Below are 57671 nucleotides of genomic sequence, written 5' to 3' on the forward strand. Positions count from 1 at the left end.
AGATAGTGGCCGGGCTTCGAGCCGTACATGGTTCCGATTTGCGCGGAACTGTCGGTTCGCAAGTCAGCGATCTGGTAGACCCAGAATCGATCGCCGAAGTCAGGAACCTTCACAACGACGGGCGCCTGATCGAGCGCAGCTATGCCAGCGCCGTAAGTAACATCCTGGTTTGGGCAGGCCGCCCACCGTTGTTGGTGCGGGCGTAGCTTCCGATCACGCGTTCTGATCCAATACCGAAGATCGGCACTGACACCTCCCTCGAGACAAGAAGCGGACTGCCGCTGCAGATCAAGTTGTCGAAGCCATTTGCTTCCACAAGGGTCAGCTGTTCCTTCATCGGCTGGTAGACAGCGTCGATATAGGCAACATTGAACTGTGGATGCTGACCTTTTTCGATCAGGGATGCACGTTTTAACGATCTCTTCGGTCGATTTTCCATCTGTCGCAGCAGCGACAAGATCGAGAATGCCAGCCTCGCCCGCAGCGTGAAGCGCCTCTTCGTCGCCTTTGAGGATAGCCACTACAGCTGGGCGTTCCCCCAAGCAGTGGTTTGCGAGCCACCGCCTGCTTGATGTCGTCCAGCATCGGAAGCAGGGCGAGCGGCATTGGGCATGTTGCACTTCCGCATCTGAAACTCCCCCAGCTGATGCGCCGGCTTGCAAGAGGCAAGACAGTTATAGAGATCACCTGCGTGGCTTAGAAGAGACGAATCGGAGAGATCGCCGCAGCTCCTGAGGTATCTTGTGAATCGATGGCAACAGATGCGAGGCTTGAGGGCGAGCAAGCCTCGACACGTCGCTACCGAGGCACAGCGCGCATGTGAGAAACTCGCCGCCAATTGCTGCATTGACCATCCCGTCCGTTCCCCATGAGTGGAACATTGTTCAGTTCGATGGTATGGTGGATCATCCCATACCCCCGCCCAACTACTGAATCTCGCATCGGTCACCGTTGCATTCCTTTTGGGAAAGAATTTTCATAACTATTAATCGCTTTTCTTGAACTTGCTTACCCCTTAGCTTTTTGAGACATCGACAGCCAAGGCGAACGGAATGTCTCTTCAAATATCAAATCGGGCGATTGCGCTAAAACCTTCGGCCAGTATCGCGGCCAAGAAAATGGTCTCGGATCTGCAGGTGCAAGGACACAAGATCGTAGACCTCACGATTGGCGAACCGGATATTCCAACCCCTAATCATATTGTCGAGGCTGCATTTGCTGCGATGAAAGCAGGGGACACCCACTATACTCCGTCTGCGGGAACGCCAGCGCTCCGCGCCGCCATTGCCGCCCATATCAATCGGGAAAAAGGGTTGGCAGCCGAGCCCGAGAATATTGCTGTCGGCTGCGGTGCCAAACAATTGATCTTCGAGGTCTTTTCAGCGACGCTGAACGAAGGCGACGAAGTGATTGTGCCCGCACCCTACTGGGTGTCCTACCCCGATTTGGCGACCCTGCATGGCGGTAAGCCCGTGGTCGTGATTTGTGGCGAAGAGGTAGATTTCAAGCTAACACCAACTGCGCTTGAAGCGGCAATTACCGAAAAAACCCGTTGGCTCGTTCTCAACACACCGAACAATCCGTCCGGCGCCATCTATTCCCGTGATGAGCTTTCGGCTCTGGGCGAGGTGCTGGGGCGCCATCCCGACGTCTGGGTGATGACGGATGAGATCTACGAGTATCTTTCCTATAATGATGAACGCGCGCCGAGCCTCATAGAAATCGTACCGTCACTCTTTGACCGAGCAATCATCATCAACGGCATGTCCAAAGCCTACGCCATGACAGGATGGCGTGTCGGCTACGCGGCTGGCCCAAAGGCGCTGATCGAGGTGGTCGTAAAGATGTTGAGCCAGAGTACGACGTGCGCAAGCTCGATCAGTCAAGCCGCCGCTGTCGCGGCGCTGAAGGGCGATCAGGCTTGCGTGCGTGAGGCAGCTGAAATGTATCGTCGCCGTCGCGACCGAATGGTCGAGATCCTGTCGGATGCTCCAGGCCTGTCGCCCCGCGCGCCTTCGGGAGCCTTCTATCTTTTCATCTCCGTCACCAACTTGATTGGTAAGAACACGCCTGACGGTAAGGAATTGCACACCGATCTTGACGTCTCCCTCTATCTTCTGGAGCAGGCCAAGGTCGCCGTCCTAGACGGGTCAGCCTACGGTGTTTCCCCCTATCTTCGGCTTTCCTTCGCAGCCTCCATGCAGGCCGTCGAGTCCGGAAGTCACGCAATTGTGGAAGCGGTCAAGGCTCTTCGCTGAGTAGCATCGTGTCGCACTCAATCCAGAAAGAATTTCGATGATCGGAAACCGTATACTCCCAAGCGCTCCGCAGGCAGACGCCGAACTCATCTCGGCCTATGCCAAGTCCTCGACTGCAATTATAAGCGACAACCTGGCTCGACTTCCGGGCGCCATCGGTGTTCGGCCTTTCCATAAGGTCAATGGCACGATGGCCGGAACTGCTTTGACGGTTCGTGTCGCGGCAGGCGACAACCTTCTGATTCACAAGGCGCTTGATCTTGCTCGTCCTGGCGATGTCGTCGTCGTAGATGGTGACGGCGAAACCAACCGTGCTCTGATCGGCGAGATCATGGCAACGATTGCGCAAACACGAGGCGCGGCCGGCATGGTGATCGACGGCGCGATCCGCGATGCTGGAGCATTGGCGAAATCGGAATTTCCGGTGTTTGCCCGCGCCGCCATCCATCGAGGGCCTTACAAAAACGGCCCAGGCGAGATTAACGTACCGGTCGCGATCGGCGGCTTTGTGATCGAACCGGGAGATATTGTCGTGGGTGACGAGGACGGCATTGTTGCCTTTCCGCAGGCCGTTGCTATCGAACTACTGAAGGCGGTCCATGCGCAGGAGCAAAAAGAAGAAGACATCCTGCGCAGCATTCGCCAAGGAACTTATACCGGCGCTTACGGAGCGCCAGGATCACCGTGATTTTGCCAGTTGCGGGAGTTTGCTAATGCGTGAAGGTGTGTAGAATCTCTTGCAAAAGAAACTTGGGGCGCAGCTCGCTTGATTACCTTCAAACAGCTTGAGGCAATTTACTGGATAGCCGATCTCGGGAGCTTCGCAGCCGCCGCCGCGAAACTCAATACGACGCAATCCGCCGTCTCGAAGAGGGTTCAGGAACTCGAGCAACAGTTCAACGTCGAGATTTTCGACCGTACCAAGCGTACCGCCAGGTTGACGGAAAAGGGCGGCGAAGTACTCGATTACGCCAAGCGTCTCCTGGAAGAGCGCGATCAATTCGTCGAACGAGTGAGTTCCAGTCAGGTCCTCCTGAGGCGTTTCCGCATTGGCGTGACCGAGCTCACGGCGATGACATGGCTTCCCGGCCTTGTTGGTATGATCAAGACCGAATACCCGCGCGTCAGCATCGAGCCCGAAGTCGAGCTCAGTGCCACGCTGTTCGATCGGTTGATGGACGACACGATCGATATGATTGTCATTCCAGACGTTTTCAACGACTCTCGCTGCGTCGCCGTGCCTCTCAAGGCGGTCGAAAACGCATGGATGGCCGCTCCGAGCCTCTATAAAGGGGAAGAAGAGCTTTCCATGACTGAGCTGGTCAATTTTACCATGCTTGTCCAGGGCAGTAGATCAGGTACCGGACTTGTGTACGGCCGTTGGCTGTCGAGTCATGAGGTCGCGCCCTCGAAGACCATTCACTGTGAAAGTCTCGTGGCACAGATTGGCTTTACCGTGTCCGGCCTTGGGGTGAGTTACCTGCCGGTACCAGTCACGGCAAAGCTTGTCAAAGACGGCCTCTTGCGACGCCTGCCGATGAAGACCAGGCTGCCGCACGTGCGGTATGCCGTCCTATATCGAATAGACCGTAGCTCGGACTTCAAGAAATCAGTTGCCGGTTTTGCCGAGCGGTGCTGCAATTTCGGAACCTTCTTCCTGCCAGCATAGTCAAAGCCGGGACAGGGAGACGATCTCGGCACCCGCTTCAAGAACGGCTGAACGTATGGTCTCACCAAGCTGTACGGCGCCCGGCGTATCGCTGTGGACGAGGATTGACTGGACAGACATCTTGATCTCCTGCCCATCCACGGTCACCACCGTCCCATCCTGTAACAGGCGGATGATCCGCTCGCGGATCTTCACCGGGTCTTTTACGATTGAACCCTGCTTTCCACGAGAGACCAGCAGGCCACGTTCGTCATAGGCCCGATCGGCCAAGAAAGAACTTACAACGTTCAATCCGTGGTTTCGCGCTGCCCTTTCCGCTTCCGTATTCGGCAGGGCCACGAAAATGAGGTCGCGATTGAAGGCCCGGACGGCTTTGAGCAACGCATCGGCGACATCGGCATCCACGAAGGAAAGATTGCCGAGCGCGCCGTGGAAGTTCGCGTGGGTCAGCCGATGCCCGGCGGCATCCGCGACGGCTGTCAACGCGCCGAGCTGATAAAGCGTCATCAATTCAAGCTCGCGCGGCGAGAACGCCATATGTCGGCGGCCAAATCCCTGTCGATCAGGATAGCCAACGTGTGCGCCGACATCGACATTGTTCTTTAGCGCCAACTGCACGGTGCGGTCCATGACCACCGGATCGCCAGCGTGATAGCCACAAGCCACATTGGCGGAGGACACCAGAGACAGAATGCTCTCGTCGTCGGCAGCACTGTAGATGCCGAAACCTTCGCCGAGGTCGGAATTGATATCGATCTTCATCGCGCACTACCTTGTTGTGGAGTGATCTGAAAAACCACGTCGCCGTAACCGACCAGTGCCTTCTCGCGGTATCCGCAGCTTTTTAAAGTTCCGCGCCGTGGGGCGCGAACGGCCTTCATAACTGGTCCGAGCCGCACAAAGGCCAGAATCTGCCCCGCATTCACCACCGTTCCATCGTCTATCAACAGGTTTTCCGGCTGGTGAAATTCGCCGAAACTCGGAGCTCGGACTGCTTCCGGGCGGGGCTGCTCGGGTTGAGCCTCGATAGTGGAAGCGGCTCTAAACTTGCTGCGGCCAGGCTTGAGCTTCAGCAATATCCTCGCCTCACCATCGCACCACTCCAACTCTGAGACGCCGTGTTCTGACGCATAGCGAGCAAGTGAAACAAGCTCGGCATTATGAAGCGACTTAAATTCCTTGCCTTTAGCCATCACAATGCCTTCCTGCTCTTGCCGACTTGTGAAAACACCTCAGCCATGCACGCGTTCTGGTCGCCCAGTGCCGCGATTGCCTCCTGGCGGGAGACCTCGACAAAGCGTAGCTTGCCGCCCAGCCTTGCCTGACCCAAGCGCCATAGATCAGCCGTGATGGCAACGCCGATCTTCGGGTATCCGCCGCAGGTATTGGCATCACTTAACTGGATGACGGGTTGGCCCGACGGTGGCACCTGGATCGTACCAGGCATTATGCCGTGTGAGCGCAGTTCCAGCTTGGCTTTCAGGTCCAAGACCGGTCCAGCCAGACGATAACCGATACGGTTGCTATCCGGTTGGATAGTCCAGGCCTCGTCTCGAAACAAATCGAGCGCCGTGTCCTCGAAGGACGAGTATTCGGCTGCAGCAAGAAAGCGCACGGAAACGTCGTCAGGATAGCCAGCTTCGTAGAAGGAGGAGAGCGCGCGCGGATCGAGACCGAAATCCGAAGCGATCGGCGAGGTATCCGGCGTCGCGAGCGGGAGCCGGTCTCCAGCTCGAAGGGCACGTCCGCAAAAACCACCGAAGCCCCCCTTCATATCAGTGCTGCGGGAGCCGAGAACCTGCTCAACGGCAAGTCCGCCGGCGATCGCGAGATAGGTTCGCATGCCGTGCCGTGGAGCGGTTGCCTTAAGGACCTGTCCCGCCTTGGCGTGAGCAGACCAGAAGGGTGGAATTTCGACACTGTCCAGCTTTACCGCACAATCGGCGCCGGCCAAAGCGAAGATGGTATCCTGCTCGAAGCGAATTTCGAACGAGCCGATCGTGAATTCGATCGAAGCCGCTCCGTCGTCATTGTCGACAAGCCTATTGGCGATGATGAGCGCGAGCGGATCCATGGCGCCACAAAAGCCGACGCCGATATCATAATAGCCATGGCGACCAAGGTCTTGGACCGTCGCGAGCGGCCCGGGTGCGACGATCTCAATCATGGTTCCAAACTCTCAATGCAAAAACGGATGACGTCACCCGGTGCCAGCAGCGCCGGGGACGAAGCGACAGGATCGAAAAATCTAAGATCCGTCTTGCCGATGATGTGCCAACCGGAAGGCGACGTCTTGGAAATGACCCCCGCCTGCGCGCCGCCGATCACGACTGACCCTGCTTCCACCCGCGTCCGCGGCACGTTGCGGCGCGGCACGGCGAGCGACGGATCGAGGCCCGCCAAATAGCCGAAACCCGGTTGGCTGCCGAGATTGAACACTGTATAGCGGCCTTCGCTGTGCCGGCGGACATAATCTTCCGGGGAAAGTCCGGCTACCTCGGCGACATGGACAAGGTCGATCCCATGTTGCCCGCCGTAATGTACTGGCACCTCGATCTCCCGACCAGCGACGCTATACACACGAAGCCCGTTCCAGCAGGTCTCGATCTCATTCAACGCCTCAGCCCCACCAATAGCGGCTGGATCGATCATGACGAGTAGGTTGTTCATGCCGGGCACGACTTCCCGCACGAAAGCGCGGGTTTTCAGTTGCTCGGCAAGCGCCCAAAACCTTTCCTGCAATTTGAGATCAATAGCTGCGTGTCCAGTGTCGCAGAGAATGGCCTGCTCGCCCATCCAGCTCAGCTTAAGGGGCTCAATCGTCATGGTGGCGCGTCTCCAGCCAATGTTCGAGGTGGTGGATACCGACATTGCCGGCGACGAAATCCGGGTTCGTCATTATCTCGCGATGCAGCGGGATGTTGCACGTGATCCCGTCAAGGACGGCCTCCCCGAGTGCTGCCTTCATGCGCGCAATTGCCTCGCCACGAGTTTCACCATGGGCAATGACCTTGCCGATCATGCTATCGTAATGCGGCGGCACGACGTAACCGCTTTCCACATGGGTGTCGACACGGATGCCTGGACCGCCCGGCGCATTCCACCGCTGGATACGGCCGGGACTGGGGTGGAAAGTGTAGGGATCTTCCGCATTGATCCTGCATTCGATCGCATGCCCCTGCCGAACGATGTCCTTTTGCTCGAAGCCGAGGCGCTCGCCACCGGCGATACGAAGTTGCCAGCCGACTATATCGATACCCGTGACGGCTTCCGTTACAGGATGCTCGACCTGAACGCGGGTGTTCATCTCGATAAAGTAGAAAGCTTTGTTTTCGTAAAGGAACTCAAAGGTTCCCGCCCCGGAATAGCCTATGCTGCGGCAGGCGGCTGCGCATTGCTCGCCCACTTCGCCAATCAAATTGCGTGAAATCCCGGGCGCGGGAGCTTCTTCGACGACTTTCTGGTGACGGCGCTGCAATGAACAGTCGCGCTCACCAAGCCAGACAGCATTGCCGTGATTATCCGCCAGCACCTGAATTTCCACATGGCGCGGGGCCTGGAGAAATTTCTCCATATAGACGGCGGGATTGCCGAATGCGCGTCCCGCTTCTTCTCGCGTGGTGACGATGGCTTCAGCGAGCTCGTCAGCGGATCGGACGATCCGCATGCCGCGTCCACCGCCGCCACCAGCTGCCTTGATTATGACCGGATAACCGATCTCATCTGCCATGTGAGCACAATGGATAATATCATCCGGCAGTGCTTGGTCGCCGCCGGGGACGCAAGGGACACCTGCGGCCTTCATCGCTTGCTTGGCCGCGATCTTATCGCCCATGGTTTCGATCGAAGTAGCTTTGGGGCCGATGAAGGCCAGACCAGCCTCCTCCACGGCTTTCGAAAAGGCCGCGTTCTCCGAAAGGAACCCGTAGCCGGGATGGATAGCATCTGCCCCCATGAGTTCGGCGGCCTGTAGAATTTTCCCTATGTTGAGATAGCTATCCTTTGCCGGCGCCGGCCCGATGCAGAGGCTTGAAGTTGCTTTTTGCACATAGGGCGCATCGCGATCCGCATCGGAGAAAATTTGTACGGACTCGATCCCCAGAACCCGGCACGCGCGTTGAATACGAACGGCTATTTCACCCCGGTTCGCGATAAGAACTCTCTTCAGCATCAGCCACGTTCCCTAAACCGCAAAGCGGTCACGATGCGATTTCGAACGATGCGGCACCAGCTTCAACTGATACACCGTCTTCCACAAGAACAGCAGTAACTACGCCGTCTTCAGCAGCCTTTACGGGCGTCAACATCTTCATTGCCTCGATTAGCGCCAATGTCTGACCCTGTGTAACCTTATCCCCTACTTTCACGAAAGGCGGTTCCCCGGGACTTGCAGAGCGATAGAATATCCCGGGCAGCGGCGCTTCCACCAGATTATTTTTGCCGCGACCAAGGGTGTTCGGCGGAGCAGATTCTTCCTCTTGAGCGACCGCAGTCGCGTAACTCTTTTCCGACGCGTCTCCGCTTGAATAGGAACTTGATTCCTTCACAATTTTTAGGTGAACGCTTCCCTCGGTATATTCCAATTCCGAAACGGAGGCTTCGTCCACCGCCTTGATTAGGCCTCTGATCTGTTCGACGTTCATTTCAATCCCTGTCAAACAGGCGCTGTGAGTGTCACAGCGCCTTTATTTGAATCCTTCTTAGATAGCTTTCCGTTGGGCAGCAGTCTCCGCGGACGAACCATCCAGCGTATCGGCATCGATCTCCTCGAGGCTCTTACGGTTGGTTTCCACAGCAAGCGTTGCGATCATCAAGGCCTGCACGACAAGAAGCGCCGCTACCGTGCCTACGACCGCCACGAGGCCACCAGCCTGGACCAGATAGACCGACACAAACGGAATGCCGATCGACGTTAGGCGGCCCGCTGTAACTGCCCAGCTCGTGAGACGCATGCGAACCTCTGTTGGAAACAGCTCCGGCAGATAGCCGGCCTGAACGACAGAGACCAGGAAGTAGACCAAACCGAACATCAAAAAACCGAGCGCGGTGGCGATTTCCTGCGATTGGACCAGGGCGAAGCAAGGACCGATGATGGCACCAAGGATCGAAGCTCCGATGATCGCGGGCTTGCGACCAATGCGGTCCGTCAAGAAGTAGGCGGCGAGCGCACCTGCAGGGCCGCCAAAGGTCATGAGAACGGACTGACCGAGCGACTTGTTAATCGGAATGCCTTGTTTCGCGAGAAAGGTTGGCAGGAGGGCGATGAAGCCGTAGATAGCTGCGCTTTGAACGATCTGAGTCACGGCGCCGATCGCAAGCGGCTTGTGGAAACGGGCAGCGAGAGGGTTGATCCTGCCCATCAACGCTGGTTGCTGAGAAAGAGCGATAGGAGCAAGTGTTCCGACATTTGTTTCGGATTCGATCTTGGTGACGATCGCATCGGCTTCCGCCTGCTTTCCGTTCCGTTCCAACCAACGTGGAGACTCGGGAATATTCTTGCGTGCGATGAAGACGATGAGACCACCAATGCCCGCAATAATGAACATTGCACGCCAACCCAGTGATGGAATGACGATCCAGCTAGTCAACGTCGCAGCAAACAGGCCGAACTGCGCGATACAGGATAGCAACGCAGCCCAGCGACCGCGATGGCTCGGCGGTACGAATTCGCTCAACAGCCCGTAACCGATCACAAGCTCCGCCCCTAAGCCGATACCGGTTACAAAGCGGGCGACGATAAGCCATTCCATCGTCGGCATGAACGCGCAGGCAATCGACGAAAGGCCAAAGACCAGAAGATTGAACTGGTAGGTAAACTTCCGACCGTAACGGTCGCCGAGGATGCCGGCCATGACAGAGCCTAAGAGCATGCCGAATGCGGTGGCCGAAAGAAACGCGGCGTTCTTGTCGACCGTCGACCATCCATCCTGAAGTAGGGCACCTAGTACAGAGTTCGCGAGATAGATGTCGAAGGCGTCAAAGAAGAGGCCCGCCCCGACGAGCATAAGAATTCTCTTATGGAAGGGTAGAATTGGCAGCCTGTCCAAGCGTTGCGAGACTGTCGCGGTTTTCATTGCCTTGTTCCCCAATTGATCTTTATGGGCAAAGAATGACAAAACCCAATCGCAAGAAAAAGCGATATTAACGCATCTCGAAATATCGCTTTTCGGAATGTTCCTGCGCTTCTTTTGTTGGCGGCAGAAGTCTACTGTTCGAGTGTTCGAATACGTCGCACTCGTTCTCTTAATGGTAAGATCAATGTATCGATAGGCATAATCGTCAGGACATGGTTTAGCACTTGCAGCGATCGCCGTTCGCGCAAAAAGTCGATCACAGTCTTCTTTTATACCGCACCGCTATTACAAGGTGCTGACGCATTTCGTGACCGAAAACGTATGTGCAGGGCGCAGATTGTGCTTAATGGCCGACACCCACTCGGCACAAGCCGAGAACTCCCGGTCATCCCGTCAAGCGATGCGCTGAGCGTCTGTTCAGTTTCAGCAAGAGTACGGCAGCGATCGTGGCATCCGGCTCGCGGTTGGCTGCGTCCGGCAATCGAACATTTTTTGCAACCTCGCGCACTGCGTTCTGTCCCTCCTCTGCCGGACTGACCTGTCCAGAGAGCGGAGACGACGCCGGTTCGATCCAACGCGATGACGATAGCAGTTGCCCCAAGGTTACGGGCAGCGAGGTTCGCAAGTGTGCCATCCTGAGGTTGCCGACGGGCGTTATCCAACGCGCGAAGGCTAGATGCGTGGCGCTGCCCTGTCCCTTCGTAAATGGATATCGAACTCTGCCTCGGTCTTGCTTCTGATTTCCGCGAGGGTGACCCCGTCGGCAATCTCCACGAGCGTCATCTTAGGCCGCCCCTTCCTCGCGACTTCGAAAACGGCGAGGTCAGTGATGACGAGATCGATAACCCGGCGGCCCGTCAGCGGCAGGGTGCATTCCTTGAGAAGCTTAGACTTTCCCTTTGCTTCATGTTCCATGACGACGACAACACGCTTGACCCCAGCAACTAGGTCCATTGCTCCACCCATGCCTTTCACCATTTTGCCGGGAATCATCCAGTTGGCGAGATCGCCACTTTGAGACACTTGCATCGCACCCAGGATCGAAAGGTCAATATGTCCCCCTCTGATCATGGCGAAGCTATCGGCTGAGGAAAAAAAGCTTGTCTTTGGCAGAGCCGTAATGGTTTGCTTGCCGGCATTGATGAGGTCTGCATCTTCCTCTCCCTCAATAGGAAAAGGCCCCATGCCCAGCATGCCGTTTTCGCTCTGAAGGGTGACCTCCAGTCCGTCGGGAATGAAATTGGCCACCAATGTGGGAATGCCGATGCCGAGGTTAGCATAGAAGCCATCTTGCAGTTCTTTCGCGGCCCGCGCTGCCATCTGATCACGTGTCCAGGACATGTCAACGAATCTCCATCTCGCGGGAACGCACTGTGCGCTGCTCGATCTGCTTCTCTAAATCCAACACATGAACGATCTTGTTCACGAAAATACCCGAGGTATGGACAGCGTCTGGGTCCAAGCTGCCGTCGGGCACCAAATGCTCCACCTCTGCAACTGTCATGCGGGCCGCAGTCGCCATCACCGGATTGAAGTTGCGGGCTGTTTTGCGGTAAATCAAATTGCCCTCGTGATCCGACTTCCATGCGTGGATCAGGGCGACGTCAGCCACAAGCCCGGTCTCCAAAATGTAATCGTCGTCGCCAAAACGTCGGCACTCCTTCCCCTCCGCGACCAGAGTGCCTACACCTGTTTTCGTATAAAAAGCTGGGATTCCCGCACCGCCAGCGCGAATTCTTTCGGCAAGGGTTCCTTGTGGGTTGAACTCGATCTCGAGTTCCCCAGCTAGATACTGCTGGGCAAAGAGCTTGTTCTCGCCAACGTAGGAGGAGATCATCTTCCGTACCTGCCGCGTTTCAAGGAGGATCCCCAAACCGTAGCCGTCGACCCCGGCATTATTCGAAATAATCGTGAGGTCCCTGGCACCCGAGAGGCGGACAGCCTCAATTAGTGTGACCGGTATGCCGCATAGCCCAAAGCCCCCGGACATTATTGTCACTCCGTCGTGTAGTTCGCCGGCCAGAGCTTCTGTTGCATTGGTGCATATCTTCTTCATGTTCTCCTCCATAAAGGTCGCGCCCAGGGGACGCGCCCAGAAGACAGGATCTGGCTACAACGCTTCAGGCTGATCATCAGCGTTCGCTTTCGGTCAACATTGCCACCGCCCGGCACCATCCGGCCGAGCCGCCACGAATCTTGACCGGCAGGCACGAGATTGTGAAGCCACGCGCCGGCAGTTGATCGAGACAAGTTAGCTTTTCCATGTGCAGAAACACGCCCTCTCGCCCTGCTTTATGGCCTTCCCAGATCAGACGGGCGTTTCCGGTGGCAGCGAAGCGCTTGGCGGTGATCGGAAACGGTGCATCCCAAGACCAGGCGTCGGTACCGGTGATATGTACGCCTTGCGACAAGAGCCAGAGGGTCGCTTCACGGCCGATGCCGCAACCCCGTCCGATATAGTCCGGCCGCCCGTAGGCTTCGCCGGCGGAGGTGTTGACGATAACGATGTCAAAGGCTTTCAGGGGAGCGCCCGTTGCTTGGACGGCGGCGCGGATTTCGTCGACGGTGACGACATGACCATCCGGCAGATGACGAAGATCGAGCTTGACGCCGGGCCGGATGCACCAATCAAGTGGAACTTCGTCGATAGTCCAGGCGCGCTCACCACCATTCATGGTAGAGGCGAAGTGCCAGGGCGCGTCGAGATGCGTACCCGCGTGCGCCGTCAGCGTCAATTGTTCCACCGCCCAACCTTCCGCTCCCGGCAGGTCCTCCCGGTCGAGCCCCGGGAAGAAGCGCATCACCTCTCCCGCTCCGGCTTCATGATCGGAATAGACGATTTTCGGCCCGAGCCCAGGCGGGTCCGCGGGGGTATCGTTATCGATGGCCACGGACAGATCAACGATTTTCATGGTTAGTCTCCAGATAGGGCCGCGCGGGCCAGCGATGGAAGATCGGCGTCTCCAGCAATGCCGAGGCCCCGCGCCAGAGAAGCGTCAATGTCAGGCATCGCCCCGAACAGATGGGTCAGCCGAGTGTCTTTGCCCCATTGGATCGACGCGGGACGCCCCACGACAGCAGCGATGGCCTGAACCATTTCCGCCATCGAGGCTCGGAGCGCGGGAGCCAACAGCATGGTCGGCGCACCAGATTGAAGGTCGGAGGCTTGCAGAAGCGTTTCCACCGCCGCAGCACGGGACATCCACCAGCACCGCGCCGACGGCGGAACCGGGCTTGAGAAGTCCTCGCCCGCACAAATTTTGTGAAAAATCTGGCTCATGAATGCGGAGCCATGTCCGCTTTCGGCCGGTGGGCGCGCCACGAGCCCTGGAAAGCGCAGGCTGACTGCCGATAACTCTCCTCGCCGGGTGAGATCGGACAGAAGGATCTCCGTCATCAGCTTATGGGAGCCATAGGATAGTCCCGGCGAGGTCGGCGTCGCCTCCGATATAATCTCAGCAGCGACAGCGCCGTACACGCCGATTGAGGACGCGAAGACAAAGCGCGCTCCAGGCTGACGCGCCGCCGTTTGCCAAGCAAGATCCATAGGCAAGGTCAGGTTGATCTTTCGGCCATACTCAGGCTCGGCCTCCGCCTGGGCGCCCGGAAGGCTTGCGAGATGGAAAACGACATCGAAACCTGGCTCCAGGAGCGTATAGAGGAAACCCGCGTCAGTCAGGTCGCCTGGCTTCAGATCCGCACCAGCGAGGTCATGATCAGCAGCGTTGAAATGCCGGTCGGTCAGAGTTAGCCGACTCAATCGCGGTACCGTTGCGGCCAAGCGGCGGGCGAGGCCACTCCCGAGGAAACCGCCGGCGCCTGTTACCAGAACCCGCATCAGGCCCTCACCACCCGTTGATCAATTGCGCCGAACGGAGAGGAGCCATCGGGAAGTCTTGCCTCCATCCGGACACGGTCTCCCCAGGTAAGGAATGGCGTAATGGACGCCCCCTGATCGAGAAGTTCGATCACGCGGATTTCTGAAATGCAGGACGAGCCGGCGGCTCGATCGGCGTTCGATACCGTACCAGATCCAATGATCGAGCCCGCTGTCAGCTTTCGGGTACGGGCGCAATGTGCGATGATGTCCCCGAAAGAAAAATGCATCTCCGCTCCATTCGCACGTCCGACCTCGCGGCCGTTAATCGCCACATGCAGCGGCATTTTCACCCGCGCATCTTCCCAAAAGGGGGCAATTTCGTCGGGTGTGACCGCAAGTGGAGCGAAGGCCGTGGAGGGCTTAGCTTGCAGCCAGCCGAAACCTGCGCGCATCTCACGCGGACCAAGCTTGCGGAGCGACCAGTCATTGATCTGCACCAGAAGGCGGATATGCGAGACGGCTTGTTCCGCACTTGAGCCCATCGACACCTCCGACACGATCACACCGAATTCGCCCTCCATGTCGATCGACAGGCTGTCGTCAGCGAACTCGACGTCATCGAGAGGACCGCGCATGTCGTCGCTTGCTCCCTGATAGACCAGGGGAATGGCCTCGAAATCTGGATTGGCGGGACTGTTGAACGCCTTGTCCATCAACCGGCCGTGGTTGAGAAAGGCGGACGCGTCGAGCCATTGTGGCGCGCGCGGTAGAGGCGCCATGCAACGTTCCGGCTCAAAACGCGTGGCGAAGGCTTCCTCGCCGGCATTCAGGCGCTCGGCAAGCGCCTCGAGGCGCGGTGCAACGGCGTCCCAGTTCTCGACCGCTTCCAGCATTGTCGAAGAAATTCCGACCGCCGGCGCGGCGACCGACAGATCTTTCGAGACCACCCATAGCTGGCCTTCACGGCTACCATCTTTGTAAGTCACAAGCTTCATTTCAACCTCCAAAGGATGTTGGCTCCGATCAGTGACCGGAACCGGAAAGCGTGTCGGCGATCTGAGGCGCGTAGAGACCATCGATCAAAACGAACAACATGCGGCACATCCGACCGGAGCGATTGGCCCAAGCATGATTCGTGCCGCGCTGGATGACAACCGAACCTGGCTTCAGAAGCGCCTCGCCCTTGTCGAGCACCAGCGTCATTTCACCTTCGATCACCACGCCGTAGTCGATGGATTGGGTCCGGTGCATCAGCGGATGCGGCGACAGTTCCGTAACCGTCGATGCGGCTTCATCGCCTATTTCCGAGAACGCCGCGCCCATTTTCGACGCGCCGTGGGCCAGAAATTCTTCAGTGTCGGGGGGAATATCGACGAAGCGAAAACGGGTGCCGCGCGTTGGGGGCGGCAGCACAAGCGGGCCGATGGTGGGATCCGCGCCATTTTCAACGAGAACCGGCGCACCTGACGTAGCCCACACCTCGTGAAACAACGTGCCGGGAATGGCGTCCAGCTCCACAACGGTCGGCAGGGGACCGACATGGGCCACGAATGAACGGCCCGCGTTGTCATGGCCGGTCACCACCCGGGTGATCGCGGGAAACTTCGTCATGCGAGCCTCGCTTTGGTGAAGAAGCCGATCGACAGGATGGCGACGGCCACCCCCGCTGCCCCGAGGGCGCCAAAGCCGAAGTTCTGGCCGAGGGCGCCGCCCACGATCGGGCCGAGCGCCGCGCCGATCATCAGCATCGCCGGTGTGGCAGCCACGGCCCTGCCCGTCCGATCGAGACGGGCGAGCAGACCGAAGGCGAAGGTGTGGGTGAAGATCTGGATCGCGACGAAGAAGGCGGCGACCGGCGCCCACAGCGAAAAGGCCGTGGCGCTCGTCACGATGACTGCGAAGACAGCCTGCACCGCGGGCCCGATCTGGACCACGGTCTCGGCGGCCAACCGTTTCTGCAGGATTGCTGCCAGCGGCGAGGGAAAGACGAAATTGACAATGCCGAGGGCAATCAGCACGCCCAGCACGCCCTCGGTGGAAAAGCCCCTGAGCTTGCCGATCACTTCCACGAAGGAGAAGACCATAGCCTGGTTGAAGGTCATTACGCTGATGCCGAAAATGGTGAACCAGATCGCGCGACCGAAGGGCGCTGAGCCGTGGGCCTCACCACGCTCGGGGTTGACGAACAGCAAAGCGCAGAACAGACAGGCGACAGCCATGAAGAAGCCAAAGACCTGAAAGAGAATATGGCGGCCAAAGTCGATCAATAGCTGCGGCAGGACGCCCAGCAGGACTATCCCGAGAAGGCCGATGGCGATGCCCGCCACCGCGAAGAGGCGATGGGGATTTGCCGATTTGCCTATTGCGCCGTGGACCATTGACAGCCCCGTGCCGACCGAAAGGCCCGCGACCAGATGGAGCGCAGCCAACGTCGTGAGGCCGCTCTGCGTCGATGCGGCGAAAAAGGCGAGCGCGGCGATACCGTAACCGGCGGTCGAGGCGAGCTTTTGATTGATCCGGTTGAGACGCGGTGCAACGAACAGACTCGCTGCCACCGCCCCAAGGAGGAACAAGGTCACGATACCACCGGCCTGTTGCGGGCTGAATTCGAACCGTTCGACTAGCGCCCCGACCCAAACCGGCAAAGCCGTGAGATCGAGCATGCCCGCGCAATGCGCGACAACCAGGGCTGCCGTTCCGCCCATGCCATTTTTTTGTTCCGTCATTTATAATCCTCCCAAGCAGAGGGACAATGTTCGCTCGGCCCCTCGCCACCCATTGCCGTTCCGCCCGCTCAGATGACTTCGGCGAGCGTTTTCATGGACTGGCCCATGATTGCGGCGTGTTCGTCCCGGCTGCCGCCATGGATCTCGATGTCGGCTAGGCGTGCGGAATTCTCGACCACCATCCGACACCGCTCCCAGCGCCGGGTCTCGAAGGCCGCCAGCGCTGCTTCAACGGTTGCGGCACGTCCTATTTCCTGCGCCAGCACCATGGCATCTTCGATACCGATACAAGCTCCTGCCGCCAGATGCGGCGTGGTCGCGTGAACAGCATCGCCAATAAGTGCGACGCGTCCTTTCCGCCATGGACGCGGCATCAGCATTTGTTCGAGTGGCCGATAAATAACCTGATTTTCCTCGGACAGTTGATCGGCGACGCTTTGGATGATCGGCGAGGGAAACTGCCGCAGAAGCGCGCGAAGCGTTTCCACAAACGTGTCCGGCGCCACAAAGTCGTTGACTTCCTTGTCCTCGGTCAGGAAGAGGTAGGCCTTGTCGGTTGACACACCGTTGATACCGACCTTGAGCTTCGGGCCAAGCCACATGGTGACCGTGGTGATCTCCGCCGACCGCGGCAGCACCGCGCGCCAGACAGACTGGCCAATGAAGCGCGGCTTAGGGGCTTCCGGAAACAGCGTGGCGCGAATGCGGGAATAAAGACCATCGGCGCCGATGGCGAGGTCATAGCGCTTGGGAGAGCCATCCCCGATATCGACCCAGACGCCGTCTTCCCGATCCTCGATCGTCGAAAATGTCGCACCGAGCCGGACGTTGACACCTGCGGCGACAACCTCCTCCTGCAGGATTTTGGCGAGGGCCGGACGCATGATGCCACCTCCGCCAGGAACGTCGGGACCGGCAACGCGCGGTGTCGGTAAAGTTACCAGGATGCGATCGTCGGGACCACGAATCTGGACGCCGTCAGACGCAAATCCTTCCTCCATGAAGCGATGAAGAAGGCCGAGTTCGTTTAACACGCGCAATGTCGAGCCATGCAGGCTGATCCCCGCTCCATAGGATCGCCAGCCGGGATCGATCTCGAGAAGATCGACCTCGACGCCCTGGCGCGCCAGTCGCGCTGCTGCCGTCATTCCGGCGAAGCCGCCGCCGATGATCAAGGCTTTGTCGATGCCTGCATTCATATTGCTTTCTCCTCCTCGGCCAGAGCGGCGAAAACCTCGCCCTCCTCGGTGACCGTCAACTCCACCCGCGTCAGCCCCTGCCCCAGGCAGGGACCCAAGACGCATTCTCCCGTTTCCATGTCGAACAGCGCCCCATGCGAATGGCAGGCGATATGCGTGCCGTCGCCATTCAGATAGGCGTTGGATCGCCAGGCCATCGGCGTGCCCTGCGGGTAATGCGGGCAGGCGTCTAGCCAGGCGTGAAGTCGTCCCTCTTTGCGAAGAACAATGATCTTCCGGCGATATCCTCCCACCGGACCGAAGCCTCGCGCTTCACCCTCGCCGATGTCCGCTGTGCGACAGAGACCCACCTGATGCCAGTCTAGCGCCGTCATCGGATCAAGCCTTCAAGCCGGGAGGCGGGCCTCCGGGCATCCATTTCTCCCGCATTTCGAACAGCACGATCTGCGATGCCTCCGCACCCATCGGCGCTTCGCGCGCCACCCAGTTGTCGTCGTGCTTGTCCATGTCGGCGTCATATTCGACATGACAGCCGAGCGGACTGTTGAAATACCAGAACCAGTTCGAGCCGAACTTATGGCGCCCCGGCCCCCAGAAGCTTTGATAGCCCTTTTTGACGAAGCGGGTACCGGCAACCATCAGTTCGGTCGGGCCGCCCATATGGAAGGCCAGGTGTTCGCACCCCTTCATATATTCCGGCGTGCGGATGAAGAACAACGTGTGATGATCGTCATTGGCTTTGGGCCTGAGGAATGGTCCGGCGCCTTTCAGCGTATCGGTGATCACGAAACCGAGCCGGTTGCAGTAGAAATCCACGGCGATATCGAGGTCAGGCACGAAGAGGACGACATGGCTGAGCGTCCGTGGTGCTGCGGGCATTTCTTCCCAGACACCGATCTCGTTCGGCTTGCGTTGGGCGGGAGCGCCTGGCGCATTGATCTTCTCCGCCGGCATGTTGAGCTCCCGCCGGATCGTCACCTGAAATTTAAGCTCGAAGCCAAGCGCGTCGCGGGTCTCGATGGAACCGTCGGCAAGTCGGGTGACACGCCGGTCCTTGGAAAGCTCCGCTTCGATCGCATCGAGGTCATCAGCCGAACGTACGCCATAAACTTGCTGGCGCAGAAGATTGGCAGTCGGAAGCGGCGTGGGTAGCGACGGGTCGGATTTATGCCGGATGACGATTCCGGTTCCGTCGAGCGCGGCAAACAGTCCTCCGGTCTCATCGACATTAACGGGCTGCAGGCCGAAATCACGTAGATATTCTGTGGCGGCGGCGACGTTATCGACGCCGAACACGAGATGGTCGGGTCCGATGATGTTCATGATGATCCTCCCTTGGACCGGCGCCTCAGCGGCCGGCAAATAATTTGTATTCGCGGGCGATGAGATAGGCGGCCGAACGTCCGCCTTCTTTCTCGCCCGTTCCGAGCGCCTGGCGGCAATGATGGAGAAGTCGCGCCGCCTCCGCTTCGTCGCGCGTCCAGAATTCGTCGACGAAGGCAATCGGTCCCGGCACGAGAGGCGTGTTACGACAGTAGCCGGAATAGGCGACTCCGCTCGAAGCGATGCGATCATCAAGATCGAATGCCATCGCGCCTGCGGGCCTGACGACAAACAATTTGACATCGATCGACGAGGACGCCGGCTCCAGCACGCGCTCTTCCGAGAAGGGCTGCCCGACGACATTTGCGTTATCGACGAAACGTGGTTCGTCGGGACGTAGGCGCTCTTGGTAGAACGGCGTTTCCCGCGACGCCTTTACCGATCCGAGATCATCGAACCAGAGCTGAGTCACGAAATCCAGTCCCAGCCGCAGAGGAGCGGGGGCGGCGTCATCGGCGGCGAAGACCCCGTCCAGCCCGTGATTCTGCGCATATTTGCGCGGCGCATTTCGCGGATCGTCGGCAATGTAGTCGAGTACGATCCGGCCATGGACGTCTTTCATGTGATGGCGATGTTCGGCTAGAGTCTGACCGGGAGAACGTCGTCCGAACATCATGAGCTTGATGGTCATGGTGCCTCCACAAACACCGTGCGTCCGCCGAGAACCTCCGCCACCCAGTCGGCAATATAAGCGCCTGCATTGGCGGAATTGTCGAAACTCGAATGCTGAACGCCGCCGGTGCGGGCATCGAAGATTTTCAACTCGCGCTTAGGGCTGTTGACCAAGTGATCATAGGTCGCTTGCGCCCAGTGCAAGGGGATCTGACTGTCCTTCTCGCCATGGGTGACGAGGAAGGGGACGTGAATCCGGTCGAGCACGCCGTCGAGATGCACGTATTCCGCAATGCGCATGAAGTCGTCCATGTCCTTTGCACCCCAGACCCAGCGGACATGCTCCCAGTAATGCGGTACCGGAAAGTTGCCTTCCCGGGCGAGGCGCTTTTTCTGCACGTCGCGCCAATCGTGGTTGGCGCCCCACACGACGCCGCAGGCGAAACGGGGTTCGAAGGCCACGGCACGGGGGCAGTAATAACCTCCGAGAGAGACGCCCTCCATCCCGATGCGCTTCGAATCGATCTCCGGCCGGGTTTCCAGCCAGTCCACGACACGGCTCGCCCAATGCTCGCTATCAAAACGGGCCGTGAGGCCCTCCAGCCGGAGTGCTTCGCCGGTTCCAGGCTGGTCGACCACCAGTGAGGCGACGCCGCGCTTGGCAAGCCATTGGGGAAGGCCGACGAGAAATTTCATTTCCTTGGTGCTGTCGAGCCCGTTGACCTGGACGAGCAAAGGCTGTGGCCCGCTGGCGTCCTCGGCCGGCACATAGAGCGCCGAAAGATGCGTTCCCTCATAAGGAATCTCGACGCGACGACAGGAAGAGCCCGACAGTTGCAAACCTTTTTCGAACGTGTCGAGAAAACGGCGGTAAAGTGCCAGACGCCCTTCCGATCCATGCGCCTGCAGCCGCTCGGCCGTCAGCAGATAATTTGCGGCGCGGATGAGCTTGTCGCCGGCGGATATCTTTCGTCCCTTGGCTTCGTCTTCCTCGGCGAGTGAAATGAGCTTGTCGCCCATGCTCGCCCAGGTCTGGCGAAAGGCCATGACGCCGGCCGCATCAGGTGCCTTCGCGGCCTCCTGGAGAGGGGCGCACATTTCCTCAATCTCCCCGATGCGGGCGCCCATCTCGATAGACAGATTGACCGACAGGTTCCAGACGTAATTGGTGGGGAAATATTTGAACACGATGCCTCCTCAACGCTCTCGTCAGTCACTCTGACGGTTCAGGCGGAAAACGACGGCGGCTCGATGGCCGGTCGATTACTCCTCCCAGGTCGAGCTCTAGCGAAAAGCGAAGCGTTTCAGAAATTGGTTGTTTCAATCCGTGGTATTGATATCCTGAATATCGGAGGAGCTATGCGTTTCAAAAATCTAGATCTCAACCTGCTGGTGGCGCTCGACACCCTGATCCGACTGCGTAACGTCAGCCGCGCGGCGGATGAAATGTTTATGACCCAATCCGCGATGAGCAATGCGCTCGGGCGTCTAAGGGAGTATTTCGACGACCCGCTGCTAATCCAGGTCGGGCGAACGATGGAGCTATCGCCGCTAGCCGCTTCCCTCGAACAGCCCTTGCGCGACATCATCGTGCGTATCGACAGCGCCGTCGTCTCGACTCCATCCTTCAATCCCGCGGATTCACGCCGCGTGATCGGCATGGTGGTGTCCGACTACTCGCTGCACACGCTGATCCCGCGTTTCATGGCGCTCGTCGCTGCGGAGGCTCCCGGCCTGCAATTCGACTTCAAGCCGCAACAGAACTTTCCGCATCTGCTGCTGGAAAAGGGAGAAGCTGATCTTCTGATCGCACCGTCCGTTTTCTGCTCCACCCACCATCCGACGGATATACTATTCGCCGATGAAATCTGTTGCGTTACGGATTCCTCTAGCCGTTTTGCAACGGGACCGAGAATGACCCGGGAGCAGTTCGAAACCTCGCGTCATGTGGTGATGCGTCCGCCCAATGGCGGGGAAAGCTTCGCAGAACGCGTATGCCGCGAGGTCGGCTTGGCTATCCGAGTGGACGTATCGACGTTCGCTTTTTCCACGCTTTCCGTCCTGGTCAGAGGAAGCGATCGCCTCGCCCTTGTTCAACGAAGTCTCGCGAGAGAAATAGTGAAGACCGGCGGCCTCACGATAGTCGATCCGCCTCTGGACCTCCCGCTCCTTGAACAGTCGGTGCAATGGCACAACTATCGCTCACGCGATCCGGCTTTAACCTGGGTTCGGGAGAAACTGAAGGAGGCAGCATCCACTCTCACGACCGAAGTCCTCAAAAACGCGCTGTAATTCTCGCGCGGTGACGCGTTAGGACGGACATGCACTGAGCGCGCGCCGTGCCATAACTACGAACTATGATTTCAGATCGCGAAAATCACCTTTGCAAATAAAAGGCGCCTGCCTACGCTCTGCTTGTTTCAACCGACACTTTAACGCGCCCGCCCAGCCAGAATTTCTGCTTGAGTGAGGAGGTAAGCGACATTTGTGGCGTTTGACAGCGTATCGCTCGGGGGGAGCCGAGCGAAAGCCAAACATCGGCGGAGGAGGCCACAATGGCTACGAAAGAAACTTTGCGCCCGCGCTTGGCGCTGCTCATCGCGCATGTTGCTGGGATGATTGATCTGGTGGCATTGCCGGTCTGGATCAGTACCTTGATCATGGAGTATCATTTTGATCCGCAACAAGCCGGAGCTTTGGTTACACTTTTCTTGATTGGAACTGTCGCTGCGAGCCTGATCTTTGCCCCGCGGTTTAACGACTTCAATGGCAGGATAGTCTGCACACTATCTCTAGCCTTGGCGGCGATAGCCTGGGCCGCAGCAACGCAACAGACCCATTTCATACCAATGGCCATTTGCCATGCAATGGCCGGGTTCACTGCAGGAACGGCGCTTTCTTTTACTCATGGCACGATCGGGCGAAGCCTGAACCCACACCGGCTGTTCGCGATGGCTGGCGGGGCGATCGGCGTATTCGGCACGATATTCCTTGGGACAGTCCCGAAGCTTGTGGTCACGCAGGGTCGGGAAATGGTGTTTTTCGTTTTCTGCGGTCTCATGATTTTAGCGAGCCTGACATCGCTGCTCGCCTTTCCAAAACCAACTGTCGATCATGATCAAATTGCGGCTGCCGGCACACAAAAGCTCAGCCGCGCCGTTTGGGCGGGTATTTTGGGCATCAGCCTGATGGCTGTCACCCAGTCGATGGTCTTCGGATTCTACCAGGAAATAGGTACCGGACACGGTTTCTCCGCAGACGCGGTTGCCGGCGTGTTGATCGCTCTTGGAATCGTCAACCTGTTCCCAGGCCCTGCCGCCGGCCTTCTTGAAAAGATACTGAACCCAGAGAAGGTGGTTCTTGCCGGCCCGGTCCTGCAGGCTATTTTCGCGCTAGTCATAACGTTAAGCTCTACTTTTCTCCCCTATGCGGTGGCAGGTGCGGTATTTGTCGCGACCATGGTTTTCACCCACACTTTTGCTTTCGGCCTTTTGTCTCGGCTGGACGCTAGCGGACGGGCCGTTGCCGCAACGCCGGCGATGCTCATGACGGGCGCGGCCGTTGGCCCCATCCTTGGCGGGACTCTGATACAAATGTCGGGCTATACCGCAATCGGCTTTGCAGCCTGCGTATGCGCAACGCTTGCGGTTATATCTTTTTCCAAGGCGCGGTTTATCCACAATCCTGTTGCGGCCCCGGGCGAATAGTTATCAGTTATCATCGAGCGTGCCATCCCAGCGGCCTCGCAGTCTTACCGACTGCGAGGCCGCTTTATTCGATGGGGATATATTAAACTTCCCGTCCACGATCATGCAGACACTTGGTTGAGCGTTCGCGCGTGGGCCTCCATTCGTTCAACAAGCCACTGAATTGCGGGGTCGCCCCGGCTCGAAGCACGCCATTGAACGCATTCTTCGAAGATTGGGAGGGCCGTGGGTATTTCGAATATTCTAAGCGGAAAATGCCTCGCATAATCACGGGCAAGCCGACGATGAAAAATTGCAACCCTTTGTGTCCCCATCAAATAATGTGGCACCAGACTCCATGCCGGAACGGTCACCTCTATCCTTCGAGCTGCAAAAGACCTTTCGAGAAATGTCGCGTCAGTGGTAGGCAAGCCGGAACCGCCCAGTCTAACAAGGATATGTCGCATCGCCAGGAAAGAGTCGATGTCCGCCACGGCATCCACGGCATGGTTGTCCGCGCAGGCGACCCCGACGAAATCATCCTTGAAGAGCGGCTTGAAAGGATGGTTTTGCGAGAGCGCCTGCTGGGGGCCGAGCAGTACGTCAATGCGCCCCGCGTCCAATGCGTCACCCGGGATATCGGCGTATTGATGCAGATCGAAAGTCATCCCCGGCGCCTCAGCGGCAAGCGCACGTAAAACATTTGCCAGAAAGATCGTAGCCGCATAGTCCGACACCATAACGGTCAAACTCCGCCGCGCATCCCCTGGCGAAAAACGCGTTTGCACGGCTAAACGCGAACGGACTGTTGCCAGTATTTCCTTGGCCGGAACGGAAAGCGTTGCGCCGAGAGGCGTTGGTATCATTTGCTTGCCGTTTTGCGTTAGAAGATCATCGTTAAAGTATTGCCGCAGCCTGTTTAGCGCGCCGCTCATGCCGGGTTGGCTGATATTCAACTTCTCAGCCGCCCTGGTAACGTTGCGTTCGCTGAGTATCGCGTCGAGTGCGACGATCAGGTTGAGATCCAAGCCGTTGAAATGCATTTCGCCTCCCCAAAACGGTCGATGGTCCTCATGCAACGGGGGCACGGGTGGCCCAGGCGCCTGGGCCATCAACCAATTGCGCCAGTTATGGAAATACATAAATGAAATCACTTTTGCAAATGGTTCGCGCCCCGATACAATCTTCGCAAATAAAATTTTAGTGGCGTGGACCGGCTGAAACACTTTGCGCCGGGCACACGTGCTCTGGGAGGAAATCTTGAATATATCAACAACATACGATGTCATTGCGATCGGTTCTGGACATAATGGGCTGATCGCCGCCGGCTATCTTGCCAAAGCCGGCAAGAGCGTTCTCGTCATCGAGAGCCAGCCCTGGCTCGGAGGCGGTGTTGTCACGCGCGAATTGACCGCTCCGGGTTTCTGGCACGATCAACACAGCACCGCTCACATCTTTATTCAGGCCAATCCGGTCCTTGCGAAGGACGAACTCGGTTTGAAATCGCTCTACGGTCTTGAATATATCTATCCCGATCCGCCGCATATTTCAGTCTTCGAGGATGGTGAGACGCTGGCGCTTTATACCGACCGTTCAAAGAATTATAAGGCGATCGAACGCTTCTCAAAACCGGACGCGGAATCGTTTCTGAAGCTTGCTGAATTGGGCGATCGCATCCTGCCCATGCTTTTGTCTGGCCTCTACTCACCCCCGATACCAAACGGCGCCATGAGCGCCATGCTCGACCAGAGCCGGGAGGGTCGTGAAATTCTGATGATCATGCAGAAAAGCGCCCTCGACATCATTACCGAGTATTTTGAAAACGACTATGTGCGGGTGCATTTTCTCAAGCTGGTCACAGAAAACCTTCAACTCCCTGACGAGATGGGAACGGGAATTGGGTTGTTCATGTTCGTCGCCTTTCTCGAACGCTACGGAATTGGTGTTGCCAAAGGCGGCAGCGGCGCGCTGACTGATGCACTCGTTGCCCAGCTCCGCGATCACGGCGGGACCATCCTCACGGAAACCAGAGTCGAAAAGGTCCTGGTCAAAGGCGACCGCGCCATCGGCGTACGGACCGCGCAGGGCGAATATTTCGCAAGGGATTGCATCATTGGCGCACTCCACCCCCATCGTCTCCACGCGTATATCGACAACCTTGATCCTTACGTCGATACGGCCGCGCGCAAGACACGTTCAGCAGCATTCAGCGCATTTGTCGTTCATGGCGCGCTCAAGGAACCTGCGAAATTTGCGGCTGGCGACCATGTGAACGGCACGATCATCACGGAGTTGCTCCCCACCAGGCTCGACCATTTGCGACGGTCCTTTGATGAGCTGCGTTACGGCGTGCTGCCTGAAAGACCGCTTTTCGGCGCGAATTGCCCGTCCAATGTCGACCCGTCGAGAGCACCTGCGGGAAACGCGACATTTCTGATGTTCAGCTATGCGCCCTATGGCCTCAGGGACGGCGGGGCTGAGCGCTGGGATAGCTACAAGGAAGAATATGCCGATTGGCTTTGTGAAAAAGCAGGTACATTCATCACCAATCTTAGCAAGGATAATTTCATCGCCCGTACGGTTTACAGTCCGCTCGATTTGGAACGCGATTCAGAAAGCTTCCAAAAAGGCGACATCCACGGCATCGCGCCATATTCCTATCAATTCGGCTCACACCGCCCGACACCCGACCTTGGCAGCCTGACGGTTCCCGGCATTGAACGCCTGTTCCTCGTCGGTCCGTTCATGCATCCAGGCGGCGGCGTATTCGGCGCAGGCAGAGCCGCCGCGATGAAGGCGTTTGAGGCAATGGGTCTGGATTTCGACAAGGTAAGCGCGGCATGAAAATCTTCACCACAGACAAAACCGAGCTCATGACGATCAGTTCGATTGAGGAAAAGGGCGCAGACCTGCTGATCAAAGGCAAGATATTTGGCGCCATGCCCATGTCTGCCGTCATTACGCCCGAACAGGCAAGACTGGCTTTACGGCTGCTGACGCCCAGATTGATCTGGTTCTTGTTGAGCCTACCGTTCAAACGTCCCAAGGGGGGAAAGAAATGAGCCTATCGAAAACGATGCTGTCGGTCCGCTTTCACCAAACCGGAGGCCCCGAGGTTCTGCGCGTGGAAACCCTAGCCCGTCCCGAACCCAAAAAGGGTGAGGTGATCGTCCGGATTCTTGCTGCAGGTGTTAATTTTGCCGATCTTGTCAGGCGGCGGGGCGGCCATTACCCCGTCCCTACCCCGCTGCCCTTCAATCCGGGCTGTGAATTTGCTGGAATCATCGAAGATTGCGGCGAAGGTGTAGACAGGTCGCGGATCGGTGAGTCGGTCATTGGTGCCAATATCGTGGGCGGCGCTTATGCGGACTATATCGCCGTTGAGGCTACGAACCTCATGCCGTGGTTCGAGGGTCTCTCGCCCGAACAGGCAGCAATGCTTCCCATACAGGGCCTGACGGCATACTTGGCTCTCACAGATGCTGGCATGTTGAAGAAAAACGATACGGTCTTCGTGCAGGGCGCGACGGGCGGCGTCGGCTCCTTAATCGTACGGATTGCAAAGGCACTGGGCGCTAAACGCGTCATCGCCGGCGTCGGCCATGAAAGCAAGGCCCGTCTGGCTCTAGCAGCTGGCGCAGAAGCGGTCGTCGATTACTCCCAGCCGGACTGGGTTGACGCCTTGCGCGCAGCCAGTGGCGGCGTTGGCGTCGACCTCGTCATGGATGCGACCTCGGGACGCATTCTGGAAGGCGGAATCGATTGCCTTGTACCGAACGGTCGTGCCGTGGTCTACGGCCATGCCGCCCCGACTTCCAATCCCGTCAATGTCACCAGATTGCTGGAGGGCAATCTCCGCGTCACCGGCTTCTTTCTCGGCTACTACCACGTCAGTAGACCAGACATCTTGGTTGCCGCATTAAAAAGTTTGGAAACTCTGGTGAAACGCGGCCAACTCGACCTTGTGCCGGCGAAAGTTCTGCCGTTCGCTAGGGCGGAAGAGGCCCATCGCCTAATTGAAGAGCGAAACAGCGAAGGTAAGATTATTCTGGTGCCGTCGAGCCGTATGGAGGACCAAAATGGCTGACGATTTCGACGGCAAGGTGGTTGTTATCACCGGCGCAACATCAGGAATTGGTTTCGCCACCGCGCTGGCCTTTGCCGAGAAGGGGGCACGGCTCATCCTGAGCGGACGCGCATCACTAGACCCCATCGTCTCGCAATGCCGCACGCTGGGCGCGGAGGCTTTCGGCCTGTCCGGCGATCTCGGCAACGCCGAACTGAGCCGGAAAATCATAACGGAGGCGACCGAACGGTTCGGGACCGTCGATGTCCTGATCAATAACGCAGGTTTCGGCACTTCTGGCGGTGTCGAGACCCTGGAGGAAGAGCAACTACGTGCCGTCTGGGACGTGAACTTCCTCGGTGCCTTTCGCCTATCGCGCCTCGCCCTTCCCATTATGCGTCAGCACGGCGGCGGTGCAATTCTCTTCACCACCGCGCTTGCCGGCATGTACGGCATGGCCAACGCCCTTGCCTATTCGACCAGCAAGGCCGCCGTCATCAATCTTTGCAAGGCGATGGCAATGGAGGTCAGCCGCGACGGCATCAATTGCAATTGCGTGAGCCCAGGCCCCGTGGACACGCCAATGCTGCAAGAAGCGATCGATGTCTACGGAATTTCGCGCGAGGAGTTCAGGGCAGTTTCCCCAACCGGCCGTATCGCCACAGCGCAAGATGTCGCTAACGCATTGTTATTTCTGTCATCTGGTGCAGCCCGCTCGATCAACGGGCATGTTCTGGTTGTCGATAACGGCATGTATGCAGGCATGTTTACTCCGAGGCCGGTCTGAGGCGGCGCAAATAACGCGCCAAAAGACAAACTAATTCAATGGGAGTGTTCGGATGAGTGAGAAAATACAGACCAACAAGGAAATTGCCTTAGATTTTCATCGCCGGGCCTTTGTCGAGAAAGACCCAGCTACGGCCGTTAGCGCACATGTAGGCTCGGTCTACACACAACACAATCCGCAGGTGGCAAACGGCCCCGAAGGATTTGTCGAGTTTGTCAAAGGTTTCCATCAGCACTTTCCGGATTTCAAAATCGAGATCAAACGCACGATCGCCGAAGGTGATCTCGTAGCGATACATTTTTGTGCCCACTTGAACAAAGAAGATCGTGGGACTGCTGGGGTGGATATATTCCGGATCGTAAGGGGCAAGGTGGTTGAACATTGGGACGTTATTCAGCCGATTCCCGAGCAGGCAGCCAACTCAAACGGCATGTTTTAACTGAATTCGCTGCAAATCATTTAATAGCTCGAAGCTTCTCAGCCATCAGCAGCCTCTCTAGCTACGTTGACTTCGTGAAGCCCTAAGGTCAACGAGCAGATTTTTTGATCATGCCCCTCTGCTACCGGTGCAGCTTGGACGACCTGCGGCCACAAGATTTGGAAAACGGCAATAGCCATTCAACGGAGCCGGTAAACCGTTGATCTTGACTACGTTGTCTTTCTGACCAAAGTGATCGCTTTCAATGTCCTGCCGGAAGAAGACGCACGGGTCGGGTCCGGTTTGCGCACTCCATGGCTGCTCTTCTAGTTTACCAGGAAATATGTCGCTACCTGGATTTCTCTGGCGAGTACGACCGGATCATGCAGCATCTTGCAATATACGTGCTCTTCAGCGAGGTCGCACCACCAGATAACAGAAATATATTGGCTCCCGCGTATCTTCTCCCATTCCTCCCAATCGGCACGCGATCAACTCGCCCGGTCGACGTCAAGTCCACGTGGGTCAGCGTTTCTCCCAACTTATGGACCGAGAACGCAGCCCCGGTCTAAGATTGACTATAGCGTGGTGCGGACGGTAGACTTGAGGCGTGCCTCCGAAAGATCTTCGCTGGCATTAAGCAGGACAGCCTTCGGCCATCGCATCGAGTCAGGCTCACCTTGCGGTGCACGCTGGCAGAGCCGAGCGCCTTCCCGTCCCAAAATCGCCGGGATGGCAGAGGGTCATCTAGTCGCCATTTCTCTGGCGCATCAACCCCGATTATACATGAAACTCCTTCAGAGACATCGACATCCGCTCAGCATCAGCAAGATAATCTTTCTCCACAATAGACTGGAGCAGGCCTGTGCGGTCAAACACTTGGTCTCGAAGCCACGCAAGTGGCGCCGGTGCCTTATGGAAAATGTTGCCGAGCTTTCGGGCAAACTCAACCTGTTGGTTGCAGTAGGCGACGCGCTCCGCTTCGAATTTCGCGATCGAGCGCTCTACTGTGATCCGGTCTGACAAGTCGCTGGTACCTATGGCGCGGGCAAGAAAGTAGCCGTCTTCGATAGCCATACCCATGCCGTATGCCGCATAAGGTGAAACAGGATGTACAGCGTCGCCGAGACAGACGACACGTCCATTCGACCATTTCGACAAAGACGGACGGTTGTAAACCTCCCATCTAAAGATCTGCTTCGAAAAATCCGTCCGATCAGCAAAAAGGTTCATGGGATAGGCAAAGGGTGCCAGCAGGTTACGGACATGGCCTTCCGGGTCGCGCGGCGGAGCCGCTGTTTCCGAGGACCTCTCCACAATCCACCATTCGAAGCCCGGCTTGCCTTCATGCTTCATAGGAAAATAACTCGCCTGCACGTTTCGACCATGATGCAGAGCGCCAATGTCCTTCGGAAGCTCGGCAATGTCCTCGCACCAAGCGAGCCAAACGCGCAAGCCCACATGGAACAGGTCGAGACCGCCAAGCGCCTGCTGCGAGACCCGTGAGCGGATACCGTCGGCACCGATTAGCAAATCGACCGCAATCTCATTGCCGTTGTCGAACTTGACAACGACCTCGTTGTCACGCTCCTCATAGGCAACGAACTTATGGTCCGGCTTGATAACTTCAGGATCAAGAACGTTGAGAACATCTACCATCTTCGCATAGGCAGAGGATCGAAGAATGCCGTAGTGCCAGCCCTCTATGCCCATCGCCTGTTCGACTGACTCGTTGAACGGCAGGTCCACGCGGACGCCACCCTTGGTGTTGCGGAACTGGACGCGCGTCTTAAGGCCAAAATTATTGACCACGTCTATGCCGTAGTAGCGTAGTACCGCAAGAACAGGGACTGAAAGCAGCACAGCCCCCCCTAGCGGCTTGGGCTCCGGGTTTTGCTCATAAAGGCGGACCTCGTAATTGGCTTTTCTAAGGGCGATCGCGGCAGAAACCCCTCCAGGTCCGGCACCAACGATCGCAACCCTCTTTCCGACGTGGTCTTTCATGCTTTCTCCTCCTAAAAAATGTGCGACTGTCAGTTATTGAACTCACCCTGCTTCGGCCCCCACCCGCGTCCGCGGCCGGCTGGTCGATCATTTCTCCCTTATTGCCTCCAACACGATCTGCAACGCTCCCGGCGCATCGAAGGCTTGCTGCGCCTCCCAACTGTCGTCGTGTTTGCCCCTATTTACGTTTGTTGGAAACAAGCCGATAGGACCGTCGAAATAACAAAAGAATTTGGATTGACAGCGAGAATGGCAATCAATGCAGGCAACAGAGCGGATGTCGCGACAACTCTGATCTGACGGGTCGACAGGTCCCGAGAGGGAACCAGTTGATCGAGATACTCGGTCATCCATCGTGTCTCCCTGAGTCGACGACCTCGATGCCATCACAAGCTTGCTGGATGGCTTACAACGTAAGAGCTAAAGGAAATCGGGGGGGGCGAGAAATTGCTTATTTAAATCCGTCATATTTACCTGCTAAATACCCCGGTACAGTCGTTCGGAAGAATCCTTCGTCCACTCTACTAGTCACGTACGTTGTACCCGCTCGGGCCAACCGCTTCACCTCGGAGCCAAGTGCAGGACCCGTGGTTAGGCATGACGTGCACTCCAAGAGATTTTGCCGGTTAGAATTGGAATTTCCACTTATGATCCTGTTGGGAAGAAGGGGAGAATCCAATGAAAGCGTCCAAGTCTTCGGAACACCAGATCGCACTTGTTTTGAAGCAGGCAGAGGTTGGAACGCCAATCTGTGAGGTGTGCCGCAAGGCGGGCATTTCGGATGCTACGTTTTACAATTGGCGCAAAAAAGCCGGTCTAACGCCCTCGGAGATGAAGCGACTGCGGCAGCTCGAGGAGGAGAATGCCACGCTGAAGCGGATCGTGGCGGAAGTGTCGCTGGACAAGGCCACGCTGCGGGATGTGCACTCAAAAAAGCTTTGAGGCCTGCCCGCAGGCGCAAGCTTGCCGACGACGTGGGTACGCATCGGCTACAGGCGTGTGCATATCCTTATCAAGCGTGAAGGCTGGCCCGTAAACCCGAAGCGAATCTACGTCTTTACAATGAGACGGATCTCTAGCTCCGCAACAAGGTTCCCGAGCGCCAATAATTGCCTCGAGCCCCAGCAGATATCCTTAAAATTGCGGTCAAGAAACCGGTTGGCCAGCAACTGAACCGCAAAATCGACGAGAAGTAAGCCGAGAAACCAACGTAGCCAACCCTACGACCGGTTGAAACGGCTTGAACCGGAAAAACGACGTCTGTTGGCAAGAGGGTGAAGCCAGGAATTGGAGGACGAGGCTCGCTGGCGGAAAAGACCGTGCCCCGCGTGATAGCCAGCGATAAGTGCTCCGGACACCGCCAAGAATGTTTGCGGAGGACGAGACATCAAGAGCTTCTTTGCCAGAACCGATACCGATGGACTTGCCATCTCCGCCAGTCCCAGACGACCGTGTTTAGCGACATTCGATTTTCGACCATTCTCATTTTGGAGTCACTTTCTGCCCTTATCCTCTGACACCAGATAAGTTTGCCTATGAGAAAAGCGAGTTACGATTCATTCGTAACGTTTGTGGATTGCGCAAAGCGCGTCTCAGCTCACCGCCGTGGATCGCGATTTCTATTGTCAGAATTTCAGTTGTCGTCAGGTGCGCTCTGTTGGAGTCCGGTCAGCAAGGTCTTAATGAACAGTCCCCCGTCGCCGGAAAGTGTGAATTGCCCTTTCCGCAACGCCCATTCGGTAATGAGACCGCCAATAGCGGCAAACACCATGGAGGCAGCTTTCTCTGGTGTCCAAGGTCTGAGCATGCCGGGATTGTGCTCGATCACACTGAAGATTCGCACGAACAATTCGTGCATCTCTTCAGGGAAGGTATTTTGTCCACCCTCATCCTTCTCCGCTAGCGCGATATCAAGCCTCATCATCACGCGAATCAGACCGCGCTGGCGGGGGTCACGCTCGAGAAGTTTGAAGGTGTCGGTTATGATGTCGCCAAGTTTTTCGATGGAGGCGGAACCGCGACCTTCGGAAAGTTCGTCGGCAAACTGCCGAAATGGTTCCTGCGCCTCGTTTCTGAGCGCAAGCAAAAGTCCGTGCTTGTTCTTAAAATGCCAGTGGATCGCGCCTCGGGTAACCCCCGAAAGAGCAGCAATTTCCTCAAGACTGACATTATCATAGCCCTTGTCCAGAAACAGGGTCTCCGCCGCCTGCAAAATCTGCCGCCCCGTTTCCGCCGCCTGCTCCTTTGTTCTCCTCACGTCTCTCAACTCCCACGACTGAATATCACTGTTGCTTTCTACTCAAACCAGTTGGACAAAAGCAAACTTCGCTTGAGATCAAAAGCGCACCGCAACCACGTCCGGCAGGATGATCTAACGCTCCGCCACACCTCCAGTGGCGGAGCACCACACGTCACTCAGGCGCTCCTTGGTTTCGCCGTTTTTGCAGCTCTGCGACCTGATACGCTCGAAACCAGAACAAAAAACACCGGTACGAAAACAATCGCCAGCAAAGTCCCCGTCACCGTTCCGAAGAAGGTGGCAAAGCCGATTGACTGACGTGCGCCAGCGCCGGCGCCCGTCGATATGACCAGCGGAATGACACCGAGACCAAACGCAAGCGACGTCATCAGGATGGGCCGGAAGCGAAGTTTCGCCGCCTGGCAAACCGCCTCGAATGCGCTTTCGCCAAGCTGCGCCATTCGCTCTCGCGCAAATTCGACAATCATGATGCCGTTCTTGCCCGTTAGACCGACCACGGTCAGAAGCCCCACCTGGAAATAGACGCCATTCGACTGCCCGCCGATCCATGCGCCCAGAAGTGCGCCGAGGATACCGACCGGCATGGCCAGAAGAACCGCAACCGGAATGGACCAGCTTTCATAGAGCGCGGCAAGGCAAAGGAACATGGTTGCCAATGCGAGCCCGTAGAGAGGAAGGGCACCTGCACCGGCATCCTTTTCTTCGAGCGACATTCCCGTCCATTGCAGGCTGAAGCCCGCCGGCAGTTTTGCGGCAATCGCCTCCATTTCGGCCAGCGCCTCACCCGAAGAGAAACCCGGAGCCGCCGACCCTTCCAGCGACATGGCGGGAAGAGCGTCGTAACGGTTGACCTGCTGAGGGCCGAATACCCAGTTCTGGCTGGCGATGGTCGAAAGGTCGACGAAATCGCCATTCGCATTCGGTACCCGCCAGAGAGCAAGATCCTCCGGCCCGGTGCGTGCCAAAGGCTCGCCCTGCACGTAAACGCGTTTCATGCGTCCCTCGTAAAGGAAGTCGTTCACATAGGAACTCGACCAGACCGTAGTCAGGAACGATCCGACATCCGCAGCGCTGAGGCCAACGGCCCCGGCCTTGCCCCAGTCGATATTGAGTTCGAACTGAGATGCATCCTCCACACCGTTCGGCCGGACCGCCATGAGTTTCGGGCTTTGGGCGGCCAGACCCAGCAGCATATTGCGTGCTTCCAGAAGCTGCTCGTGGCTCTGGCCGGAGCGTGCCTGCAGGAAAGCGGTAAAGCCGTTGGAATTGCCGAGTTCCGTCACCGCCGGCGGTACCAGCGGAACCACGATCGCTTCCTTGATACCGCCCATCAGAGGCCCGAAGGCACGCGCGGCAATGGCCTGGGCAGAGTTTTCCTTGCCCTTACGCTCTTCCCAGTCCTTCAGCTTGACGAACATCATGCCCATATTCTGGCCCTGACCGGCAAATGAGAAACCACGAACCGAGAAGACAGACTCGACGTTCTGGGCTTCGGCATTCATGTAGTAATTCTCCACCTTGCCCAGAACAGCCTCGGTATTTTGCGCGGTGGAACCGGGCGGTGTCTGGATGATGGTCATCAAGGTTCCCTGATCCTCGTCGGGAAGGAACGAGGTGGGTGTCTTCTGGTAGAGGAAGACCATGGCGCCAACCAGTAGCAGATAGACGAGAAACATTCGCAACGGCCTTTTTGCGGAAGCCCTTACGACATTGCCGTACCGCGTCGTTAGCCATGAGAAATTGCGCTCGAACCAGTTGCTGAAACGGCTGGCGAGGCCGGGCTTCGCATTGTGGTCATGGGCCTTCAACATGGTCGCGCATAGCGCCGGCGTGAAGATCAGGGCGACCAGCACCGAAAGCGCCATGGCCGCGACGATCGTCACCGAGAACTGCTTGTACATTTCCCCTGTTGCACCGCCGAAAAAGGCCATCGGCACGAAGACGGCGGAAACCACCATGGCGATGCCCACGAGCGCGCCCTGGATTTCTCCCATCGATTTTTTCGTGGCCGCGACGGGATCGAGATGTTCGTCGCGCATGATACGCTCGACATTTTCCACCACTACGATCGCATCATCCACCAGCAGTCCGATTGCGAGAACCATAGCAAGCATGGTGAGCGTATTGATCGAAAATCCGAGCGCCGCCATAATGCCGAAGGTTCCGAGCAGAACCACCGGCACGGCCAGCGTCGGGATCAGCGTCGCGCGAAGATTGTGCAGGAAGATCAGCATCACGAAAACGACCAGCACGATTGCTTCGATGAGCGTGTGAATGACTGCTTCGATTGAAAGCGAGACGAACGGCGTCGTGTCGTAGGGAATGACATAGCTCACGCCAGCGGGGAGGAACGCCCCGAGATCAGCCATCGTCGCCTTCACCAGTTCCGCCGTTTCAAGCGCATTGGCGCCTGATGCAAGCTGGATCGCCATGCCTGACGAAGGCTTGCCATTATAGAAGCTGGTAATTTCATAGTTTTCCGTTCCAAGCTCCGCCCGCGCCACATCGCGCAGCAGCACCAGCCCGCCATCGGTATCGGCACGGAGAACAATACGTTCGAAATCCTGCGGTGTCTTCAGGAGCGACTGGGCGGTGACGGTGGCATTGAGCTGCTGGCCTTCCGGCGCTGGCATCGCGCCAAAGGAACCGGCCGATATCTGCGCGTTTTGGGCGCTGATGGCATTGATGACGGTGGTAGGCGAGAGGCCGTAATATTTCAGCTTCTGAGGATCGAGCCAGATCCGCATCGCATATTCCGACCCGAATACTTCGACCTTGCCGACACCTTTCAGTCTCGATACCGGTTCGACCATATAGGAGTTAAGATAATCGGCGAGATCGATGGCACTTCGGGCTCCATCGTCGGAGATCAGTGCGATTACCATCAGGAAGCCAGTTGTCGATTTCTCAACCGTCACGCCCTGGCGTGTCACTTCCGATGGAAGGCTCGCTTCGGCTTGGCTGAGCTTGTTCTGGACCTGCACCTGCGCGATGTCGGGATCCGTGCCGAGATTGAAGGTGAGCGTGACTGTCGCGCGACCGGTAGAGGTCGTCGACGAGTCGATGTAGCGCAACCCGTCAAGGCCCGTCATTTCCTTCTCGATGATCTGCACCACCGTGTCCGCGACCGTCTCGGCCGATGCACCGGGATAGGTCGCGCCGATGACCACGGACGGGCCGGCGATCGAAGGATATTGCGAGATCGGCAGCCTCATGATCGACAGGACGCCAAGGCCCATGATGATGATTGCAATGACCCAGGCGAAAATGGGTCTGTCAATGAAAAACCGCGCCATGGATCAGTTACTCCCGACACGGGCAGCCTGCTGGGCCACAGGCTGTTGCTCTATTTCCACCGTGGCGCCCGGCGCCACCTTCTGGAAACCGGACGTTACGACCTGGTCTCCTGGCTTCAGACCGCTGCCGGTTACCCAGCGATTGCCGGCACTGGTGACAATCGTTACCGCACGGGGAACAATCTTGCCGCCTTCCACGATCCAGACGGAGGCGTCGCCTTTGGCGTTGCGCATCACAGCGCTTTGCGGAACGAGGACGGCGTCCTTGGTAATGGCCTGAGGCAGCTCAACTTCCACATACAGACCCGGCAGAAGCCTGTTGTCCGGGTTGGAAAATGAAATTCGAAGCGTGACCATGCCCGTTGTCGGCTCGACCCTCGGCTCGGCCGCCTTCAGGTCCCCTTTGATCGGATAGGTCTGGCCATTTGGGAGGATCATCGTTGCGACGGAGAGCGACTGGCTGCCCCCGACTCTCTTGTCGGCATTCCACCGCAAAAGATCGTTTACGGACTGGGTAACGTCGACATAGATCGTGTCGAGCGCGCGGATCGTGGTCAAAGCCGTCGTCTGCTGGGCAGCCACAAGCGCGCCGGCCGTCGTTTCCGAAAACCCAATGACGCCGGAAATAGGCGCACGAATCGTTGTTCTCTCCAGATCGATCTCGGCCGTGGTTAGTTGGGCCAGCGCCACCTGGAGCGCGGCCTGTGCTTTGTTTTTCTCGGCAATCTTATTATCTCGATTCGAGGCCGAAGTGACGTTGTTGGCGAATGTTTCCTCCGCGCGCCGCGCATCGACAACGGCGAAATCGTAACTTGCTTGCGCTTGGGCGACATTGGCCTTCGCCGACTCCACCTGTGCGCGATAGGTCTCGTCCTCAATCTTGTATAGTACCTGACCGGCTTCGACCTTGGCTCCCTCATCAAACAGCCTTTCACGTATGATGCCGGAAACCTGAGGCCGTACCTCTGAAATGGTCGACGGTTTAATACGTCCCGGCAATCGCGCTGTCAGCGTGAAATCCGCCGCCGTGGCGGTTTCAACGGTGACCGTCGGGTTCGGCTGCTGCTGTGCGAGTACTCTTCCGGGATAGAGGACGCAGGATAGGATCAACGCAAAGGCCACCGTTTGCCCGCGCCGCCAATGACTTTTCTCGACCATTTTTCACCTTCGGATACTTGGTGGATGCCGGGTCAAAAACGCCCCGCAATTCAGTGTCATACATACATACATTCTGTTTGTAAATATAGTCCTGGCGTGTTTCGTAGGAGCTACAGTTTTCTCGTCTCGCCGGTGAAGCGACATATCTCTCATCGCTGGCGCTACGCATGGGGGCAGCCGGCTCTTCTCCCGATAGGTGTCATCGGCCAGCTTCAACTGAAAATGTAGCTGCTTGAGCGATGCGCCGCTTGCTTCGTCAGGCTACGGCTTGCAGCACTGGTCTCTTCCAGCATCCCGCATTCTTCCTCGTGTCCTGATAAATCTTGTGCAAAGCAATAGGGATCTACTGTAGGTACGAGGATCGTTCTTGCTCGGCCTTTGAGGCGGCGTCTCGGTTGGGTTCCTGCACTTCGGACACCATGGTGCCGACGTGAGCGCCCCCTGCGGGGTCTACAATCAAGCCTTCCGGGTCACAGAAGCCCAGCCTCGTACCAACGTCGATCGAGTTTAGGTGTGCAAGGAGCGCCGAGACCCCGCTGTCGTGAGAGTTCGATTGCGACCCCAGCCCGATGCCTGCTGCTCTTCCGGTCATGATGAAGTTGCGGCCGGAAAGGTCGATACCCGTCCAATTCTCAGGACAGACCGGATACGGCGATCGAGCAACCACGGAAGCCCTCGTCTTGAGAACGCTTCTCAACCCATGTCGTCAAGGCTCTAGAAACCGGAAAACACAATGCTCTCATCGTCGCAGAAATAGCGCCGACTCCTCTCGGTTTTGGGAGATTTCAGTGTTTGAGCGCCTAGCGTGTGCACAGATCAAGCTGCCCGTAGTCCCGGCATAAGCCATTTAACTCTTGGGTAGCCCAGCTGGCGGATGTAGCCTTAACCCGCATCCCGAACCTGATGTAAAGTTCGACGGCTCCAAGTCTCCTAGACTAGGAATACAAGCCTATCTCATGGTGGTCCAGGTTGTCTTCCGCATCTCGGCCGGGTAGGTTTTCATTTGCAATCAGCCCCTCATCTCATCACTTACCTATCTGAATGCCGAGGCGAATGGTCCCACAACAATACACCGCGCTATGGCGTTTAAATTGGGAGCTGGCACCCACCGGCGACGAAAGGTCGCCACGACGCATCAAAGAAGCCGCGAACGTTGAAACGCGCCGCCTCTCAAAGGAAAGGCGCATGACCAGATGCTTTTCAGACCTCAGTGTTGACCCGAACGTTCACGACTTTGCCTAGGCGATACTCGCTCAAGCCGCACCAGATTGTCGTTACCGCCATAAATCAACAGAATAGGCAAATTTACCTTGGGAGTGCCCTCTTCCACCTGAACCACGTTAGAAGGGCCTGTTCTGGTCACCGACCACAATAACGGTGGCAGTGCTGCACGGCAACCGTTCGAACGTGCCTGGTCCGGCAGCGCCTGGAAGCAAAGAGCCAGGAAAGCCGTATCGCGTCGGGATGGTTCCGTAAGTCCAGCGATGCCTATCCTGCATAAACCGCCAGGCGCGGAGTTGTGAGTCGGGGCTACGCTCGAATACACCTACGCGGGTCAGTTACCGGCACGCATCAACAGCCAACAAGCTACTGCGTCATCATAAGAGATGGGTACTGTACCTCAGCGTCCCTTGGTCTCGCTGTCTTTCTTGGCCTGATCGTGATGCCATTTGATGGCATAATACATACCTATACCCAGCACTATGACCTTAAATGGGAAGAAGACATAGGGAAACCAGTCTACCCAAGAACCATCAGACATTTCAGGTGTTTCCATTCTGTGTTTGGACTCGTCTATCGCGATAGCACTCATTCAAATGATCCCTGACCAACTTTATTGCAAGGTGATCATGCATGGTCTTTTTGACGCACCCGGCCCCTCGCATGCCAAGCTGTTATCACTGTTCGATCTGCACTAAGATCTCATCGAGTGGATGGCTCTGGCGACCGCATCTACTTAATCGGTTTTCACTGGCAACCAACATTCCTGGGCCTGCTGATACCCGTTTTCAACGGGCTGCGCGCTAGCGCGATCGCACCGGTTCCCGAGGCTTCGTCCTCCACCGCAGCCCGACGCGGACATCCGCCGGACGGGGAGGAACTGGCAACGCAATGCCGTCATTCGGCTGGCCATAGCCCGAGAAATGTTACTGACGTATCGCAATGGCGATCAAATCCTTCCGCAATGCGCCAACTTCTTTCGAGACGTTGCTCATACTTTGGCCTGATCACGCTGTGAGCTTCTGTCCTGAAAGGACGATTTGCATTAGCTTTAGAATGTGCCCGCACAATGTTGATCAACGTTGTCTCGCGGGCAGGACAAGCTTCTTGGCTCCCAAAAGTGCTTGTGTCCTGTCAATCTCGCGTCTGAGAAGCTCAATCACGTCGACAATGCCCTGTTCACCGCCAACAACTAGACCAAACAGGGCAGCGCGGCCGATCATGACCGCGCTCGCACCCAGGGAGATTGCCTTCACGATGTCGCTGCCGCGCCGAATGCCGCTGTCGACAAGGATCGGTGCGTTAATATTGGAAAAGCGAGGCAGAACGTCGATAGTTGCGGGCGCGATATCAAGTTGACGGCCGCCATGGTTGGAGACAACAACGGCATCAACCCCGAGGCCGACGGCGCGCTCAGCATCGTCGGGGTGTAAAAGCCCCTTTACCAGAAGACGACGGGGCCAGCGGTCACGCAGACGTTTCAAATCATCCCAATCAAAGCTAGCATCCATCTTGCGGGAGAGGAGCGCTGCCTGGGTGTTGGGATCTGTCACTGTCTCCGTGGCGAGATTAGCCATTGATGGCGCCCCATGCCGGCCGACGTTCCAAAGCCAACGCGGATGGCGGAGCACATTGGCGATTGTCTTGGGACGAATCCGGAAGGGCATCACGAACTTGTTCCGCTCGTCACGCTCCCGCTTACCGCCCATCGCAACATCCACAGTGAGAACCAGGTGGCTGAAGTCTGCCGCAAGCGCCCGGTCCACAAGCCGATCGGCGAAATCTCGGTTCATCACATAAAGCTGGAACCACAGATCGCCGTTCGATGCCCTGGCAACTTGTTCAATGGAATTATTCGAGGCCGTTGACAGCGTAAAAGGGATACCCAATCTGGAAGCAGCCCTGGCAAGCAAGATATCGCCATCGCGGCGATAAAGGCCATTCAGCCCCGTTGGTGCGATGACAATCGGCATCGGCAGGCTTTGCCCGAACCAGTCAACGCTCTGATCGCGAACGGAGACATCGTTGAGCGGCCGTGGCGTCAGTTTAATGGCTTCAAAAGCGCTGCGGTTTTCCTTTAGGGCGATCTCATCCTCCGCGCCGCCATCCAGATAGTCGAAGATAAAGCGCGGCAAACGGCGTCGCGCCTCCTGCCTGTATTCCTCAATGTTGAGAAGAGTCATCAGGGCGCTATCCGGATTTCGACGAGAGCTTGGGTCCTGTGTATCGTCACCTGTTCGATCGCGGCTGCGAGAGCTGCGTCGAGATCCTCCGCACGCTCCACCCGAGCGGTCCAGGCACGGCTCGCCTCCGCCACTTTGGTGAAGTCCGGCGTCGGCGCAAGCGAAACCAGCGGCATGGTGTTTGCTTTCGAGGCATACCCATCAGGATAGACACCGAGCACAGACTGGCGCACTGCCCCCCATTCGGAATTGTTGAGCACGAGGATCAGAAGCGGAATTTCCGCCGCTTCTGCAATCTGATGGCAGGCAACCGGGTTGGAGAACATGTAGGAACCGTCCCCCATCGTGGCCACGATCAACCTGTCTGGCTGCGCGAGCTTCATGCCGAGCGCCGCGGGGAAGCACCAACCGAGACCGCCGGAATGCGGCTCCTGAAACCAGGTGTTGGCCGAGCGCAATGTCAGTTCCTCAAGCGGCGCACCAAGCTCGGAAAGCACGGCCGCATCCTTTCCCTCGATCGCCTTGGACAGGCAGATACTGACAAACGCCTTGCTCATGACGGGACCACGGCCCGCGGCTGCTCGTTTAAGGATCATTGCGCGGCGCTGGGAGGATGCGGTTGTGACTTTGGCGCGACGGGCAGCGCGAGCTTTTTCCGTCTGCGGCAGGAAACCGGAAACTGCTCCGGCGAGTTCGATGATTGTATCGGCCGTATCGCCCACAAGTGCCAGATCGCAGGGGAAGTTGCGGACCGGAAAGCGTGTATAGAGCGGATCTTCGCCGATATGTATGACCTTGCAGCCCGGCTTCAGCGTGTGAGTGTCCGGTGACCATGGAGCTAGGCTATCGATGACCAGCACGAGATCAGCCTCGGCGAGCCAATCGGCAGGGTCGCCGCCCACGGCCATCGGATGGTCTGTCGGCGCCGCAAGCTGGATCGCCCAATATTGGCAAATCGCGATGCCCCAATCTTCGGCAAGGCGGGACAATGCCCTAAATCCTTCGGGCGACCCTGCACCACGTTGTGCGATGATCAATGGAGCTTTCGCTTCGCTGAGGAGTTTTGCAGCCGTTTCGATGTCGGCCCGCCGTGGCCCTGCACTGGCTGCGGCAATAATTGCCGGCGCCTCGAGTTGGTCCGACGGGCACGGCTCGCAGAGCACCTCTCGCGGCAGGCTTAAATAAACTGGTCCACGCGGCGTGGAATTGGCGACCGCGAAGGCACGGTCAACAATGTCCACAGCCTGTTCAGGGAATTTCAGCTCGTAGTCCCATTTAACGGTTTCGCGGATCATCGCCGCCTGGTCCCGCATTTCCTGACCCCAGCCGATCGGCACGGTTCGCGAACCGAGCCGCCCCTTCTCCACGACGGGCGTCCGTCCGGAAAAAAGCAGCATCGGAACGTGTTCGGTCGCAGCGTTGATAGCGCCGATGGCGCAATTGGCGAGACCGACATTGGTGTGTGCCATTACCGCCTGCGCACGTCGGGTCGCAAGATAATAGCCGTGTGCCATGCCCATGGCCGCATTTTCGTGGGGAATGACGATCGCCTTTGGCAAAGGAATCTGCTTGGCTGACGCTTCCGCCAACCCCTCGATGATTGGCGGGAAATCCGTGCCCGAATTGGCGAAGATGTAATCGACGCCAACTGCCTTCAGGCGCGCCAGCAGAGCGCCCCCGGCGGTGATTGTAGCAGCGTTTTTGTCCGTCATGAAGGGACTCACTTTCGTATTTTTAAAGATAGGACGGGAGCCATGTTGCCAGAATGGGAAAGGCGATCAGCAGCCCAAGGCGGATAAGGTCGGTGACGATGAACGGCGCCACACCCTTGAAAATTCGCGAGAACGTCAGTTCCGGCACGACGCTCTTGATGACGAAGACGTTCATGCCAACCGGCGGGTGGATAAGTCCGAGCTCCACCGTCATGACGATGATGACCGCAAACCAGATGGGGTCGAACCCGAGCGAGAGGATGACCGGATAGACGATCGGCACCGTCAGAATGATCATCGCCATCGCGTCCATGAGGCAACCCAGCACGAGATACATCACGAGGATAAGAGCCAGCACGCCATAGGGGCCGAGGCCAAGGCTGCCGAGAAACGCTGTTACCTTTTGCGGTGTCCCGGTGATCGTCAGGAAATAGCCGAATATCAGAGCGCCGATCAGGACCGTGAAGACCGCCGCCGCCGTGCGTGTCGCCTGCAGCAGCGAATTGAGTATCTTTTCCCTGTCGAGCCTGCGGCGCAGGACGCCAATAATGAAAGCACCGCCAGCCCCAACACCACCCGCCTCGGTGGGCGTGAAGAGACCGCCGTAAAGACCGCCGATGACGAAAAGGAAAAGAGAAAGCGGCGCCCAGATGTCCTTGATGGCATCCAGCCGTTCTCTCCACGAACTTTTGGGGGCGGAAGGCAACAGGTTGGGGCGCGCGAGGCCGATGATCACGATGGTCGTCATATACATCAGGATTGCAATGATGCCCGGGATCAGGCCTGCCATGAACAGCTTGCTGATATCCTGCTCGGTGATGATGCCGTAAACCACGAGAACAGTCGATGGCGGGAACATCGCGCCCAGCGTTCCGCCCGCGGCAATGGTGCCGGCAGCGAAGCTTTCGGGATATTTCAGCCGCCGCATCTCTGGATAGGCGACTGTCGAAAATGTGGCGGCAGTCGCGACCGACGAGCCGGAAATTGCCGCGAAACCACCGCAGGCAAGGATCGTTGCAAGCCCGAGGCCGCCCTTCAGATGGCCGATGAAGGTATTGGCGGCCCGGAAAAGTTCGCGGCTCATGCCGGAGTTGGAAACAAAGGCGCCCATCAGAAGAAACATCGGAATAACACCGAACGTATAATCCGTTACAGTGCGCATGGACGTCTGGCCAATCAGCTTCAAGGCCGGGCCAAAGCCCGCGATCACGCCGAAGCCGGTTACGCCAACAAGGCCCATCGCCATGCCAACGGGAACGCGCAACAGCATCAGTGCAAAGAGGGCAAAAAATCCGGCTACGGCTACGAAATTCTGAGTCATGGTATCACTCCACCGGATTGTCGGCGTGATCCACATTCACGCTTTGCGGATAAAACACGAGACGGAAGGTGCGCACCGCGATGAGCACAACGGCGGCGACATCGCCAAGCCAGGCGATGAGGAAGAAGGGCCACACGGGAAGCTGAAGGTCGTAGGTGAGCACGTTCTGGGCTCGGGTCTGGACCACCTTGTCGAACAGCATGATCGTCTGCACAGTCACGACAAACAGCAGCACCAGCGTCGCAAAAACATCGATCCAGCGCTTGTATTTTACGCTGGCATTTTCCCATACGAGATCGACGGTGATATGGGCGCCACGATAGCTGGTCGCGGCAATACCCCAGAAGATCAGTATGCCCAGAAACATGCGGCCGAAATCATAACCGTCCGGGATCGCATAGGAAAAAAAATAGCGAAGCATAACCGATATGAAGATATCAGCGGCCACCAGGCCGACAAAACCGGCAGCGATCCATTCTATGCCAGCGATGAAGCGGTCCATGTGGTTTTTTGGTTCCGTAATGGTGGCTGCGGGGCTTTCATGTGTTTCAGGCGTCATGGCTTCCTCCCAATTGCCGTGAGCGATGGGCCGGCCCCGCACGGGACCGGCCGTTACCACCTCAGAACGCTGAGTTGTTGTCGGTCAGATTCTTCTTCAGTTTCCCCAGAACCTCGGCTGGGTTTCCGCCCTTTGCCGTCACCTGGCTTTCCCATTTGCTCTGCAACTGGGACACTGCCTTGCGCCACGCCTCGAGCTGTTCCGATGTCAGCTCAACCACTTCGTGGCCGGACGCAGCTTTCATACGGGCATGACCGGCATTTTCGAACGTGGTCCAGGCCGAGGACAATTTGACCGCCCATTCGGTGTTGCAATGGGCATCCAGCACCTTCTTCTGATCGGCGGACGCATTGTCATAGACGTCCTTGTTCATTGACCACGTATAGGCCGTGGTATAGAGCGGGACATCGATCGAGTACTTCGTGACCTTGTCTATCCCAAACAGGAACACGGAGTTCCACGGAAAGGTAATGGCGTCGGCAATGCCGCGTTCCAGGGCGTCACGCGATTCCGGTGCAGACGCCTGCACGTTGGTCCCGCCAAGAAGCGTCACCATTTCGCCGATGGTCTGTTGCGCCGGGCGAACCTTCAATCCCTTGAAATCTTCGGGCAGGACAACTTTCTTGACCGAATGCAGGGTGCCCGGGTCGTGAACAAAGGCGAGGCAGAAATGCGTGTCCGCCATCTCCCTGGGCGCATACTCGCGATACCAGCCATCGACCGCCGCCGTTCCACCAGTGGCGTTGGCCACGGTGAACGGAAGCTGGGCGGCGTTGATGAAGGGGAAGCGACCAGGCTGGTAGCCTGGGCTGACATAACCAACATCGGCAATTCCGTCGCGCACCATGTCATAGTGGTCGAAAGCCTTGCCGAGCTGTTCAGCAGGGAAGATCGACGACGTGATCGAGCCGCCAGAATCCTTTGCGATGCTGTCTGCCCATTCCTGCGCCGATTTGACGAGCGGGTGGGTCGGCGGAACCCAAAGCGATATTTTCAAATGGATCGGATTGTCTGCCGCAACGGCCGGCAAGACCGCGCCTGCCATAAAGGATGCAATTCCCAGTGCAGCGGCCACCAGGCCACCTTTGAAAGTTCGGTTCAGCATGTCTTCCTCCCTTGCTGAAAAACGCGGGCAAGCCGCTAGCGTTTCCGGCTCCTCCTCGGAAACCGAACTGAACGGGAAACCCCGTGTATAAAGATGTCTTCCAATTATCGGCGCCCGGCAGTCAGGGCCGACTGATGCTCCGCGGCTTGGCTTTATCCCTTGCCGAACGAGCCGACGATCCTCGCCAGGATTGCGACCAGAAGGTCCTTATCCTTGCCGACGATCTCATCGAGGCGGCGGTCATGCTCCTGCGCGAAAGCATGTAGCCGCGAATACATCTCGCGCCCAGCTTTGGTAAGGCTGACGCTGTAGCTGCGCTGATCATCCGGATTTTGACGGCGTTCGATCAGGCCACGAATGGAAAGCCCCTTCAGTGTTGAAGTCAGCGTGGAGCGGTCCCGGCCGCACACCTTGCTCAATTCTGAAGGGGTCAACTCCTCATATTCGGAAAGGATCGTAAGGATCGAATACCAACCCGGCTTGAGATCCGTCTTTTCAAGCATCGCGCTGAATGCCTGAAACGACACTTCCTGGGCGACGCGCAGGTGATATCCTATGACATCCCTGAAGGCTTCAGGAATGAGAAGCTCGCTATCGCTTTGGCTCGAGCTGTCCTCGACGGATTTGGCTGATGGTCTCACAAATACTCTCCGGAATATGTCAGAACGGATAATGCTGCTGCGCGTCTTCCACCGTTATCCAGCGCAGATCGGTGAACTCGGCAATCGCGGCGCGACCGCCGAACCGACCGTAACCCGACGCCTTGACGCCGCCAAACGGCATCTGCGCCTCGTCGTGAACGGTGGGACCGTTGATATGGCAGATTCCACTTTCAATCCGCCGGGCGACCGCCATAGCGCGCTCGACATTCCGGCTGAAGACGGCGGACGACAGGCCATATTCCGTATCGTTGGCAACACGGATCGCCTCCTCGTCACCGTTGACACGGATCACGCTCTTGGCGGGACCGAAGGATTCTTCGGAATAGATCCGCATGTCAGGCGTCACGTGATCGACAAGCGTCGCTTCCATGATTGAACCGTTGCGCTTACCTCCGGCCACAAGTGCCGCCCCCCTGGCGACGGCGTCATCGACCATTTCCTGAACCCGTTCGGCTGCCTCAGGCGTCACGAGCGAACCGAGAACGACGTGACCGCGCGGATCACCTGCCGGGAGCGCTCTCGCCTTGGCCGCGAGCTTTTCCACAAAGGCGTCCGCCACTTTGGAGTCGACGATGATCCGCTCTGTCGACATGCAAATCTGGCCCTGGTTCATGTAGGCCCCGAAAGCTGCTGCATTGACGGCCGCATCGAGATCCGCGTCATCGAGAACCAGGAATGGCGCCTTGCCGCCTAGTTCCAATAGAATGGGTTTCAGATGCTCGGCCGCGAGCTTGGCGATGATCTTGCCGACGCGGCTTGAGCCGGTAAAGTTGATGCGCTTGACCGCCGGATGGGCAACCAACGCCTCCACGACCCTGGCTGCATCTTCTGGCGCATTCGTGACGATGTTCACGACACCCTTGGGAAGGCCCGCCTCGCGCAGTACCTCACCGATCAGGCGGTGGGTGCCCGGGCATAGTTCCGAAGCCTTTAAAATGACCGTATTGCCGCAGGCCAACGGCATGGCGATGGCGCGCGTGCCGAGGATGACAGGTGCGTTCCAGGGGGCGATCCCAACGCAAACGCCAGCGGCCTGGCGCACGCCCATGGCCAGTGTGCCTGGCTTGTCGGACGGGATGATTTCACCGGAGATCTGCGTCGTCATCGCCGCGGCCTCGCGCAGGATATTGGCTGCGAACATGGTGTTGAAGCCACCCCAGGGCGCCGTGGCGCCAGTTTCAGCCGTCATCAGACGGATAAATTCGCCTGCCTTGGAATCCATGATATCGGCAGCTTTCAGAAGCAGCTTGCGTCGTTCGCCCGGCCCCGTAGAGGACCACTCCGCGAAGGCAGCGGCAGCGGCGTCTGCGGCGGATTTGGCGTCTTCCACCTGACCTGCCGCTGCTTTGGTCGCCACTTGGCCGGTTACAGGATCAACGCGCTCGTATATACCGCCCGCAAGCGCTGCGCGGTCCTCGTTATTGATTAACAGCTGAATCTCATCCATGGTTTTCCTCCTCCGAAGGCGGCTTTGGATCCGCCGGTTCCTGGCAGGAACTGTTACCAATCCCCTTCCAGCCGGCCTGCCTCCCCTATTGCCTGACAGAAGCTTATGCAGAAAATTCCGCTTGCGCAAGATAGTTTGATATCCAAATATTGGATTGCAAACTAATTAGCCAAAGCTACTTCATTGAAGCACGGCTGAACCGGGGCCATACAAACAGGGAGAGAGAGATGAAGATCGGCGTAATTGGAGCTGGCGCCATGGGGGGCTTGTTCGCCGCGCGTCTGACAAATCGGGATAATGACGTCGCACTGATCGAAGTATCACAGGCAACGATCGAGGCAGTTAACGGCGGCGGGCTTCGGGTATCCGGCCTTTTCGGGGACAAGTCCTATCGCCTTCCGGTCGGGCCGGCAGATCGTTATATGGATGCTTTCGAACTCCTAATCGTTTTTACCAAAGGTATGCACACCACATCTGCCATGGAAGCCGCAAAACACCTGATCGGTCCAGACACCTGGGCGCTGACAGTGCAGAACGGGATTGGCAACGTCGAGGCAATTGAGCCCTTTGTGGATCGCGACCGCATCGTCATGGGCATGACCAACTGGCCATCCACTCTGATTGAGCCTGGATTTATCAACGTTTCTGGCGAAGGTGAGATCAAGATTTGGGCTGCGAACGGCCAAGGGTCGGAGAGGCTGAAAGCGATTTGCAGCGCTCTGGACAGGTCCGGGCTCAACTGTAAGCTCGATCCCGACGTCGAAGCGGCGATATGGGAAAAGCTCGCCTTCAATTCCGCCCTCAACTCACTCGCGGCGATCACCGGATTGACCGTTGGCGAGATGGGCGACCGGCAGGAGTCCCGCGCGATCGTCTTCACGGTTCTAGACGAAGTCGTAGCGGTTGCGATGGCCAAGGGTCTCACCGTTAATGCGGATAGTATTCGCCAGTCGGTAGAACATGCCTTTGCCAATCACCGACAGCACAAGCCATCCATGTTGCAGGACCGGCTTGCTGGCCGACGCATGGAGATAAACACGATCACCGGGGCAATCAGCAAGACGGCTGCCGGACTTGGCGTCGCCACCCCGGTGACGGCAACGCTGGCCGGCCTGCTGGCTACCGTTGATGGAGAGACGCCGCGCCTCTGACACCGGAAAGGGGCGAAGCCCCATGGTTACCATGCGCAACGCCGGCCAATCATTCTCAGGCTTGCATCGGTGAAGTGACCGTTCGATGAGAATTACAGGAGGGTCAAACGCTACGCTCTACCTCACTCATTTGACGACGAATGGGGAGCAGATCGATCTTGATCAGAGACTTCAACAGTCCCCAGGCACCACCCGGGACGAACAATGTCACGCCGATCGCCAGCACGCCAAGGATGATGAAGTAGAGCGATCCGATATTGCCCATCGTCTCGCGCAATAAGAAGTAAATGGCGACGCCAACGATCGGGCCTTCGAGCGTTCCGATCCCGCCAAGGATTACCGCAAAGAGTATGATAGCCATCCAGTTCATTGAAAATCCGGCAGTCGGACTCACTTGCAGGGCAACCATATAGTAGCAGGCGCCGGCCGCACCGCCGATCGCGGCTGCGATGAGCAGGACATAGGTTTGCGTTTTGCGAATCGTCACGCCCATCGCTTCAGCGGCAAGTGGACTGTCCTTCATCGCGCGCAAGGCGAGACCGAAGCGGCTTCGCATCAGCCCGACGCAGGTCAGGAGCGCGATCAACAAAATCGCGGCAGCTGTGCCATAGGTTGCAAAAAGCCTCACTGAACGATCAACACCGCGTACAGCCGTCAGTGCAATTCCACCGCCGCCGCCGAGAAGCCCAGTATGATAGACGATCAGTCTGACGACTTCCGAAATGACCCAGGATCCTATGGCGAGTTGAGCACCCGAAAGGCGAAAAAGAACGGGTGTGATCAGCAATGCGAAGCCCGCGCAGACGACCGCAGAGAGCAACACGAAGGGAAATGGCAACATGCCGAACCCGTTAGCGGCGATAAACAGCGTGTATCCGCCGATGCCGATGAAGACCTGAAAGCCCATGAAAACAATACCGCCAAAGCCCGCAAGCAGGTTCCACATGAGAGCAATTGCCAGAACTGCTGCAATTTCGGTCGTTAGCAAGACAGCGTATCGGGAGCCTGTAAACGGGATGGCAAACAGCGCTACGGCAAGGAAACCTACAGCCGCAAGAGACCGGGCAAGAGGCGAAGCGAGCGTCATACACGTATCCTTTTAGTGAAGAGGCCACCCGGCATCAACAAGAGGCCGATGAGGAAGACGAAGTGGCCGACAAGTGGGCCGAGGCTCGGGGTAATGAAAGTGCCCGCCGCCTGGGCGATGCCCAGGATAATGCCGCCGGCAAGCGTTCCCCAGATCGAGCCGAGCCCACCAAGGATCACGGCTTCAAAAGCAAAAAGCATACGTTCCGGACCCGTCGACGGGTCGAAAGTGCCACGCATACCATAGAAGATCGCAGCGGTGGCGGAGATGGCGAGTGCTAAGCCCATGGCAGTGGCAAAAACTTTCCGCGTCCCGATCCCCATCAGCTGCGCAACAGCTTCATTGTCCGACGTCGCGCGAACCGCGCGACCGAAGCGCGTACCGCCGAAGACCGCCGCCGTAAGTGCAAAAATGACGATCGACACCGCAAGTGTGACGAGTGGCAGAACACCGATCGCCACCGAGCCGAAATTGACTGCCGCCGTTCCAAGCAGGCCTGGATCAAGGCTTCTGGTATCGGCGCTGAAAAGTTCGAGCATGACGTTCTGCAGAATGACCGAAAGCCCGAACGTCACCAAGATAGGTGGCATGTCGCCACGCCCAAGCGTCCTCTCGATGATGAAGCGCTGCAAGGCCCAGCCGACCGCAAACATGACGGGCACGACCACTGGAAGCGCAAAAAGCGGGTGAAGCCCGAAATGGCTCATGAGTTGCAGGGCGAGGAAGGCGGAGAAGACAATAAAATCCCCATGCGCAAGGTTGATCTGCCGCATGAGGCCGAGACAGAGCGATAAACCGAGGCCGTAAAGACCATAAAGTGCGCCGACCAACGCGCCATTGATCAAGGTTTCCAGCATATCAACGCATCCCGAAATAGGCGTTTGAGATCTCATCCCTGTCCGCGGTGACAGACGGACCCGACAAAGCGATCTGGCCGTGGCGCATGCACGCAAAGCGATCCGAGACGGAAAGGGCTCGGGCAATATCCTGCTCGACGATGACGGTTGTGAGCCCCTCCCCCCGCAGCTTCTGAAGCGCAGAATAGACGGTATCGACGGCTGCCGGAGACAGGCCGAGCGAGAGTTCGTCGCAGAGCAAAACCTCGGGGTTGGACATGAGTGCACGACCGATGGCAACCAGTTGCTGTTGACCTCCCGATAGCGCCGTCGACGGCCGTTTGCGGAATTCGGCAACCGTCGGAAAAATCTCGTAGACACGCTCCCGGGTCCATCCTCCCGGCCGCCGCGAATGCGCGCCGACCAGCAGGTTTTCCTCCACGGTGAGACTCGGAAAGAGTTGTCTGCCCTCGGGAACGAGTGCCACTCCGAGACTGACGATGTCCATCGGTGTCAGTCCGGCAATATCTCGGCCGTTGACCGAAACGCTGCCCGTCTGAGGCCTCAAACGGCCCGTCATCACCGCGAAAGTCGTGGTCTTACCCGCGCCGTTTGCTCCTATCAGCGCCAGCGTTTCGCCGCGTGCTACGCTGAGGTCGAAGCCGAACAGAACGGGCAGCGACCCATAGGCCGCCCTAAGGTTATTGATCAAGATCATCGATGTCAGGCTCCATACCGAGATAGATTTGCCTTACCTTGGGCATCCGCATTGTTTCATGCGGTTCGCCCTGCGCGATGATGCGCCCTTCACCAAGTACTGCGATTTCGTCGGCGGCATGGGTGAGCACATGCACGAGATGTTCGATCCAGATAATCGCAATTGCGCTTGCTGCCAGCGCTTTAACAATGGTCGCGACGTCCGCGGCCTCCTCGTCGGTCAATCCCCCGGCGATTTCGTCCAGCAAAAGAACGGAGGGTTTCGTGGCCAGCGCGCGGGCAAGCTCGAGACGCTTGCGATCAAGCAGCGGCAGCGCCCCGGCGACTAGATCTCCGCGGCTCTCAAGCCCACAGACTTTCAGCGCCTGAAGCGCCGCCTCCTCCCCTTCGCGGCCCTTCAGCCCCGCAGCAAACTCGACGGCAACAAGCACATTCTCGTAGACCGACATATGCGAGAAGGTTTGCGGAACCTGAAAGGTTCGCCCGATGCCGGCAATAGCACGTGCGGAAGCTCCAAGTGCGGTGACGTCCCGGCCGGCAATGAAAATCTTGCCGGAAGAAGGTGCAAAAGCACCGGAAATCACACTGAAAAGCGTGGTCTTGCCGGAACCGTTGGGACCGATGATCCCGAGAATTTTCCCGGGATCAATCGAAATGCTCACACCGGTCAATACAGTCGGTCCGCCATAGGACTTCACGACATTTTCGACGGTGAGCGCTTTGATCGCGTCAGATGCCGCCATCATCATCCAGCCTTCCGCGCCAGGTCCATCGTAAAGTCCGCCTGGACTGGAACCTCAGGGGCGTTCTTGTTGTAGGTGACCTTCAAATCGTAGGTGCCGTCGGGCTGGAGACGCCACTGGCCACCGGCAATCTTGAGCTTGGCAACGTTCTTGATCGGGCTCCCGACCCAGTCGATATCGCCGACCACCGTCGTCATCTTCGTCGATTTGATAACCGCCTGTATGGCATCCGGATCGGTTGGATCAGCCGCGTTCTTCAGTGCGTTGATGCCCAGTTCCCACAGGGCATGGACCACACCAATCGGCTGTGTCCAGCGCTTGCCCGACGCCTTGGAATACTCCGCCGCAATCTCGCCGCAGGACTGACCCGTCAATGTTGACTTGAACGGATAGCCTGGCGTCCACCAGATTTCGGTAGACATTCCGTCGCCGGTCTTGCCGAGCGCCTCTATTCCGGCAGGGAAGAGCAGCGCCTTCGCCGGCGTTGCGATCTTTGGTTTGAAACCGAGCTGCTGCGCCTGACGCCAGAACACCGCCCATTCCGGCGGGGAAAAGAGACCCGTCACGATATCGCAACCAGCATCGCGGAAAGCGACGATCTGCCGGGAGAAGTCGTCCGCACCCGGTTGAAATTCACCGACATCGACAATCGAATAACCGCCCTTGCCAAGCGACGCCGGGAAACCGATTTCGGAATTACCAAAGACCTTGCCGGGCGGATCGTTGGACCAGACGGTGCCGACTTTCTTGTTGGTGCTTTGCAGGTCCCACATACCGATGAAGGTTGAGATGATGTCCTCGATGCCCCAGAAGAAGTGGTTTACATAGTTGAAACCTACATCCGGCGTCCCCTTCAACGGGAACATCCAGCCCTGCCATGGGTCCATCGTGGTGATTCCCGGCACACCCGCTGTCTCACATTGCGAGGCGACCGGAACGTTGGTCAGCGCCCCCTGCGCGAGCATGAGATGGATGCCGTCATTATTGATCAACTGACTTGCCGAGGTGGCGGCACGATCAGAATTCGACTGGTCATCGATATCGCTGATCTCGACCTTGTAGGTCTTGCCGTTATTGACAACCCCATCCTTCAGCACCTCGCGGACCTTGGCAAGAATGAAAGGATCCGCCTCTGCAAACGGTGCCAGCGCGCCGGTCTTCGAGCTGATATAGCCGATCTTGATCGTCGGGCTGGCAGCGATAGCCGGAGCTGGCAGAACGGACGTTGCCGCACCCGCGGCAGCACCAGCTCCCACAGCCTGAAGGAACTTGCGTCGGGTCAGCCTCATGTTGTCGTGCGAAAATGTCATGGTTCTTCCTCTGTCGATTTTTTCTTGCCGCACTGCGGTTTTACGGTCGCAAGTTCGCCGCGGCACGGCTACTTGCGGGGACCGGCTTCAGCATAGTAGGAGCGGCGCCAGAGATCGGGGATCAACAGTTTTGTGGATAATCGGGCACCCGCACCGCCAAGACTTTCTCGTTTGAAATCAGACAGGAAGACCAATGCGGAACCTTTCGGCACCGCGATCATCCATTCAGGTCGGCGGGTCTTTGCAGAACAGTTATGTCGAAGCTTGCCGGCGAGCAGGGCTCACGGCAACCGGACCGAAATGCGTTTCGTGGTCACCGGCGTGGCAATGTTCGTGGTGGTGATGGTCATGCTCGTGATCGAGCTCTTCCAGCGCCCCGGGTGGGATGGGCGCTAGCCCCTTGCGGAACTCAACGGGCTTGCCGTGTTCGGTGTGGAAATAGGAACGCCGCCAATGTTCCTGATAATCGGCCACCTCAGCATCTGTCGTCATGCCGCGAAGCCCGACGATCTTTTCCAGAGCCTGCATCCACTGTCGATAATAGGCCGTGTTGATGTCTTCGCCTTCTTCTTGGGGAGAGGTCGTGATCTCGCCCGAAAATGCCGCAACCCATTCCGCCCATGTAAAATGTCCGGCGCGCGACAATTGCATGGTCAACGCAAAGGCTTCTGCCTGCCATGGCTCGCAAAAGGCCGGGCCATTATCGAGCCATCGCGGATCGATCCCCAAATCATCTGCAATCACGACACTTCTCCACGTAACAGGTAGCTTTCCCAAAGGCTCAGATACACGGCCCCAGGCCCGTCACTTCCTTTACCCCAGAGCGTCTCGCTCTCGAACCGGACACGGTAAAGATGATCTGGACATTCTCCACGTCCCGCCGAATGTGCATCCGGAAAGACATGAGGACCTTCATAACCAACGATGGTTCCGCGCTTGTCGCGTGCATAAACAGGCAGGCGCGTGTGGGTGGAAACGTGATCGTTGGTTGTCTTGATGTTATCGCCCACCTTGAACTTCGGCACGCTCTCGACGGCGCGCAGCGTCGAGGCGCCTGTCGCTATCGCGATGGCGACCATTTCCTTAGGGAGCATGACCAGCCTCCGTCAAGGCAAGCTCGGCGATCTGCGCTTGATATTCCTCCTGGGTGAAGAACCCCTTGGAAATCAGCAAATCTTCCAGCGAATACAGCCAATGTTCGAAATAGGAGGTCGTCAGGTAATCGGCCGGCGGCATCCTCTCCATGGAGTATCGACTCTCATCGATGTTAAAACATCCGGCTGCGAGTGAAAGAAGATTAACAGCAAATGTCTTTGCTTCCCACTCCGTCTGGAATCGGGTGTCATCGTCGGTGCGATTGACGGGGCCGAAGCCCTGAATACCACCCATGTCGGCGATCGATCTCATCCGCCTCTCCTCAGATCGCTGAAGCCGAAAGCGGCGTGCCTGTGCCAATCATGGAGTCACGGGTCACGAGAGCTGCCAATTTTTCCTCGCTCCAGCCCTCCGTACCGGCAGGTCGCTCCGGCAGGACCATGTAGCGGATTTCCGCATTGCTATCGAAAACACGCACCTCGCGGTCCCTGGAAATATCCAGTCCGAATTCCGCAAGGACAGATCGCGGCTCGCTGACGATGCGGCTGCGATAAGGTGCTGATTTGTACCATGTCGGCGGCAAACCAAGCACTGTCCAAGGATAACACGAACACAGGGTGCAGACGATCACATTATGAACCTCCGGTGTGTTCTCAAGGATGATCATTGCCTCGCCCTGCAGGCCGCTGACACCCATTTCTTTCAGCGCCTCTGTTCCATCGTGAAGAAGACGCGCCTTGAATGCAGGATCGGACCAAGCTCGCGCTACGACACCCGCGCCAATGCGCGGACCAAGCTTGTTCTGGAAGATATCGACGATTTCCGTCACCGCGCCCGGGTCGATCTTCCCCTTTTCGACCATCAGCGTCTCAATGGCCTTAATTCGTAGCGCGAGTGTGGAAGGCGGCATCGTGTGATCGTCGTGGCTCATCGCAGTCCTCTGGAAATATCACGAAGGGTTTAGAATAGCGCTGATCGTGGGGTTCTTCATCAGCAATATTGAGGACAAGCGGAGGGTTGTCATTCGCTGGAGACGAACAGGAGCGAATGCTTGCAGCATCGCCTCACGCCGGTGGCAACGGAACCGAAAAAAGCGTCTCGATTGCAAGCGAGAATGCCAGAAGCGCCTGATCCTGTCCGAACGCAAAATCCAGTCCCAGGCCAACAGGCAGTCCCGCACGCGTCAGGCCGACCGGGACGGAAACCCCAGGCAGGCTCGCGACACTGCCGATATCCGTATTGTGAATGAGGGCCGGAAAGACAGGAAAAATCTTGCCGGCGATCGCGACAGTTGACGACTGATCAAGCTTTGGCGCAGGCAGACGGCAGACGGGGAACGCGAGCGCATCGATCCGATTGGACCTGAAAATATCCGCATAGGCGGACCTCAAGGCGGGAAGGTGCTCGGTTATGGCGCTTTCGTAAGCCGACCGACTGACGGCCGTCGCCGGATCAAGTTGGGCGAGAAGAATTTGACGCACATCCGGGCTCGCTGCCTGATCGGCAACCTCCGCAAAGCTCAACTTTATGTCTTGGTCGGCGAGGAATGCGGATAGCGCTAGCCTTCCTTCATAAATCGAAATTGACATCGCGGCGGCGGCATAGGGCTCGGGAAGCGCTCGAGAATCAACCTCAACAAGCTCCGCGCCTTCAGCAACGAACTGTTGAAGCGCCTCCATACAGATCGCGGCAACCTCTGCATCAACGACGTCCCAGAAATGTTTATGTGGAACCCCGAGCCGGGTACCTTTCACGGTCGAAGCCAGGACCGGCGGCGCGGATGTTACGACACTGTCCAAAAGCGCCAGGTCCGTCGCAGAAAGCGTAATTGGACCCGGCGTGTCCCGGGTTGTTGAAATCGGCACGATGCCGTCGGTCGGCCAACGACCGGTTGTCGGGCGATAACCCCATGCGCCGCAGAAAGCAGCGGGAATGCGCACGGAGCCGCCCGTATCCGTTCCGATGGAGGCCGGGACCAGCCGCGCGCCAACGGCAGCCCCGCTGCCCCCGCTGGAACCGCCTGAAGTGCGGGCTTCATCAAAGGGATTGCGTGGAGTACCAAAAGCGGCATTGATAGAGGTCGCGCCGTAGGCAAGCTCGTGCATGCCGTTCTTGCCATAGGCGATCGCGCCGGCGTTCAACAGCCTGGCCGCGACCTGTGCATCCTTCAAAGGCTTGAAGTCGCGAAGTGCTGGCGTTCCGCCGGTTGTGACATAGCCGGCAATGTTGATGTTATCCTTGAAGCCAATGGGTAGCCCGTGCAACGGCCCCCGCAGCCGCCCGGCCGCCCGTTCCGCGTCCGCCTGACGCGCATCCCGAAGCGCCCGCTCTTCGTCATGTGAAACAAAGGCATTGATAGACGCCAGCCTTTCCTTTCTCAGCAATAGATCGGAAACAAACTCCTCAGCGCCAAGCGCGCCCCGCGCCATGGCGGCGGCGATTTCAGTCAACGTGAAATGAGTGAGTGTCATCATGGTCTCCGCACAGAGTTTCAGCATGTGCAGGGCTATCGGAGATGGTGGGCGTGCCACCATCCGCAATTTTGCTGGTGAACGATTGTTCTCGTTAATCCCGGCTAGGGAAAAGTCCCGTGGCTGGGGATGCCGGCGCGGCTCCCCGGCCGACAGGCTCGTACCAGACACACCGAAAACTCTTGATCTTTGGCACGTGGTTTGCTTCCATTCCTGAAAAGGGAACAAGGCGGACAAAAGATTCCGCAACTATTGGGGGTCTCATGACCGGGACTGTATTCGATTTGACATTCGACGAGGCAAATCTGTTCGCCGATATTGTCGGAAGACTGACAAGCCCGGGGTCGGCGGATATCAGGGAAACTATCTTCCCAGACATCCTGCGCCTGATGCGGGCCGACGTACTGGCGTCGTACAAATGGAATTCTAAAATAAGCTCCTATGACGATCCGTTCGTCATCAACCAATCCTCTGAGAGCATCAAGGCATATAGAAGTTGGTACCAGTATCGCGATCCGATGACCCGGCAATTGCGCAATCTCTGGCGTCCTGCCTACGTCGATGAAGTGATTTCCAAACCGGACTTGCGCAAGACGGAGTTCTTCAACGACTTTCTGATGAAAGACGGGCTTGAC

General features: G+C 57.7%; 56 protein-coding genes and 1 pseudogene (2 of these 57 running past the window's edge). 13 read left to right on the plus strand and 44 right to left on the minus strand.

All coding sequences use genetic code 11. The features are described from left to right. Together RAC79_RS15170 and RAC79_RS15175 are read right to left on the minus strand one after the other, a co-directional pair. On the minus strand, positions 1-227 hold the 5' portion of the coding sequence (locus tag RAC79_RS15170) for a DUF1254 domain-containing protein (protein ID WP_373426380.1). It extends 172 nt beyond the left edge of the window; 227 of the gene's 399 nt are visible here — the first part of the coding sequence; it begins with the start codon at positions 225-227; its stop codon lies beyond the left edge, outside the window. Continuing rightward, positions 140-457, minus strand: a complete 318-nt coding sequence (locus tag RAC79_RS15175; RefSeq protein WP_307008484.1) for a hypothetical protein — start codon at positions 455-457, stop codon at positions 140-142. The genes RAC79_RS15170 and RAC79_RS15175 overlap by 88 nt, the downstream gene beginning before the upstream one ends. 595 nt (positions 458-1052) lie before the next feature. Between RAC79_RS15175 and RAC79_RS15180 the strand changes: the two genes are divergently transcribed. The 3 genes from RAC79_RS15180 (at position 1053) to RAC79_RS15190 (ending at position 3927) form a co-directional block, all read left to right on the plus strand. Beyond that, positions 1053-2258: a pyridoxal phosphate-dependent aminotransferase gene (locus tag RAC79_RS15180; RefSeq protein WP_307008482.1), complete on the plus strand. Its 1206-nt coding sequence runs from the start codon at positions 1053-1055 to the stop codon at positions 2256-2258. Between the two features lie 37 nt (positions 2259-2295). After that, complete coding sequence (locus RAC79_RS15185; protein WP_142187790.1) at positions 2296-2946, plus strand: RraA family protein; 651 nt, start codon at positions 2296-2298, stop codon at positions 2944-2946. 78 nt (positions 2947-3024) lie between these two features. Further along, positions 3025-3927: a LysR family transcriptional regulator gene (locus RAC79_RS15190; RefSeq protein ID WP_142187791.1), complete on the plus strand. Its 903-nt coding sequence runs from the start codon at positions 3025-3027 to the stop codon at positions 3925-3927. On the opposite strand, the gene RAC79_RS15195 is transcribed toward RAC79_RS15190, so the two are convergent. The 19 genes from RAC79_RS15195 to RAC79_RS15285 all read right to left on the minus strand — a co-directional run bounded on the left by RAC79_RS15195 (position 3928) and on the right by RAC79_RS15285 (position 20929). After that, positions 3928-4689 carry a LamB/YcsF family protein gene (locus RAC79_RS15195; protein WP_307008477.1) on the minus strand — a complete coding sequence of 254 codons (762 nt, stop codon included), beginning with the start codon at positions 4687-4689 and terminating at the stop codon, positions 3928-3930. Then, entirely contained in the window at positions 4686-5120 is a 435-nt protein-coding gene (locus RAC79_RS15200; protein ID WP_307008476.1) for a biotin/lipoyl-containing protein, read from the minus strand. Before RAC79_RS15200 ends, RAC79_RS15195 begins: the two co-directional genes overlap by 4 nt. Beyond that, on the minus strand, positions 5120-6094 hold the full coding sequence (locus RAC79_RS15205) for a biotin-dependent carboxyltransferase family protein (RefSeq protein WP_307008474.1): 975 nt from the start codon (positions 6092-6094) through the stop codon (positions 5120-5122). Before RAC79_RS15205 ends, RAC79_RS15200 begins: the two co-directional genes overlap by 1 nt. Continuing rightward, positions 6091-6753 carry a 5-oxoprolinase subunit PxpB gene (pxpB, locus tag RAC79_RS15210; RefSeq protein WP_307008472.1) on the minus strand — a complete coding sequence of 221 codons (663 nt, stop codon included), beginning with the start codon at positions 6751-6753 and terminating at the stop codon, positions 6091-6093. Before pxpB ends, RAC79_RS15205 begins: the two co-directional genes overlap by 4 nt. Further along, positions 6743-8098, minus strand: a complete 1356-nt coding sequence (accC, locus tag RAC79_RS15215; protein WP_307008470.1) for an acetyl-CoA carboxylase biotin carboxylase subunit — start codon at positions 8096-8098, stop codon at positions 6743-6745. The genes pxpB and accC overlap by 11 nt, the downstream gene beginning before the upstream one ends. Before the next feature lie 28 nt (positions 8099-8126). Next, positions 8127-8570, minus strand: coding sequence for a biotin/lipoyl-containing protein (locus tag RAC79_RS15220; RefSeq protein ID WP_307008468.1), 444 nt, complete (start codon positions 8568-8570; stop codon positions 8127-8129). A 57-nt stretch (positions 8571-8627) separates the two neighbouring features. Then, the gene (locus tag RAC79_RS15225; RefSeq protein WP_142187864.1) at positions 8628-10001 is read right to left on the minus strand and encodes an MFS transporter; all 1374 of its coding nucleotides are present in this window, start codon (positions 9999-10001) and stop codon (positions 8628-8630) included. 672 nt (positions 10002-10673) lie between these two features. After that, on the minus strand, positions 10674-11342 hold the full coding sequence (locus RAC79_RS15230; protein ID WP_374997205.1) for a CoA transferase subunit B: 669 nt from the start codon (positions 11340-11342) through the stop codon (positions 10674-10676). A gap of 1 nt (position 11343) precedes the next feature. Beyond that, a complete protein-coding gene (locus RAC79_RS15235) occupies positions 11344-12057 on the minus strand; it encodes a CoA transferase subunit A (RefSeq protein ID WP_307008463.1) in 714 nt (237 codons plus the stop codon). 76 nt (positions 12058-12133) lie between these two features. After that, positions 12134-12913, minus strand: a complete 780-nt coding sequence (locus RAC79_RS15240) for a cyclase family protein (RefSeq protein ID WP_307008460.1) — start codon at positions 12911-12913, stop codon at positions 12134-12136. A gap of 2 nt (positions 12914-12915) precedes the next feature. Then, positions 12916-13839 carry an NAD-dependent epimerase/dehydratase family protein gene (locus tag RAC79_RS15245; protein ID WP_307008458.1) on the minus strand — a complete coding sequence of 308 codons (924 nt, stop codon included), beginning with the start codon at positions 13837-13839 and terminating at the stop codon, positions 12916-12918. Next, positions 13839-14816 (minus strand): fumarylacetoacetate hydrolase family protein, encoded by a 978-nt coding sequence (locus tag RAC79_RS15250; RefSeq protein WP_307008456.1) that lies wholly within the window; start codon positions 14814-14816, stop codon positions 13839-13841. The genes RAC79_RS15245 and RAC79_RS15250 overlap by 1 nt, the downstream gene beginning before the upstream one ends. A gap of 28 nt (positions 14817-14844) precedes the next feature. Then, entirely contained in the window at positions 14845-15432 is a 588-nt protein-coding gene (locus RAC79_RS15255) for a cupin domain-containing protein (RefSeq protein ID WP_307008454.1), read from the minus strand. Then, positions 15429-16547 (minus strand): MFS transporter, encoded by a 1119-nt coding sequence (locus RAC79_RS15260; RefSeq protein WP_307008452.1) that lies wholly within the window; start codon positions 16545-16547, stop codon positions 15429-15431. The genes RAC79_RS15255 and RAC79_RS15260 overlap by 4 nt, the downstream gene beginning before the upstream one ends. Before the next feature lie 68 nt (positions 16548-16615). Then, the gene (locus tag RAC79_RS15265; protein WP_307008450.1) at positions 16616-17746 is read right to left on the minus strand and encodes an FAD-dependent oxidoreductase; all 1131 of its coding nucleotides are present in this window, start codon (positions 17744-17746) and stop codon (positions 16616-16618) included. Further along, positions 17743-18120: a Rieske (2Fe-2S) protein gene (locus RAC79_RS15270; RefSeq protein ID WP_374997206.1), complete on the minus strand. Its 378-nt coding sequence runs from the start codon at positions 18118-18120 to the stop codon at positions 17743-17745. The genes RAC79_RS15265 and RAC79_RS15270 overlap by 4 nt, the downstream gene beginning before the upstream one ends. Positions 18121-18124: 4 nt before the next feature. Then, positions 18125-19069: a VOC family protein gene (locus RAC79_RS15275; protein ID WP_142187807.1), complete on the minus strand. Its 945-nt coding sequence runs from the start codon at positions 19067-19069 to the stop codon at positions 18125-18127. Between the two features lie 25 nt (positions 19070-19094). Further along, a complete protein-coding gene (locus RAC79_RS15280; protein WP_307008445.1) occupies positions 19095-19760 on the minus strand; it encodes an EthD domain-containing protein in 666 nt (221 codons plus the stop codon). Then, positions 19757-20929 (minus strand): alpha/beta hydrolase family protein, encoded by a 1173-nt coding sequence (locus tag RAC79_RS15285; RefSeq protein ID WP_374997207.1) that lies wholly within the window; start codon positions 20927-20929, stop codon positions 19757-19759. Before RAC79_RS15285 ends, RAC79_RS15280 begins: the two co-directional genes overlap by 4 nt. 171 nt (positions 20930-21100) lie before the next feature. Between RAC79_RS15285 and RAC79_RS15290 the strand changes: the two genes are divergently transcribed. Together RAC79_RS15290 and RAC79_RS15295 are read left to right on the plus strand one after the other, a co-directional pair. Continuing rightward, entirely contained in the window at positions 21101-22033 is a 933-nt protein-coding gene (locus RAC79_RS15290; RefSeq protein WP_307008442.1) for a LysR substrate-binding domain-containing protein, read from the plus strand. Between the two features lie 263 nt (positions 22034-22296). Then, positions 22297-23448, plus strand: a complete 1152-nt coding sequence (locus RAC79_RS15295) for an MFS transporter (protein WP_307008440.1) — start codon at positions 22297-22299, stop codon at positions 23446-23448. Positions 23449-23549: 101 nt separating this feature from the next. Here RAC79_RS15295 and RAC79_RS15300 read toward each other — a convergent pair whose 3' ends face one another. After that, positions 23550-24716, minus strand: a complete 1167-nt coding sequence (locus RAC79_RS15300) for a LysR family transcriptional regulator (RefSeq protein ID WP_374997208.1) — start codon at positions 24714-24716, stop codon at positions 23550-23552. On the opposite strand from RAC79_RS15300, the gene RAC79_RS15305 reads away from it, so the two are divergent. The 5 genes from RAC79_RS15305 to RAC79_RS15325 are packed head-to-tail and all read left to right on the plus strand — an operon-like array spanning position 24688 to position 28719. Then, positions 24688-26271 (plus strand): phytoene desaturase family protein, encoded by a 1584-nt coding sequence (locus RAC79_RS15305; RefSeq protein WP_374997209.1) that lies wholly within the window; start codon positions 24688-24690, stop codon positions 26269-26271. The two genes, RAC79_RS15300 and RAC79_RS15305, sit on opposite strands and share 29 nt — an antisense overlap. Beyond that, positions 26268-26489 (plus strand): hypothetical protein, encoded by a 222-nt coding sequence (locus RAC79_RS15310; protein ID WP_307008433.1) that lies wholly within the window; start codon positions 26268-26270, stop codon positions 26487-26489. Before RAC79_RS15305 ends, RAC79_RS15310 begins: the two co-directional genes overlap by 4 nt. Continuing rightward, positions 26486-27514 carry a zinc-binding alcohol dehydrogenase family protein gene (locus RAC79_RS15315; RefSeq protein ID WP_374997210.1) on the plus strand — a complete coding sequence of 343 codons (1029 nt, stop codon included), beginning with the start codon at positions 26486-26488 and terminating at the stop codon, positions 27512-27514. The genes RAC79_RS15310 and RAC79_RS15315 overlap by 4 nt, the downstream gene beginning before the upstream one ends. Continuing rightward, a complete protein-coding gene (locus RAC79_RS15320) occupies positions 27507-28280 on the plus strand; it encodes an SDR family NAD(P)-dependent oxidoreductase (RefSeq protein ID WP_307008430.1) in 774 nt (257 codons plus the stop codon). Before RAC79_RS15315 ends, RAC79_RS15320 begins: the two co-directional genes overlap by 8 nt. A gap of 52 nt (positions 28281-28332) precedes the next feature. After that, positions 28333-28719 (plus strand): ester cyclase, encoded by a 387-nt coding sequence (locus tag RAC79_RS15325; RefSeq protein ID WP_142187816.1) that lies wholly within the window; start codon positions 28333-28335, stop codon positions 28717-28719. A gap of 759 nt (positions 28720-29478) precedes the next feature. Here the strand turns inward: RAC79_RS15325 and RAC79_RS15330 are convergent. After that, positions 29479-30702, minus strand: coding sequence for an NAD(P)/FAD-dependent oxidoreductase (locus RAC79_RS15330; protein WP_307008427.1), 1224 nt, complete (start codon positions 30700-30702; stop codon positions 29479-29481). 678 nt (positions 30703-31380) lie between these two features. Between RAC79_RS15330 and RAC79_RS15335 the strand changes: the two are divergent. Next, a pseudogene (locus tag RAC79_RS15335) lies at positions 31381-31755 on the plus strand (transposase); the annotation flags it as partial. 580 nt (positions 31756-32335) lie between these two features. Here RAC79_RS15335 and RAC79_RS15340 read toward each other — a convergent pair. From RAC79_RS15340 to RAC79_RS15390, 11 genes are all read right to left on the minus strand, one after another. Further along, entirely contained in the window at positions 32336-32959 is a 624-nt protein-coding gene (locus tag RAC79_RS15340) for a TetR/AcrR family transcriptional regulator (RefSeq protein WP_307008425.1), read from the minus strand. 158 nt (positions 32960-33117) lie between these two features. Beyond that, the gene (locus RAC79_RS15345; protein WP_307008424.1) at positions 33118-36258 is read right to left on the minus strand and encodes an efflux RND transporter permease subunit; all 3141 of its coding nucleotides are present in this window, start codon (positions 36256-36258) and stop codon (positions 33118-33120) included. A gap of 3 nt (positions 36259-36261) precedes the next feature. Beyond that, a complete protein-coding gene (locus tag RAC79_RS15350; RefSeq protein ID WP_374997211.1) occupies positions 36262-37416 on the minus strand; it encodes an efflux RND transporter periplasmic adaptor subunit in 1155 nt (384 codons plus the stop codon). A 1621-nt stretch (positions 37417-39037) separates the two neighbouring features. Continuing rightward, entirely contained in the window at positions 39038-39229 is a 192-nt protein-coding gene (locus RAC79_RS15355; RefSeq protein WP_142187820.1) for a hypothetical protein, read from the minus strand. Between the two features lie 484 nt (positions 39230-39713). After that, a complete protein-coding gene (locus RAC79_RS15360) occupies positions 39714-40820 on the minus strand; it encodes an alpha-hydroxy-acid oxidizing protein (protein WP_374997212.1) in 1107 nt (368 codons plus the stop codon). Further along, positions 40820-42532 (minus strand): thiamine pyrophosphate-requiring protein, encoded by a 1713-nt coding sequence (locus tag RAC79_RS15365; protein WP_374997213.1) that lies wholly within the window; start codon positions 42530-42532, stop codon positions 40820-40822. The genes RAC79_RS15360 and RAC79_RS15365 overlap by 1 nt, the downstream gene beginning before the upstream one ends. 22 nt (positions 42533-42554) lie before the next feature. After that, complete coding sequence (locus tag RAC79_RS15370; protein WP_309762614.1) at positions 42555-43853, minus strand: TRAP transporter permease; 1299 nt, start codon at positions 43851-43853, stop codon at positions 42555-42557. Positions 43854-43857: 4 nt separating this feature from the next. Beyond that, a complete protein-coding gene (locus RAC79_RS15375) occupies positions 43858-44412 on the minus strand; it encodes a TRAP transporter small permease (protein WP_307008336.1) in 555 nt (184 codons plus the stop codon). Positions 44413-44473: 61 nt separating this feature from the next. After that, positions 44474-45517, minus strand: coding sequence for a TRAP transporter substrate-binding protein (locus tag RAC79_RS15380; protein WP_374997214.1), 1044 nt, complete (start codon positions 45515-45517; stop codon positions 44474-44476). A gap of 152 nt (positions 45518-45669) precedes the next feature. Further along, positions 45670-46158, minus strand: a complete 489-nt coding sequence (locus RAC79_RS15385; protein WP_374997215.1) for a MarR family winged helix-turn-helix transcriptional regulator — start codon at positions 46156-46158, stop codon at positions 45670-45672. Positions 46159-46177: 19 nt separating this feature from the next. Continuing rightward, positions 46178-47626, minus strand: coding sequence for an aldehyde dehydrogenase (locus RAC79_RS15390; protein WP_374997216.1), 1449 nt, complete (start codon positions 47624-47626; stop codon positions 46178-46180). A 227-nt stretch (positions 47627-47853) separates the two neighbouring features. Between RAC79_RS15390 and RAC79_RS15395 the strand changes: the two genes are divergently transcribed. Beyond that, positions 47854-48777 (plus strand): ketopantoate reductase family protein, encoded by a 924-nt coding sequence (locus RAC79_RS15395; RefSeq protein WP_374997217.1) that lies wholly within the window; start codon positions 47854-47856, stop codon positions 48775-48777. A gap of 103 nt (positions 48778-48880) precedes the next feature. Here the strand turns inward: RAC79_RS15395 and RAC79_RS15400 are convergent, their stop codons facing one another. The 10 genes from RAC79_RS15400 to iaaH form a co-directional block, all read right to left on the minus strand. Further along, positions 48881-49864: a branched-chain amino acid ABC transporter permease gene (locus RAC79_RS15400; protein WP_307008326.1), complete on the minus strand. Its 984-nt coding sequence runs from the start codon at positions 49862-49864 to the stop codon at positions 48881-48883. Further along, positions 49861-50721, minus strand: a complete 861-nt coding sequence (locus RAC79_RS15405; protein WP_374997218.1) for a branched-chain amino acid ABC transporter permease — start codon at positions 50719-50721, stop codon at positions 49861-49863. Before RAC79_RS15405 ends, RAC79_RS15400 begins: the two co-directional genes overlap by 4 nt. A gap of 1 nt (position 50722) precedes the next feature. After that, positions 50723-51418 carry an ABC transporter ATP-binding protein gene (locus tag RAC79_RS15410; protein ID WP_374997219.1) on the minus strand — a complete coding sequence of 232 codons (696 nt, stop codon included), beginning with the start codon at positions 51416-51418 and terminating at the stop codon, positions 50723-50725. Then, positions 51402-52163 (minus strand): ABC transporter ATP-binding protein, encoded by a 762-nt coding sequence (locus tag RAC79_RS15415; RefSeq protein ID WP_374997220.1) that lies wholly within the window; start codon positions 52161-52163, stop codon positions 51402-51404. Before RAC79_RS15415 ends, RAC79_RS15410 begins: the two co-directional genes overlap by 17 nt. After that, positions 52163-53470 (minus strand): ABC transporter substrate-binding protein, encoded by a 1308-nt coding sequence (locus RAC79_RS15420; RefSeq protein WP_307008317.1) that lies wholly within the window; start codon positions 53468-53470, stop codon positions 52163-52165. Before RAC79_RS15420 ends, RAC79_RS15415 begins: the two co-directional genes overlap by 1 nt. A 252-nt stretch (positions 53471-53722) precedes the next feature. Next, complete coding sequence (locus tag RAC79_RS15425) at positions 53723-54214, minus strand: nitrile hydratase accessory protein (protein WP_307008315.1); 492 nt, start codon at positions 54212-54214, stop codon at positions 53723-53725. Further along, the gene (locus RAC79_RS15430; RefSeq protein WP_374997221.1) at positions 54211-54564 is read right to left on the minus strand and encodes an SH3-like domain-containing protein; all 354 of its coding nucleotides are present in this window, start codon (positions 54562-54564) and stop codon (positions 54211-54213) included. The genes RAC79_RS15425 and RAC79_RS15430 overlap by 4 nt, the downstream gene beginning before the upstream one ends. Beyond that, entirely contained in the window at positions 54554-54877 is a 324-nt protein-coding gene (locus RAC79_RS15435; RefSeq protein WP_307008311.1) for an SH3-like domain-containing protein, read from the minus strand. The genes RAC79_RS15430 and RAC79_RS15435 overlap by 11 nt, the downstream gene beginning before the upstream one ends. 10 nt (positions 54878-54887) lie before the next feature. Beyond that, positions 54888-55496, minus strand: coding sequence for a nitrile hydratase subunit alpha (gene nthA / locus RAC79_RS15440; RefSeq protein ID WP_307008309.1), 609 nt, complete (start codon positions 55494-55496; stop codon positions 54888-54890). 133 nt (positions 55497-55629) lie between these two features. Next, positions 55630-57036 (minus strand): indoleacetamide hydrolase, encoded by a 1407-nt coding sequence (gene iaaH, locus RAC79_RS15445; RefSeq protein WP_374997222.1) that lies wholly within the window; start codon positions 57034-57036, stop codon positions 55630-55632. Positions 57037-57299: 263 nt separating this feature from the next. Between iaaH and RAC79_RS15450 the strand changes: the two genes are divergently transcribed. After that, positions 57300-57671 carry the 5' portion of a response regulator transcription factor gene (locus RAC79_RS15450; RefSeq protein WP_142187837.1) on the plus strand. The gene runs 354 nt beyond the window's last position, so 372 of the gene's 726 nt are visible here — the first part of the coding sequence; its start codon is at positions 57300-57302; its stop codon lies off the right edge, out of view.

Origin of the sequence: Agrobacterium sp. LR_9, assembly GCF_041954855.1 — a bacterium.
In the GTDB taxonomy this organism is placed as follows: domain Bacteria; phylum Pseudomonadota; class Alphaproteobacteria; order Rhizobiales; family Rhizobiaceae; genus Agrobacterium; species Agrobacterium leguminum.

Excerpts from the sequence above, each read along its gene's own strand:
- RAC79_RS15235 (WP_307008463.1), bottom strand. The coding sequence starts at position 12,057 with ATGAAGAAGATATGCACCAATGCAACAGAAGCTCTGGCCGGCGAACTA.
- RAC79_RS15365 (WP_374997213.1), bottom strand. The coding sequence starts at position 42,532 with ATGACGGACAAAAACGCTGCTACAATCACCGCCGGGGGCGCTCTGCTG.
- iaaH (WP_374997222.1), bottom strand. The coding sequence starts at position 57,036 with ATGACACTCACTCATTTCACGTTGACTGAAATCGCCGCCGCCATGGCG.
- RAC79_RS15250 (WP_307008456.1), bottom strand. The coding sequence starts at position 14,816 with ATGAAGCTTGTGACTTACAAAGATGGTAGCCGTGAAGGCCAGCTATGG.
- RAC79_RS15390 (WP_374997216.1), bottom strand. The coding sequence starts at position 47,626 with ATGGATGAGATTCAGCTGTTAATCAATAACGAGGACCGCGCAGCGCTT.
- RAC79_RS15255 (WP_307008454.1), bottom strand. The coding sequence starts at position 15,432 with ATGACGAAGTTTCCCGCGATCACCCGGGTGGTGACCGGCCATGACAAC.
- RAC79_RS15315 (WP_374997210.1), top strand. The coding sequence starts at position 26,486 with ATGAGCCTATCGAAAACGATGCTGTCGGTCCGCTTTCACCAAACCGGA.
- RAC79_RS15275 (WP_142187807.1), bottom strand. The coding sequence starts at position 19,069 with ATGAACATCATCGGACCCGACCATCTCGTGTTCGGCGTCGATAACGTC.
- RAC79_RS15270 (WP_374997206.1), bottom strand. The coding sequence starts at position 18,120 with ATGACGGCGCTAGACTGGCATCAGGTGGGTCTCTGTCGCACAGCGGAC.
- RAC79_RS15330 (WP_307008427.1), bottom strand. The coding sequence starts at position 30,702 with ATGAAAGACCACGTCGGAAAGAGGGTTGCGATCGTTGGTGCCGGACCT.
- RAC79_RS15295 (WP_307008440.1), top strand. The coding sequence starts at position 22,297 with ATGGCTACGAAAGAAACTTTGCGCCCGCGCTTGGCGCTGCTCATCGCG.
- RAC79_RS15195 (WP_307008477.1), bottom strand. The coding sequence starts at position 4,689 with ATGAAGATCGATATCAATTCCGACCTCGGCGAAGGTTTCGGCATCTAC.
- RAC79_RS15420 (WP_307008317.1), bottom strand. The coding sequence starts at position 53,470 with ATGACATTTTCGCACGACAACATGAGGCTGACCCGACGCAAGTTCCTT.
- RAC79_RS15290 (WP_307008442.1), top strand. The coding sequence starts at position 21,101 with ATGCGTTTCAAAAATCTAGATCTCAACCTGCTGGTGGCGCTCGACACC.
- RAC79_RS15375 (WP_307008336.1), bottom strand. The coding sequence starts at position 44,412 with ATGACGCCTGAAACACATGAAAGCCCCGCAGCCACCATTACGGAACCA.
- pxpB (WP_307008472.1), bottom strand. The coding sequence starts at position 6,753 with ATGACGATTGAGCCCCTTAAGCTGAGCTGGATGGGCGAGCAGGCCATT.
- RAC79_RS15355 (WP_142187820.1), bottom strand. The coding sequence starts at position 39,229 with ATGAGTGCTATCGCGATAGACGAGTCCAAACACAGAATGGAAACACCT.
- accC (WP_307008470.1), bottom strand. The coding sequence starts at position 8,098 with ATGCTGAAGAGAGTTCTTATCGCGAACCGGGGTGAAATAGCCGTTCGT.
- RAC79_RS15360 (WP_374997212.1), bottom strand. The coding sequence starts at position 40,820 with ATGACTCTTCTCAACATTGAGGAATACAGGCAGGAGGCGCGACGCCGT.
- RAC79_RS15395 (WP_374997217.1), top strand. The coding sequence starts at position 47,854 with ATGAAGATCGGCGTAATTGGAGCTGGCGCCATGGGGGGCTTGTTCGCC.
- RAC79_RS15205 (WP_307008474.1), bottom strand. The coding sequence starts at position 6,094 with ATGATTGAGATCGTCGCACCCGGGCCGCTCGCGACGGTCCAAGACCTT.
- RAC79_RS15245 (WP_307008458.1), bottom strand. The coding sequence starts at position 13,839 with ATGCGGGTTCTGGTAACAGGCGCCGGCGGTTTCCTCGGGAGTGGCCTC.
- RAC79_RS15380 (WP_374997214.1), bottom strand. The coding sequence starts at position 45,517 with ATGCTGAACCGAACTTTCAAAGGTGGCCTGGTGGCCGCTGCACTGGGA.
- RAC79_RS15410 (WP_374997219.1), bottom strand. The coding sequence starts at position 51,418 with ATGATCTTGATCAATAACCTTAGGGCGGCCTATGGGTCGCTGCCCGTT.
- RAC79_RS15180 (WP_307008482.1), top strand. The coding sequence starts at position 1,053 with ATGTCTCTTCAAATATCAAATCGGGCGATTGCGCTAAAACCTTCGGCC.
- nthA (WP_307008309.1), bottom strand. The coding sequence starts at position 55,496 with ATGAGCCACGACGATCACACGATGCCGCCTTCCACACTCGCGCTACGA.
- RAC79_RS15430 (WP_374997221.1), bottom strand. The coding sequence starts at position 54,564 with ATGCTCCCTAAGGAAATGGTCGCCATCGCGATAGCGACAGGCGCCTCG.
- RAC79_RS15260 (WP_307008452.1), bottom strand. The coding sequence starts at position 16,547 with ATGACGGAACAAAAAAATGGCATGGGCGGAACGGCAGCCCTGGTTGTC.
- RAC79_RS15320 (WP_307008430.1), top strand. The coding sequence starts at position 27,507 with ATGGCTGACGATTTCGACGGCAAGGTGGTTGTTATCACCGGCGCAACA.
- RAC79_RS15325 (WP_142187816.1), top strand. The coding sequence starts at position 28,333 with ATGAGTGAGAAAATACAGACCAACAAGGAAATTGCCTTAGATTTTCAT.
- RAC79_RS15405 (WP_374997218.1), bottom strand. The coding sequence starts at position 50,721 with ATGCTGGAAACCTTGATCAATGGCGCGTTGGTCGGCGCACTTTATGGT.
- RAC79_RS15300 (WP_374997208.1), bottom strand. The coding sequence starts at position 24,716 with ATGACATCGTATGTTGTTGATATATTCAAGATTTCCTCCCAGAGCACG.
- RAC79_RS15435 (WP_307008311.1), bottom strand. The coding sequence starts at position 54,877 with ATGAGATCGATCGCCGACATGGGTGGTATTCAGGGCTTCGGCCCCGTC.
- RAC79_RS15345 (WP_307008424.1), bottom strand. The coding sequence starts at position 36,258 with ATGGCGCGGTTTTTCATTGACAGACCCATTTTCGCCTGGGTCATTGCA.
- RAC79_RS15265 (WP_307008450.1), bottom strand. The coding sequence starts at position 17,746 with ATGAATGCAGGCATCGACAAAGCCTTGATCATCGGCGGCGGCTTCGCC.
- RAC79_RS15310 (WP_307008433.1), top strand. The coding sequence starts at position 26,268 with ATGAAAATCTTCACCACAGACAAAACCGAGCTCATGACGATCAGTTCG.
- RAC79_RS15225 (WP_142187864.1), bottom strand. The coding sequence starts at position 10,001 with ATGAAAACCGCGACAGTCTCGCAACGCTTGGACAGGCTGCCAATTCTA.
- RAC79_RS15220 (WP_307008468.1), bottom strand. The coding sequence starts at position 8,570 with ATGAACGTCGAACAGATCAGAGGCCTAATCAAGGCGGTGGACGAAGCC.
- RAC79_RS15240 (WP_307008460.1), bottom strand. The coding sequence starts at position 12,913 with ATGAAAATCGTTGATCTGTCCGTGGCCATCGATAACGATACCCCCGCG.
- RAC79_RS15230 (WP_374997205.1), bottom strand. The coding sequence starts at position 11,342 with ATGTCCTGGACACGTGATCAGATGGCAGCGCGGGCCGCGAAAGAACTG.
- RAC79_RS15400 (WP_307008326.1), bottom strand. The coding sequence starts at position 49,864 with ATGACGCTCGCTTCGCCTCTTGCCCGGTCTCTTGCGGCTGTAGGTTTC.
- RAC79_RS15185 (WP_142187790.1), top strand. The coding sequence starts at position 2,296 with ATGATCGGAAACCGTATACTCCCAAGCGCTCCGCAGGCAGACGCCGAA.
- RAC79_RS15200 (WP_307008476.1), bottom strand. The coding sequence starts at position 5,120 with ATGGCTAAAGGCAAGGAATTTAAGTCGCTTCATAATGCCGAGCTTGTT.
- RAC79_RS15350 (WP_374997211.1), bottom strand. The coding sequence starts at position 37,416 with ATGGTCGAGAAAAGTCATTGGCGGCGCGGGCAAACGGTGGCCTTTGCG.
- RAC79_RS15415 (WP_374997220.1), bottom strand. The coding sequence starts at position 52,163 with ATGATGGCGGCATCTGACGCGATCAAAGCGCTCACCGTCGAAAATGTC.
- RAC79_RS15280 (WP_307008445.1), bottom strand. The coding sequence starts at position 19,760 with ATGACCATCAAGCTCATGATGTTCGGACGACGTTCTCCCGGTCAGACT.
- RAC79_RS15370 (WP_309762614.1), bottom strand. The coding sequence starts at position 43,853 with ATGACTCAGAATTTCGTAGCCGTAGCCGGATTTTTTGCCCTCTTTGCA.